The organism is Glaciihabitans sp. GrIS 2.15 (assembly GCF_035984695.1).
Taxonomy (GTDB): Bacteria; Actinomycetota; Actinomycetes; order Actinomycetales; family Microbacteriaceae; genus Lacisediminihabitans.
This window is the reverse complement of sequence record NZ_JAXCHU010000006.1, coordinates 1-57,671: the sequence shown is the minus strand read 5'-3', so window position 1 is coordinate 57,671 and position 57,671 is coordinate 1. Positions and strand designations below refer to the sequence as shown.

Annotated in this window: 52 protein-coding genes and 1 pseudogene (1 of these 53 running past the window's edge); 27 read left to right on the top strand and 26 right to left on the bottom strand. The window is 63.6% G+C overall.

Annotated elements, in window-relative coordinates; genetic code table 11:
- Positions 1-610 carry the end of an ABC-F family ATP-binding cassette domain-containing protein gene (locus tag RCH11_RS10015; protein ID WP_327056859.1) on the top strand. Its footprint begins 989 nt before the window's first position, so 610 of the gene's 1,599 nt are visible here — the last part of the coding sequence; its start codon lies off the left edge, out of view; the stop codon is at positions 608-610.
- 18 nt (positions 611-628) lie between these two features.
- Here the strand turns inward: RCH11_RS10015 and RCH11_RS10010 are convergent, their stop codons facing one another.
- The gene (locus tag RCH11_RS10010; RefSeq protein ID WP_327056858.1) at positions 629-1,477 is read right to left on the bottom strand and encodes an SURF1 family cytochrome oxidase biogenesis protein; all 849 of its coding nucleotides are present in this window, start codon (positions 1,475-1,477) and stop codon (positions 629-631) included.
- A 253-nt stretch (positions 1,478-1,730) separates the two neighbouring features.
- The gene (locus RCH11_RS10000; RefSeq protein ID WP_327056857.1) at positions 1,731-2,021 is read right to left on the bottom strand and encodes a DUF3099 domain-containing protein; all 291 of its coding nucleotides are present in this window, start codon (positions 2,019-2,021) and stop codon (positions 1,731-1,733) included.
- A 101-nt stretch (positions 2,022-2,122) separates the two neighbouring features.
- Here RCH11_RS10000 and fabG point away from each other — a divergent pair, with 101 nt between their 5' ends.
- Positions 2,123-2,845, top strand: coding sequence for a 3-oxoacyl-ACP reductase FabG (fabG, locus tag RCH11_RS09995; protein ID WP_327056856.1), 723 nt, complete (start codon positions 2,123-2,125; stop codon positions 2,843-2,845).
- 13 nt (positions 2,846-2,858) lie between these two features.
- Here fabG and serB read toward each other — a convergent pair whose 3' ends face one another.
- A complete protein-coding gene (serB, locus tag RCH11_RS09990; protein WP_327056855.1) occupies positions 2,859-3,497 on the bottom strand; it encodes a phosphoserine phosphatase SerB in 639 nt (212 codons plus the stop codon).
- A 51-nt stretch (positions 3,498-3,548) separates the two neighbouring features.
- Positions 3,549-4,787 carry a glucose-1-phosphate adenylyltransferase gene (locus RCH11_RS09985; protein WP_327056854.1) on the bottom strand — a complete coding sequence of 413 codons (1,239 nt, stop codon included), beginning with the start codon at positions 4,785-4,787 and terminating at the stop codon, positions 3,549-3,551.
- A gap of 62 nt (positions 4,788-4,849) precedes the next feature.
- Here RCH11_RS09985 and glgA point away from each other — a divergent pair, with 62 nt between their 5' ends.
- The 3 genes from glgA (at position 4,850) to RCH11_RS09970 (ending at position 7,245) form a co-directional block, all read left to right on the top strand.
- Positions 4,850-6,031 carry a glycogen synthase gene (gene glgA / locus RCH11_RS09980; protein ID WP_327056853.1) on the top strand — a complete coding sequence of 394 codons (1,182 nt, stop codon included), beginning with the start codon at positions 4,850-4,852 and terminating at the stop codon, positions 6,029-6,031.
- A 72-nt stretch (positions 6,032-6,103) separates the two neighbouring features.
- Positions 6,104-6,895 (top strand): ABC transporter ATP-binding protein, encoded by a 792-nt coding sequence (locus RCH11_RS09975; RefSeq protein ID WP_327056852.1) that lies wholly within the window; start codon positions 6,104-6,106, stop codon positions 6,893-6,895.
- Positions 6,896-6,996: 101 nt separating this feature from the next.
- Positions 6,997-7,245: a type B 50S ribosomal protein L31 gene (locus RCH11_RS09970; RefSeq protein ID WP_327056851.1), complete on the top strand. Its 249-nt coding sequence runs from the start codon at positions 6,997-6,999 to the stop codon at positions 7,243-7,245.
- 236 nt (positions 7,246-7,481) lie between these two features.
- On the opposite strand, the gene RCH11_RS09965 is transcribed toward RCH11_RS09970, so the two are convergent.
- Entirely contained in the window at positions 7,482-8,186 is a 705-nt protein-coding gene (locus RCH11_RS09965; RefSeq protein ID WP_327056850.1) for a 3'-5' exonuclease, read from the bottom strand.
- 9 nt (positions 8,187-8,195) lie between these two features.
- The gene (gene treS / locus RCH11_RS09960) at positions 8,196-9,920 is read right to left on the bottom strand and encodes a maltose alpha-D-glucosyltransferase (RefSeq protein ID WP_327056849.1); all 1,725 of its coding nucleotides are present in this window, start codon (positions 9,918-9,920) and stop codon (positions 8,196-8,198) included.
- Positions 9,921-10,038: 118 nt separating this feature from the next.
- On the opposite strand from treS, the gene RCH11_RS09955 reads away from it, so the two are divergent.
- Both RCH11_RS09955 and RCH11_RS09950 read left to right on the top strand, forming a co-directional pair.
- Positions 10,039-10,995, top strand: coding sequence for an alpha/beta fold hydrolase (locus tag RCH11_RS09955; protein WP_327056848.1), 957 nt, complete (start codon positions 10,039-10,041; stop codon positions 10,993-10,995).
- Positions 10,992-12,074, top strand: coding sequence for a glycosyltransferase family 4 protein (locus RCH11_RS09950; RefSeq protein WP_327056847.1), 1,083 nt, complete (start codon positions 10,992-10,994; stop codon positions 12,072-12,074). Before RCH11_RS09955 ends, RCH11_RS09950 begins: the two co-directional genes overlap by 4 nt.
- Before the next feature lie 9 nt (positions 12,075-12,083).
- Here the strand turns inward: RCH11_RS09950 and RCH11_RS09945 are convergent, their stop codons facing one another.
- Both RCH11_RS09945 and RCH11_RS09940 read right to left on the bottom strand, forming a co-directional pair.
- On the bottom strand, positions 12,084-12,767 hold the full coding sequence (locus tag RCH11_RS09945; protein WP_327056846.1) for a histidine phosphatase family protein: 684 nt from the start codon (positions 12,765-12,767) through the stop codon (positions 12,084-12,086).
- Between the two features lie 62 nt (positions 12,768-12,829).
- Positions 12,830-13,681: a Sir2 family NAD-dependent protein deacetylase gene (locus RCH11_RS09940; RefSeq protein ID WP_327056845.1), complete on the bottom strand. Its 852-nt coding sequence runs from the start codon at positions 13,679-13,681 to the stop codon at positions 12,830-12,832.
- A gap of 152 nt (positions 13,682-13,833) precedes the next feature.
- Here RCH11_RS09940 and RCH11_RS09935 point away from each other — a divergent pair, with 152 nt between their 5' ends.
- From RCH11_RS09935 to RCH11_RS09925, 3 genes are all read left to right on the top strand, one after another.
- Entirely contained in the window at positions 13,834-14,637 is an 804-nt protein-coding gene (locus RCH11_RS09935; protein ID WP_327056844.1) for a TrmH family RNA methyltransferase, read from the top strand.
- 38 nt (positions 14,638-14,675) lie between these two features.
- Positions 14,676-15,947, top strand: coding sequence for a D-alanyl-D-alanine carboxypeptidase family protein (locus RCH11_RS09930; protein ID WP_327056843.1), 1,272 nt, complete (start codon positions 14,676-14,678; stop codon positions 15,945-15,947).
- A gap of 149 nt (positions 15,948-16,096) precedes the next feature.
- Entirely contained in the window at positions 16,097-17,194 is a 1,098-nt protein-coding gene (locus RCH11_RS09925) for a fatty acid desaturase family protein (RefSeq protein WP_327056842.1), read from the top strand.
- Between the two features lie 20 nt (positions 17,195-17,214).
- Here the strand turns inward: RCH11_RS09925 and RCH11_RS09920 are convergent, their stop codons facing one another.
- Positions 17,215-18,006 carry an SGNH/GDSL hydrolase family protein gene (locus RCH11_RS09920; RefSeq protein ID WP_327056841.1) on the bottom strand — a complete coding sequence of 264 codons (792 nt, stop codon included), beginning with the start codon at positions 18,004-18,006 and terminating at the stop codon, positions 17,215-17,217.
- 160 nt (positions 18,007-18,166) lie between these two features.
- Between RCH11_RS09920 and RCH11_RS09915 the strand changes: the two genes are divergently transcribed.
- Positions 18,167-18,436, top strand: a complete 270-nt coding sequence (locus RCH11_RS09915; RefSeq protein ID WP_327056840.1) for a GlsB/YeaQ/YmgE family stress response membrane protein — start codon at positions 18,167-18,169, stop codon at positions 18,434-18,436.
- A 103-nt stretch (positions 18,437-18,539) separates the two neighbouring features.
- Positions 18,540-20,339 carry a DEAD/DEAH box helicase gene (locus RCH11_RS09910; RefSeq protein ID WP_327056839.1) on the top strand — a complete coding sequence of 600 codons (1,800 nt, stop codon included), beginning with the start codon at positions 18,540-18,542 and terminating at the stop codon, positions 20,337-20,339.
- Between the two features lie 43 nt (positions 20,340-20,382).
- Here the strand turns inward: RCH11_RS09910 and RCH11_RS09905 are convergent, their stop codons facing one another.
- The 8 genes from RCH11_RS09905 to RCH11_RS09870 form a co-directional block, all read right to left on the bottom strand.
- Positions 20,383-23,790 (bottom strand): error-prone DNA polymerase, encoded by a 3,408-nt coding sequence (locus tag RCH11_RS09905; protein WP_327056838.1) that lies wholly within the window; start codon positions 23,788-23,790, stop codon positions 20,383-20,385.
- A 13-nt stretch (positions 23,791-23,803) separates the two neighbouring features.
- Positions 23,804-25,501 carry a DNA polymerase Y family protein gene (locus tag RCH11_RS09900; protein WP_327056837.1) on the bottom strand — a complete coding sequence of 566 codons (1,698 nt, stop codon included), beginning with the start codon at positions 25,499-25,501 and terminating at the stop codon, positions 23,804-23,806.
- Positions 25,501-26,223, bottom strand: a complete 723-nt coding sequence (locus RCH11_RS09895; protein WP_327056836.1) for a hypothetical protein — start codon at positions 26,221-26,223, stop codon at positions 25,501-25,503. The genes RCH11_RS09900 and RCH11_RS09895 overlap by 1 nt, the downstream gene beginning before the upstream one ends.
- A 585-nt stretch (positions 26,224-26,808) precedes the next feature.
- The gene (locus RCH11_RS09890; RefSeq protein WP_327056835.1) at positions 26,809-27,315 is read right to left on the bottom strand and encodes a GtrA family protein; all 507 of its coding nucleotides are present in this window, start codon (positions 27,313-27,315) and stop codon (positions 26,809-26,811) included.
- A complete protein-coding gene (locus RCH11_RS09885; protein ID WP_327056834.1) occupies positions 27,305-28,171 on the bottom strand; it encodes a polyprenol monophosphomannose synthase in 867 nt (288 codons plus the stop codon). Before RCH11_RS09885 ends, RCH11_RS09890 begins: the two co-directional genes overlap by 11 nt.
- Positions 28,168-29,724 (bottom strand): glycosyltransferase family 39 protein, encoded by a 1,557-nt coding sequence (locus RCH11_RS09880; protein ID WP_327056833.1) that lies wholly within the window; start codon positions 29,722-29,724, stop codon positions 28,168-28,170. The genes RCH11_RS09885 and RCH11_RS09880 overlap by 4 nt, the downstream gene beginning before the upstream one ends.
- Before the next feature lie 120 nt (positions 29,725-29,844).
- Positions 29,845-31,218: a sensor histidine kinase gene (locus RCH11_RS09875; RefSeq protein ID WP_327056832.1), complete on the bottom strand. Its 1,374-nt coding sequence runs from the start codon at positions 31,216-31,218 to the stop codon at positions 29,845-29,847.
- A 10-nt stretch (positions 31,219-31,228) separates the two neighbouring features.
- A complete protein-coding gene (locus RCH11_RS09870) occupies positions 31,229-31,888 on the bottom strand; it encodes a response regulator transcription factor (RefSeq protein WP_327056831.1) in 660 nt (219 codons plus the stop codon).
- Positions 31,889-32,117: 229 nt separating this feature from the next.
- On the opposite strand from RCH11_RS09870, the gene RCH11_RS09865 reads away from it, so the two are divergent.
- The 4 genes from RCH11_RS09865 (at position 32,118) to RCH11_RS09850 (ending at position 36,579) form a co-directional block, all read left to right on the top strand.
- Positions 32,118-33,704, top strand: a complete 1,587-nt coding sequence (locus RCH11_RS09865; RefSeq protein WP_327056830.1) for a S53 family peptidase — start codon at positions 32,118-32,120, stop codon at positions 33,702-33,704.
- Positions 33,705-33,830: 126 nt separating this feature from the next.
- Positions 33,831-34,853 (top strand): ATP-binding cassette domain-containing protein, encoded by a 1,023-nt coding sequence (locus RCH11_RS09860; protein WP_327056829.1) that lies wholly within the window; start codon positions 33,831-33,833, stop codon positions 34,851-34,853.
- A complete protein-coding gene (locus RCH11_RS09855; RefSeq protein WP_327056828.1) occupies positions 34,850-35,677 on the top strand; it encodes an ABC transporter permease in 828 nt (275 codons plus the stop codon). The genes RCH11_RS09860 and RCH11_RS09855 overlap by 4 nt, the downstream gene beginning before the upstream one ends.
- Positions 35,678-35,745: 68 nt before the next feature.
- Positions 35,746-36,579, top strand: a complete 834-nt coding sequence (locus tag RCH11_RS09850) for an SDR family oxidoreductase (RefSeq protein WP_327056827.1) — start codon at positions 35,746-35,748, stop codon at positions 36,577-36,579.
- 69 nt (positions 36,580-36,648) lie between these two features.
- Here the strand turns inward: RCH11_RS09850 and RCH11_RS09845 are convergent, their stop codons facing one another.
- Entirely contained in the window at positions 36,649-37,581 is a 933-nt protein-coding gene (locus RCH11_RS09845; protein WP_327056826.1) for a Ppx/GppA phosphatase family protein, read from the bottom strand.
- 56 nt (positions 37,582-37,637) lie between these two features.
- Positions 37,638-39,380, bottom strand: a complete 1,743-nt coding sequence (locus RCH11_RS09840; protein WP_327057033.1) for a gamma-glutamyltransferase family protein — start codon at positions 39,378-39,380, stop codon at positions 37,638-37,640.
- Between the two features lie 140 nt (positions 39,381-39,520).
- On the opposite strand from RCH11_RS09840, the gene RCH11_RS09835 reads away from it, so the two are divergent.
- Together RCH11_RS09835 and RCH11_RS09830 are read left to right on the top strand one after the other, a co-directional pair.
- Positions 39,521-39,931: a DUF2834 domain-containing protein gene (locus tag RCH11_RS09835; protein ID WP_327056825.1), complete on the top strand. Its 411-nt coding sequence runs from the start codon at positions 39,521-39,523 to the stop codon at positions 39,929-39,931.
- 295 nt (positions 39,932-40,226) lie between these two features.
- Positions 40,227-40,460: a hypothetical protein gene (locus RCH11_RS09830; RefSeq protein ID WP_327056824.1), complete on the top strand. Its 234-nt coding sequence runs from the start codon at positions 40,227-40,229 to the stop codon at positions 40,458-40,460.
- 904 nt (positions 40,461-41,364) lie between these two features.
- Here the strand turns inward: RCH11_RS09830 and RCH11_RS09825 are convergent.
- Both RCH11_RS09825 and RCH11_RS09820 read right to left on the bottom strand, forming a co-directional pair.
- Positions 41,365-41,580 carry a hypothetical protein gene (locus RCH11_RS09825; protein WP_327056823.1) on the bottom strand — a complete coding sequence of 72 codons (216 nt, stop codon included), beginning with the start codon at positions 41,578-41,580 and terminating at the stop codon, positions 41,365-41,367.
- Between the two features lie 98 nt (positions 41,581-41,678).
- A complete protein-coding gene (locus RCH11_RS09820; RefSeq protein WP_327056822.1) occupies positions 41,679-42,203 on the bottom strand; it encodes a GNAT family N-acetyltransferase in 525 nt (174 codons plus the stop codon).
- A gap of 307 nt (positions 42,204-42,510) precedes the next feature.
- On the opposite strand from RCH11_RS09820, the gene RCH11_RS09815 reads away from it, so the two are divergent.
- The 4 genes from RCH11_RS09815 (at position 42,511) to RCH11_RS09800 (ending at position 47,163) form a co-directional block, all read left to right on the top strand.
- On the top strand, positions 42,511-42,762 hold the full coding sequence (locus RCH11_RS09815) for an SHOCT domain-containing protein (RefSeq protein WP_327056821.1): 252 nt from the start codon (positions 42,511-42,513) through the stop codon (positions 42,760-42,762).
- Between the two features lie 69 nt (positions 42,763-42,831).
- A complete protein-coding gene (locus RCH11_RS09810; RefSeq protein ID WP_442789030.1) occupies positions 42,832-44,982 on the top strand; it encodes a heavy metal translocating P-type ATPase in 2,151 nt (716 codons plus the stop codon).
- Positions 44,983-45,241: 259 nt separating this feature from the next.
- On the top strand, positions 45,242-46,393 hold the full coding sequence (locus tag RCH11_RS09805) for a cation:proton antiporter (protein ID WP_327056820.1): 1,152 nt from the start codon (positions 45,242-45,244) through the stop codon (positions 46,391-46,393).
- Between the two features lie 59 nt (positions 46,394-46,452).
- A complete protein-coding gene (locus tag RCH11_RS09800) occupies positions 46,453-47,163 on the top strand; it encodes a Pr6Pr family membrane protein (RefSeq protein ID WP_327056819.1) in 711 nt (236 codons plus the stop codon).
- Here the strand turns inward: RCH11_RS09800 and RCH11_RS09795 are convergent.
- On the bottom strand, positions 47,102-48,499 hold the full coding sequence (locus tag RCH11_RS09795; RefSeq protein WP_327056818.1) for a flavin monoamine oxidase family protein: 1,398 nt from the start codon (positions 48,497-48,499) through the stop codon (positions 47,102-47,104). The two genes, RCH11_RS09800 and RCH11_RS09795, sit on opposite strands and share 62 nt — an antisense overlap.
- 65 nt (positions 48,500-48,564) lie before the next feature.
- Positions 48,565-49,251: a Pr6Pr family membrane protein gene (locus RCH11_RS09790; protein ID WP_327056817.1), complete on the bottom strand. Its 687-nt coding sequence runs from the start codon at positions 49,249-49,251 to the stop codon at positions 48,565-48,567.
- A 145-nt stretch (positions 49,252-49,396) separates the two neighbouring features.
- On the opposite strand from RCH11_RS09790, the gene RCH11_RS09785 reads away from it, so the two are divergent.
- The 3 genes from RCH11_RS09785 (at position 49,397) to RCH11_RS09775 (ending at position 52,694) form a co-directional block, all read left to right on the top strand.
- Entirely contained in the window at positions 49,397-49,897 is a 501-nt protein-coding gene (locus RCH11_RS09785) for an 8-oxo-dGTP diphosphatase (protein WP_327056816.1), read from the top strand.
- A gap of 987 nt (positions 49,898-50,884) precedes the next feature.
- Entirely contained in the window at positions 50,885-51,493 is a 609-nt protein-coding gene (locus RCH11_RS09780) for an SGNH/GDSL hydrolase family protein (protein ID WP_327056815.1), read from the top strand.
- Between the two features lie 547 nt (positions 51,494-52,040).
- On the top strand, positions 52,041-52,694 hold the full coding sequence (locus RCH11_RS09775; protein ID WP_327056814.1) for an SGNH/GDSL hydrolase family protein: 654 nt from the start codon (positions 52,041-52,043) through the stop codon (positions 52,692-52,694).
- Positions 52,695-53,611: 917 nt separating this feature from the next.
- Here the strand turns inward: RCH11_RS09775 and RCH11_RS09770 are convergent.
- Positions 53,612-53,833 carry a hypothetical protein gene (locus tag RCH11_RS09770; RefSeq protein WP_327056813.1) on the bottom strand — a complete coding sequence of 74 codons (222 nt, stop codon included), beginning with the start codon at positions 53,831-53,833 and terminating at the stop codon, positions 53,612-53,614.
- A gap of 280 nt (positions 53,834-54,113) precedes the next feature.
- Between RCH11_RS09770 and RCH11_RS09765 the strand changes: the two genes are divergently transcribed.
- Complete coding sequence (locus RCH11_RS09765; RefSeq protein ID WP_327057031.1) at positions 54,114-54,515, top strand: GNAT family N-acetyltransferase; 402 nt, start codon at positions 54,114-54,116, stop codon at positions 54,513-54,515.
- A gap of 132 nt (positions 54,516-54,647) precedes the next feature.
- Here the strand turns inward: RCH11_RS09765 and RCH11_RS09760 are convergent, their stop codons facing one another.
- Positions 54,648-55,124, bottom strand: coding sequence for a hypothetical protein (locus RCH11_RS09760; protein WP_327056812.1), 477 nt, complete (start codon positions 55,122-55,124; stop codon positions 54,648-54,650).
- Between the two features lie 903 nt (positions 55,125-56,027).
- Positions 56,028-56,864, bottom strand: a complete 837-nt coding sequence (locus tag RCH11_RS09755) for a DUF6234 family protein (RefSeq protein ID WP_327056811.1) — start codon at positions 56,862-56,864, stop codon at positions 56,028-56,030.
- Between the two features lie 406 nt (positions 56,865-57,270).
- On the opposite strand from RCH11_RS09755, the pseudogene RCH11_RS09750 reads away from it, so the two are divergent.
- A pseudogene (locus tag RCH11_RS09750) lies at positions 57,271-57,671 on the top strand (IS1380 family transposase); the annotation flags it as partial.

The window sequence follows — 57,671 nt, the reverse complement described above, 5'->3', positions numbered from 1 at the left end:
TCTCTCCAAGAGCTACGGCTCGCTCGAAATCTTCACAGCTGTCGATCTCGCGATCGATCGGGGATCAAAAGTGGTGATCCTGGGATTCAACGGTGCGGGCAAGACCACCCTGCTTCGCATACTTGCGAGCGTCGACCAGCCGGATACCGGACAGCTCGAACCCGGGCACGGACTTCGGATCGGGTATTACGCGCAGGAGCACGAGACCATCGATGTGAAGCGCTCAGTGCTGCAGAACATGGTGTCGTCGTCACCGAACATCACCGAGACCGAGGCGCGGCGAGTGCTCGGATCGTTCCTGTTCTCGGGGGATGATGCAACCAAGCTCGCCGGGGTGCTCTCCGGCGGAGAGAAAACCCGCCTCGCTCTGGCGATGATCGTCGTCTCTGGTGCAAACGTGCTGCTCCTCGACGAGCCGACCAACAACCTCGACCCTGCCAGCCGGCTCGAGATCCTCGACGCGCTGGCGAACTATTCCGGCGCTGTGGTGCTGGTGAGCCACGACGAGGGTGCGGTGGAGGCGCTGAACCCCGAGCGCGTGCTCATTCTGCCGGATGGCACAGAGGACCTCTGGAATCGCGATTACGCCGACCTGGTCGCCCTGGCCTGATCGGCGGTGCGGGCCTAATCAGCGGTGCGGGATGGTTTCGAGAATTTCATCTTCGACCTCGCTATCGCTGCGTGGCTTCGTGAGCTTCTTCCGCTCCCGCACCTCGACTCGCTCCTGTTCGTCGGGGTCGTCGGCATTACGCATCCGATATTCCTGGCGGATCGCGTACCAGAGACCGAAGAATGCCATGATGCCGAAGATCACCCACTGGATCGCGTAGGAAATATGAAGACCCTCGTCGAGCTGCGGCTGGGGCTTGGCGGTAGGGCGCGTGTCGGCCGCGGGAGACTCCGACACCATGAGGCCATAAGCGCCGGTATAGGTCGGCTTGCCGACGAGGGTCGCGACATCGGGGAGGTGGATCGTGGCAAGCTCACCCGGCGTATCGGATCGACCCGCCAGAGTGGGTTCTCCGGCCTGCAGGCGCGCGATCACCGTCACTGTCCCCGCGGGCGGGGATGGAATGTGGTCCGGCCGATCCTGCGTGTTACCGATGGGTACATATCCACGGTCCACGAGAAAGACGTTGCCATCGGAGAGAAGCAGCGGATTAAGCACTTCGAACCCCGGCTGACCGTTGAGAGGACGATTGCGCACCAGCATCTGGGCATCCGCGAGGTAGCTGCCGGTGAGCTCCACCTGCATCCACCGCTGCTTCGGGGAGTATGACGTGAGGGTAGGAAGCACTGACATTACGGCCACCGGCGTGCTGTGGTAATTCCGGTCGACGAGCTCGTTGGCCGAGCGGGTCTCGTGCAGGCGCGCGACCTGCCATTGGGAGAGTGCGACACACACCGCCGCGAAGACGAGAGCCAGGGCGAGATAGCCGAACCAGCGGCGGCTCAGCGCAAAACTCCACCGGTTCACAGTGGGCGGCCCTCGATGACAGCGGCCTCCGGCAGGTGTTCAAGAGGGTGCTCGAGCGGGGTCACAACGACGGGAAAGTCGCGGGCTTCCAGGTAACGGTGGAGAAAATCGCGGTGCCCGTCGCAGGCCAACCAGATTTTGACCCGGTCCGGGCCGTGGATCCGTGGATTACGCCAGTTGACATTCCACGCGGCGGGGAGGCTACAACCCGCTCGTGAGCAGGTTGGTTCGGCTAACTCTTCGTCGAATCCGATCACTGCGGATCGGGCCGGGAGATGCCGGGTCCGCGGCGTACGAGCCCTCCCGGACGTAATACTTCGGCGGCGGGCCTCGAGATACTGGCATTGGCGAGCACAACAGCAATATAGGGAAGCACGACCGCTCCGATCGCGGGGATCAGTCGCCACCATCCGGGCACGACGAGACAGATCAGAATACAGACGGTTCGGATGCTCATTGCCACCGTGTACTTGATCATGCGGCTGCGCCGGTCGTCCTGGGGAGACCGGGGGAGAGAGGTAATGGACTGCTGCTGTTTTGCCATGGGTGCTTTAACCCTACGGCTAAGATTACGGGAGTTTGTCGGCGCCCGGCATACGCTCAGGGGGCGTGGAGGCACGCGGCGAAAGCGAAAGTGAGAGAACAATGACCAGCACCGAGTTCGTGCCAAGAACCGTGCTGGTGACCGGGGGGAATCGCGGAATCGGCTTTGCCATCGCGGCCGAATTCGTGGCCCTCGGCCATCGGGTCGCAGTAACGGCACGCTCTGGCGAGGGGCCGGTCGGCAGCCTGACTGTGCGTGCAGACGTCACTGATTCCTCTTCCATCGATGCCGCCTTCACCGAGATCGAGGCCGTCCTCGGCGCGGTCGAAGTGCTGGTCGCGAACGCGGGGATCACCAAGGACACCCTCCTCCTACGAATGACGGAGGAAGACTTCACCTCGGTGGTCGACACCAACCTCTCCGGTGCTTTCCGCGTCGTCAAGCGCGCATCAAGGGGAATGCTCAAAGCGCGCTTCGGACGCATCGTGCTCGTCTCGAGCGTTGTCGGTCTACTCGGCTCCGCTGGCCAGGTCAACTACTCGGCATCGAAGAGTGGGCTGATCGGGCTGGCGCGATCGGTCACCCGAGAGCTTGGCGCGCGTGGGATCACGGCCAACGTTGTCGCGCCCGGTTTCATCGAGACCGACATGACCGCCGGGCTTCCGGACGCCCAGCAGGATGCCTATCGGAAGTCGATCCCGGTCGGCCGATTCGCGCGACCCGAGGAAGTCGCGAAGGTTGTCACGTGGATCGCCGGGGATGATGCGGGCTACATCTCTGGCGCTGTCATCCCTGTCGACGGCGGCCTCGGCATGGGTCACTGACCCTCTCAGCAGCTCAGCCGCGCAGGCCTAGCAGGGCGAGCAGCTGGCTGAGGTCCCTCACGTCCATGAGCACATCGGCCTCGTCTCGCACCGGCGCCTTCGCGTCGAACCCAACAGCGAGACCGGTGATGGCCATCATCGGCAGATCGTTGGCGCCGTCACCGACCGCCACCGTGCGAGAAAGGGGAAGGCCAAAGTCTGCCGCCCACTCGATGAGAGTGTCCGCTTTCGACTTGGCGTCAATGATCGGACCGACGAGCCCTCCGGTGAGAACCCCATCGGCGACTTCGAGGCGATTCGCCCTCCAATAATCGAGACCCAGTTCGGCGGCGATAGGGTCGATAATCTCGTGGAAACCGCCCGAAACCACCGCCACCCGGCCGCCTGCCGCCCGCACGCCAGCGATCATCGCCGGCGCTCCCGGCGTGATGCGGACGAGCTGGCCCACGTTTCCGAACACCGACTCTGGCAGTCCGGCCAGGGTGGCGACGCGCGCTCTCAAGCTCTCTTCGAAGTCAACCTCACCATTCATTGCGCTCGCGGTGATTTCCGCAACGGCGGCGCCGGAACCTGCAACTTCCGCCAGCAGTTCGATCACCTCGTTCTCGATGAGAGTGGAGTCGACATCGAGAACGACAAGGAATCGGGCCATCGGGTGCGAACCGTTCGTTTGAGGTGGTCAGAATAGCGGAACCCGACGATCTCAGGTGACGGTAACGCCCTTGCCCACCACGGTGATGCCGGAATCGGTGACGGTGAATCCGCGGGCCCGGTCAGCGTCGGCATCCACCCCAACGGTCGCACCAGCGTTGATCACGACCTCCTTGTCGAGAATAGCGCGGCGCACCACGGCATCCGGGCCGATACGAACCCGGTCGAAGATTATCGAGTCGATCACATGGGCTCCCGATTCGATGATCGCCCATGGGCCGAGCACACTGCGTTCGATATGCGCTCCGGAGAGCAGCGATCCCAGAGACACGATCGAATCGATCGTGGTCCCGAGGTTCCCCTTGGAATCGCGCACGAACTTCGCCGGGGGCGAATTCAGCTGCTGGCTGAAGATCGGCCATTCGCTGTTATACAGATTGAAGATCGGGAGCGCGGAGATCAGGTCCTGGTGGGCGTCGAAGAAAGACTCGATTGTTCCGACATCCCGCCAGTAATAGCGATCGCGATCCGTTGCTCCGGGTACCTCGTTGCGGTTGAGATCGTAGACGGCGGCATCCCCACGTGACACGAAGTCAGGCACGATGTCTCCCCCCATGTCGTGATTGGACGTAGTCAGCTCACCATCCCTGAGCACGGCGTCGATCAGGATATCGGCGTCGAAGATGTAATTGCCCATCGACGCGAGCACCTCGCCGGGAGAATCCGCGAGACCGACGGCATTCTTTGGCTTCTCGAGGAATTGCGCAATGCGGGTCGGATCTTCCGTATCGAGTTCGATGACGCCGAACTGGTCGGCCAGCGTGATCGGCTGGCGGATGGCAGCGACAGTCACACCGGCACCCGACGCGATGTGCGCCTCGATCATCTGGCTGAAGTCCATGCGGTAAACGTGGTCGGCCCCGACCACAACGACGATGTCCGGCTTCTCGTCGCGCAACAGGTTGAGACTCTGCAGGATGGCATCTGCTGATCCCGCGAACCACCGCTTACCGAGACGCTGCTGGGCTGGTACGGAAGCCACGTAGGACGCTGTGATGCCGTCGAGACGCCAAGTTTGCGACACGTGGCGGTCGAGACTGTGCGACTTATATTGCGTGAGCACCACTATCTGGCGAAGGCCGGAATTGATCAGATTCGACAGTGCGAAGTCGATGAGTCGATAGTTGCCACCGAATGGCACAGCAGGCTTCGCGCGATCAGCGGTGAGCGGCATGAGGCGCTTGCCCTCTCCGCCGGCGAGAACAATGCCAAAGATCTTCTTCGATGCCATCTGCTAAGAGTAGAGGAACGATCGTGGTGCGTCAGTCTGCGAACCGCGCTAGCGTTTGACCGGTGAGAGTTGATGTGATTACCAGGGAATATCCGCCGGAGATCTACGGGGGCGCTGGCGTGCATGTGACCGAGCTGGTGAAGGCGCTGAGCGTCGACATCGATGTGGTGGTCCGCGCATTCGGCAAGCCGCGAGACGAGGCGCAGGTCTACTCGTATGACGTGCCCCCTGGGCTCAGCACCGCTAACCCGACGCTCGCAACACTGGGGATCGACCTCGAAATCGCGCGGGATGTCGGCGGTGCCGACCTGGTGCACTCACACACCTGGTACGCCAATGGAGCTGGCCACATCGCGCAGCTGCTCCACGGCATTCCTCATGTCGTGACAGCCCACAGTCTCGAGCCGCTCCGCCCCTGGAAAGCAGAACAACTCGGGGGCGGCTACCGGGTGTCGAGTTGGATCGAGCGCGATGCGTTCGCCGCGGCTGACGCCGTCATCGCGGTGAGCCACGGCATGCGTCGAGATATTCTGCGGGCCTATCCGATGATCGACGAGGCGAAGGTCTCGGTCGTTCACAACGGCATCGATCTCCACTCCTGGCATCCGGTCGAGGACGACACCCTCGTGCGCTCGCTCGGCATCGATCCGGACCGCCCTTCGGTGGTCTTCGTCGGACGGATCACCCGGCAAAAAGGCTTGCCATACCTCTTGCGTGCGGCGGCTTTGCTCCCGCCCGAGGTACAGCTGGTCCTCTGCGCGGGCGCGCCAGATACCCCCTCGATCATGGCTGAGGTACGAGCCGGGGTCGCCGAACTGCAGAAGACTCGCACGGGAGTCGTCTGGATCGAAGAGATGTTGAGCCGACATGACCTCTCGGCCGTGCTCACCTCGGCAACGACCTTCGTCTGCCCGTCCATTTACGAGCCGCTCGGCATTGTCAATCTCGAAGCAATGGCCTGTGGGGCGGCGGTTGTCGGCACGGCGACCGGCGGCATCCCGGAGGTGATCGACGACGGCGTGACCGGTCGGCTGGTGCCGATCGACCAGGTTGACGATGGCACGGGTACGCCGCGTGATCCCGATCGATATGTCACCGACCTCGCCCGGGCGCTCATCGAGGTCATCGGCGATCCGCAGGCGGCGCGGCGAATGGGAGAGGCCGGCCGAGCCCGCGCGCAGCGAGACTTCGGCTGGGACCGTATCTCAAGACGCACGCAGGAGATTTACCGATCAGTGCTGTAGCGCCATCCATGGGAGGGCTTCGGGCGTTGGCGGTCGAAGGAATCATCCCACCGGAAAGGTAGGGTTGAGTCCATGGCCAGCGTCCTCCAGCTTTCCGACGTCTCCGTCGTCCGAGAAGGCAACCACATTCTCGATTCCGTCAACTGGACAGTCGAGGACAACGAGCGTTGGGTCATCCTCGGTCCGAATGGCGCGGGAAAGACCACCCTGCTGCAGCTCGCCTCGGCGATGATCCGCCCCACCGCGGGCATCGTGAAGATCCTCGATTCCACTCTCGGGCGCACCGACGTGTTCGAACTGCGACCCCGCATCGGTTTTGCCTCGACGGCGATGGCCCGGCGTATCCCCGCCACCGAACGGGTGCTGGATGTTGTGCTCACGGCCGCCTACGCCGTCGCCGGGCGATGGAATGAGGCCTACGAAGATATCGATGTGCGCCGCGCCCAGCGGGTTCTCGCCGAATGGAAGCTCGACCACCTCGAAGAACGTCGGTTCGGACAGTTGAGCGACGGTGAGCAAAAGCGGGTACAGATCGCTCGTTCCGTGATGACTGATCCCGAGCTGCTCCTACTCGACGAACCGGCCGCCAGCCTCGACCTTGGCGCTCGTGAAGAGCTGCTGCAGCTACTCGGTGGGTACGCGCGTGCTGAGCAGGCTCCCGCCATCATCATGGTCACCCATCACGTGGAAGAGATCCCGCTGGGTTTCGGAAACGCCCTGCTGCTTTCTCAGGGTCGCATCACTGCGGCGGGACCGATTGGAGAGGTGATCACTTCGGAGAAGCTGACCGAAGCCTTCGGTCTGGATCTTCGAGTTGAAGAGAGCGCTGGGCGATTCACGGCGCGCGCCGCGGAATCTTCCTGACACAGCGCAGCCGGTTGACACTGACCATCTCTGGTAAAGTGTTGCCTTGGCCGACCCGCCGAATCTTTTCCCTCTCCTGTCCCACTACCAAGGAAATTACGATGAAGACTGATATTCACCCCAATTACAGCGCGGTTGTCTTCCGCGATCTCGCGAGCGGCGAGACTTTTCTCACGCGTTCCACGGTGAAGAGCGATAAGACAATTGATCTTGACGGGGTCACTTACCCGGTCATCGACGTCGAGATCTCCTCTGCTTCGCACCCCTTCTACACCGGCAAGCAGCGCATCCTTGACAGCGCCGGCCGCGTCGAGAAGTTCAACTCGCGGTACAAGGGCTTCGGCGCCTGACCCGTCGTTTAACGACGAACACTTAAAAAAGGCGATCGGCCCGAGCCGATCGCCTTTTTTGCGCCTGCCGCACGACTCGCGAGACAGGACCGGTGCAGTTCAACACTCGCGGGCACCCCGAAACGCCGAAATTGCACTGTTGAGGGCTACTCTCACCGAAAAACTGCTGTTGGGCGGACGACGATGGGCGGACGACGCTGATCGCTTCCGGGAGGGGTTCCTCGTGCGGCGGCAGCCTAGCGCTCGGGCCAGGCCCCATCGGCGACGAAGGCGGGGTCTTTCGTGCGACGCATGTATTCCTGGAAACTCGCGGCGCTGTCGGTCGCCCAGCCCACTTGGTGAGTGTGTACCAGGGTGGCGTCCGCTCCGAGGGCGTCTGAGTACTTGCGTGCGATCGCCTGGGCGACTCGACCCGCGGCCACGGCATCCGCTTGCGCATCATGGGCATCCATGAGTTCGACGCCGTAGTATTCCGCAGCCACCTCCAGGGTGCGCTTACCCTTGCGGTACCGGTCCAGGGCCCGATCGATCACGAGCGGGTCGATGATCGGAATTGGATCGTTGAGCGGCTCGATGCCGTATCTCAGGCATTCCCTATTCAACAGGGTCAGGTCGTAGGCAGCGTTATAGATCACGATGGGTACGCCCTGGGCAAGAAGGGCACGCAATACGGCCACGATCTCTGCGACCACCTCGGCCGCATCCCGACCCTCCGCCCGCGCACGCTCGGTAGTGATTCCGTGCACGGCAGAGGCCTGTACGGGAATCTCAACGCCCGGATCCGCAAGCCAAGACACACCCTTTGGCGCGCCGAGGGCATCCACCACTCCTACGTAGGCAGAGACGATCCGACTGGTCTCAGTATCTATGCCCGTGGTCTCGAGGTCGAAGACTCCGAGACGGTCGTACCAGGATGCGTCTGTGTCGCCGTCGCCATTCACAGTCCCAATCTAGGGCCGACCACCGGCAGCGCCCGGCGACCCGACGTGTAACCAGTAAAAACTCTGCGTACCGAGGGTGAGAGTTATCTCGCCATTCTCGGTGAACGCGGGGAACTCGCCCCCGCCGAAGAGGTCATACAAAGTGGAACCCGCGAACTGCTCCGCCGTGATCGTCACGGCGATCGGGTTGTGCGCGAAGCTGAACACACAGAGCACGTTCTCGGCCGAATCTCCGAACTGGGTACCGGATCCCGCATACGAACGAACGAACGCCAGCACCGATTCGTGGGTGGTCTCGAGCACCGTAAGGGAGCCAAGCCCGAATGTCGGGTGCGCTTTGCGCACGTGGATCACGTTGCGCACCCAGTGCAGCAGCGATCGCGATTGGGCGAGCTGGGATTCCACGTTGATCAGGTTGTAGTTGTAGACGAGGGACTGCACGACGGGCAGGTAGAGCTTGCCGGGGTCCGCGGAAGAGAAGCCGGCATTGCGGTCTGGAGTCCACTGCATCGGTGTACGCGAGGCATCGCGATCTGGCAGCCAGATGTTGTCGCCCATACCGATCTCGTCGCCGTAGTAGAGAAATGGGCTGCCCGGGAGGCTGAAGAGAAGGGCATGAGCGAGTTCGAGCTCGGCGCGGGAGTTGTCGAGCAGGGGAGCGAGTCGGCGGCGAATACCGATGTTAGAGCGCATCCGTGGGTCGTAGGCGTACCAGCCGTACATCGCCTGGCGGTATTCCTCTGACACCATTTCAAGGGTGAGCTCGTCATGGTTACGGAGGAATACCCCCCAGCCCGCACCGTCCGGGATATCCGTCGTCTCGGAGAGAATCCGGGTGAGTTCCGCCGCGTTCTGGGATCGCAGCGAATAGAAAATACGGGGCATCACAGGGAAATCGAAGGCCATGTGGCATTCAGGCTCCTCCTCCGTACCGAAGAACGCGGCAACCTCTCGGGGCCACTGGTTGGCTTCGGCAACCATGATGCGACCGGGGAACTCGTCGTCGAACATGGTCCGCACTCGCTTGATGTACTCGTGAGTGGGCGCCTCGCCCTCACCGTTTCCCTCTTCGGATTCGAACAGGTAGGGAATCGCGTCGAGGCGAATCCCGTCGACGCCGAGGTCAAGCCAGAACCGCATGACATCCATCACCGCATTCTGCACGGCGGGATTCTCGAAGTTGAGGTCAGGCTGGTGGGAGAAGAATCGGTGGAAGAAGAATTGGCGTCGCACCGGATCAAAGGTCCAATTGGACTGTTCGGTATCGACGAAGATCACGCGGATGTTCGGGTACTTCTCGTCAGTATCGCTCCACACGTAATAGTCGCCGTAGGGTCCGTCCGGGTCGGAGCGTGACTGCTGAAACCACTCGTGCTGGTCGGAGGTGTGGTTGAGCGGGTAGTCGATGATGATACGCATATTGCGTTCGTGGGCCTTAGTGACGAGATCCTTAAACTCGTCGAGGGTGCCGAACTCGGGCAGGATGGCGCGGAAGTCAGACACGTCGTACCCGCCATCGCGCAGCGGCGACTGGTAGAAGGGCGGAAGCCAGAGCGCATCGATGCCGAGCCACTGCAGGTAGTCGAGCTTCGAGAGAAGACCCTGAAGGTCGCCAGACCCGTCCCCGTTGCTGTCGACGAACGCGCGAACCATGACCTCGTAAAACACCGAGCGCCGGTACCACTGTGGATCGAGGGTCAGTCCGGGCAGTTGAATGGGTGCGGTGAAGCTCACTGTGCTCCTCTCAAGAGCAGGGTCGCTAATGGCGCCGAGATCAATTCTTCACGGGCTCGTCAAGTCTAGGCGCGAGTGTGAAACGCCCGCGTAACTTCGTATCCGTAGACTCAGGGCAATGTCTGTTCACTCGCCGTACGCCGAATTGCTCGACCGGATGCCCATTGAGCGACGAGAGGTCGTGATCCTCGGGAGTACGACTCGCTATTGGGTATACGGACCGGTTGATGCTCCCCTCACGATCGTCATTGCGCACGGGTACCGTGGAGAACATCACGGGCTCGAGCCGGTGATCGCCCAGCTGCCCGGGATTCGATGGATCGGGCCCGACATGCCGGGCTTCGGCGAGTCCACTCCTCTGACCGAAGTACCCCACTCGATCGATGGTTTCGCAGAGTGGCTCACTGCCTTCGTCGACACGCTCGGCCTCAGCGGCACCGCGGTCATGCTCGGCCATTCGTTCGGCACGATCATCTCGGCCAAGGCCGTGTCTGCCGGTCTGAAGACGCCGGCGCTCATCCTGGTCAATCCCATCTCCACGTCCGGACTCGAGGGTCCAAGCAAGTTCGCCACGATGGTCACGGTTGCCTTCTATCGACTGGCCGGTCGTTTGCCGGATCGATGGGGAGCTTTTCTGCTCAAACGCTGGATTGTGGTGCAGTTCATGAGTTCGACTCTCGCAAAGACGAAGGATCGAGACTTGCGCCGGTGGATCCACGACCAACATCACACCTATTTCAATAATTTCGCGAGTCGGGACTCGGTGGTCGAAGCCTTCGAGGCCTCGGTTGGTTCAGACGTGAGTACCTATGCCGGGGGCATCCATATTCCGACCCTTCTCGTCGCTGCGGAACTCGATGACATCACCCCCGTGCAGGCCCACCGCGATCTCGTGGCGACGATGACGGATGCCCGGCTCGAACTGCTCCTTGGCGTCGGTCACCTCATCCACTACGAGGTACCGGAACTCGCGGCGGCGGCCATCCACACCTTCCTGGTCGAGCAGGGACTTTTCGGATCACTGCCACCCGAGGCCAGCTCCGTCGCGACGGGCTCGGAGCCGGCCCAGCCGTGAAGGTAATCTTCGATTGCCGCTACACCCGGTTAGTGCGTCATGACGGAATCAGCCGGTACACGGCGGGCTTGGTCGAGGCGTTCTCCCGATTGCATCCGGTGACCATGCTCATCAACGACGAAGGTCAGCTACCGATGCTGCCGGATTTGCCGTGGGTGATGGGGCGGCCAGGTACCAGTTGGCTCGAGCCATTCATCGGTATGCTCTCGATCAACAAGTGGAAGCCGGACGTCGTTTTCAGCCCGATGCAGACGATGGGTGCAACCGGGCGGCGCTACAAGCTGGTTCTCACCGTGCACGACATGGTTTTCTATCGGATCACCAAGATTCCCGCGGGCTACAGCTGGTTCGTGAGGCTAATCTGGCGGGCGTTCTATCTGACCTACTGGCCACAACGTGCAGTTCTCGCCCGGGCCGACGCCGTGGTCACGGGATCGTATAACTGCGAGCGCGAGATGGTCGAGGCACGGCTCACGCGGCATCCGCCGACCGTGATCCGACCCGGCGTGGTTGATTCCGGACTGCCGCAGCGGGACCGACCGCAATCGAAGAACCTCATTTATATGGGAACCTTCCAGCCCAACAAGAACGTAGAGACGCTCGCACGCGGCATGCATCACCTGCCCGGCTACACCCTCCGGTTGTTGTCTCGCATCACCGCAAAGGATCGCGAGAGGATCGCGGCACTCGCGCCGGAGGGGTCAATTCGGTTCGACAACGGCATCACCGACGAGCAGTACCGCGACGCGCTCGTGGATGCCACGGCGATGGTCACGGCATGTTGGGACGAGGGATTCGGTATCCCGCTGATTGAGGGTGAAGCCGCGGGGGTACCGCTGGTGCTCAGCGAGATCCCGCTGTTTCACGAGGTCGGAGGTGACGCAGCGGTGTATTTCGACCACGCTGACCCTGTCGCTTTCGCGGCGGCAGTACGCTCCCTCGAGACTCCCGGGGAATGGCGTCACCGAAGCGAGCTATCGCGCCGACAGTCGGTTGACTTCAGCTGGGACGAATCGGCTCACCGACTGCTCGCTCTGCTCACCGGCCTGGTACCGATGCGCGAGTCAGTCGGTATCTAGACGCCCTTTTCAGAAAAGCGGATCTGAGCCGACTTCGCGCTGTTCGACGGCGTTCTGGTCGTCGAGGTCACCGCAATCGTCCGTGATTGATTCGACCTCGATCGGGTCGTCGAACAGCACAAGCTCGAGCGCACCGTCCACGTGTCGAAAGCTATGGACCGAACCGTTGGTGATCGGGATCCCACGGTGAGCGCGCGTCTTCGGCGACACGTGATTGACCACCGTGCGGATCACACCGCCGTGAGTGGTCACGATGAGCCGGGCATCACCAGCCGAAGCGTCACGCTCCTGTTCGTGGCGTTGGGCGAGTTCTACGAGCGCCGGGATAACCCGGGCTGCGACATCCTCCCTCCGTTCACGCCCGGGAACCGCGGTGTCTCCCGGAAAGAGTCGCAGGAGTTCGCGGTCGTCAAGTCCCTCGGCCTCGCCGTATCGCCTCTCGGCGAGTGCGTCGAGCACGTGGATCCGAGATGGATCGATCCCCACAGCGTCGGCGATGATCACGCCGGTCTCAAAAGCACGGGACAGGGGGCTGGAGGCCATCCCGTCCCAGGAGCGTCGCGCGAGCAGCCGACCGGTACGTTCGGCCTGGAGCCGACCGGTGTTGTTGAGTGGGATGTCGGTGCTCCCCTGAATACGCCTGGCGAGGTTCCAGTCGGTCTCACCGTGTCGCACGAGATAAATCAATGTCATGCGCGCAGGTCCTTCGCCGTTGACGGGCCCGGTCTCGCAGACCTGCTTCCGACCAGGAAGAGTCAGACAGCGAGTCGGAGAGCGAGTTCGGCGAGTGTCTCCGAGGTGCCCGCATCAAGCTTAACTGTCGCGCGAGGATCACCCTTGGTGACACCTCGATTCACGATGACAACAGGCACGCGCCGCTTGGAAGCTTGGTCGAGCAGACGGATACCGGAGTTAACGACAAGGGACGATCCAGCGATCAGGAGCGCTCCGGCCGCCTGCAGAAGCGCACTTGCCTCTGAAAACTTCTCCGTGGGGATGAATTCGCCGAAGAACACGATGTCGGGCTTGAGGATGCCGCCGCAGACCGTGCAATCCGGAGTGACGAAGTCGGAGATCTGGGTGAATTCCACATCTCCGTCTGGACCCAACTCGAAAGAGTCGGGTTCGTCGAGCCATTCATTCGCGCGTGAGATGCGTTCCGAGACATCCGATCGGGCGAAGGTCTGGCCACAGGTGAGACAGCGCACCCGGTCCATGGTGCCGTGCAGGTCAACAACCCGCTGCGAGCCGGCCCGGAGATGAAGACCATCGACGTTCTGGGTGATGATCCCGTTGACGATTCCGCGAGCTTCGAGGTCGGCGAGGGTTCGATGCCCGTCGTTCGGGGAGGCGCCGTCGAAGCGCTTCCACCCCAGATGGCTTCCGGCCCAGTAGCGCTTGCGGTACTCTGCGTCCTTCAAGAACTGCTGGAAAGTCATGGGGTTCCGCGGGGGAGCGCCGTCCCCTCGGTAGTCAGGGATCCCCGAATCAGTGCTCATTCCCGCGCCCGTGAGCACGGCAACCGTTCGGCCGCGGAGCGCGTCGGCGGCTGAGTCCAACTCTGCGGCGGTCGCTACCGGCCAGTCGCGTAGAGCAACACGAGTCACTAGCAACGCTCCTCTCACGGTCCACTGCACTAAGCAGTTCCTCACTAAGAGTAAACAATCGAGTTTTCGGATATGTTTCCGAATGCTGGCAGTGTGAGCCTTCCCCGATCGAAAACCATCACCACGACGCCGAATTCGGCGGCAGGAGTTTCATGCACATCGTGCGAATCGACGACCTTGGTCACCCCGGCCTTGCCGACTATTCGGGGCTGACCGATGTGGCCCTGCGGCGGCGCAGTGAACCGGCTGGCGGGCTCTACATCGCCGAATCGTCGAAGGTAATCTCCCGGGCGATCACGGCTGGTCACCGGCCACGATCGATTCTCGTGCAAGAGCAGTGGCTGCCCGAGATGGAAGCGTTGCTTGCATCCTGTGACGTGCCAATTTATGTGGGTTCACCAGAGCTGCTCGAGAATCTCACCGGATTCAACCTGCATCGGGGCGCCCTCGCGGCGATGCATCGACCGCCGTTGCCCGCGGTTTCGGAGGTGATCAAGGGAGCACGTCGCGTGGTCGTGATCGAGGACGTCGTGGACCACACGAATGTCGGCGCAATTTTCCGAGCAGCCGCCGGACTTGGTGCTGATGCCGTACTCGTGACGCCGCGCTGTGCGGATCCGCTCTACCGAAGAAGCGTGCGGGTCAGCATGGGGACGGTACTCCAGGTGCCGTGGACTCGACTTCCCGAGTGGCCGGAGGGCGCCGCAATGCTCAAGAGCGCCGGCTTCCACCTTGCCGCCCTCGCCCTTGCCGACGACGCCGTGGGACTCGACGTCTTGGCAGAGAATCCGCCGGAGAAGATCGCCCTGCTGCTCGGAGCCGAGGGAGACGGCCTGAGTCACGATGCCGTTTCCCACGCTGACACCGTCGTCACGATCCCGATGCTCCATGGGGTGGATTCGCTCAACGTTGCCGCGGCGAGTGCCGTCGCTTTGTGGGCGCTACGGGTGCGGTGATCACGGCGGTTAGTTCGGCGAAAACGTAGCATGGTGCAATGCCGGTGACCAAGGAGGCTTCTGTGCTGCCGGTGCCTGGATGGCGAAGGCACCCGGCTCGTCGGCAGCTGATTCGCCGCCGGGTCATCGTGTTCTCGACGACGTCCATTGTCATTGCGCTTGGCGTATATCTGCCGCTGACGCTGCTTGGCCCGCTCGCGCCAACGTCGCCCCAGCTCGTGCCATTCACCACTCCCGGCCGCACCGCGGCCGTTGCGATGCTGCCGGGCTACGGTGCAAGCGCGGTGGGCGCGATCGGGTATCCCGAGGTCTTCGCAACCGCAGGGAGTACCGATCCGCTGCCGATCGCGAGCATCAGCAAAATTGTCACAAGTCTCGTCGTATTGGAGGCAAAGCCTCTCATTCTCGGCGATCCTGGACCGACGATAACGTTCTCGGCAACAGACGCCGCCCTCAGGGCCAAATACGTGGCGCTCAACGGGGAGACCAAACCTCTTGCCGTTGGCTCGACCATCAGCCAGCTGGACCTCATGCGGGTCACACTCGTCGCCTCGGCGAACAACTACGCGGATGCCCTCACCGGCTGGGCCTTCGGCTCTCCTGTCGCCTTCGAGATTGCCGTGACCGCGTGGCTCTCGTCGCACGGCCTCCACCACACCACGATTGTGGAGCCCACCGGCATTAATCCCGGAAACGTCAGCACAGCGACAGACCTCGTCGAAATCGGTAAACTCGCCCTCGCCAACCCCGTGGTCGCCTCAATTGTCTCGACCGAGTCGATGACGCTCGCTGGAGTGGGCAGCTTCGCGAACACGAATACCCTGCTCGGACGATTCGGTGTCGACGGCATCAAGACGGGCACGCTCAACGGATCGTCCAACCTGCTATTCGCCGCAACGTTTCGCTATGGCAGTCACGCCGTTACGGTGGTCGGCGCCGTCGTCGGTGCGTCAAACCATAAGGCGGTGGATGCCGCGGTCACGACGCTGCTTGCAGGGGTGAAGGCAGGATTCCACGAGATCACTCTTGCGAAAAAGGGAGAGCCGTTCGCGAATTTCACAACGGCATGGTCCCAGAAGGCCAGGGCCGTGTCCAGCAGCGCAGCGTCGGTGCTGGTCTGGAGCAACACGCCCGTTACGGTGGTGATCTCGGCCTACCCGGCCAGAGTCGGAGAGGTTCGCACGTCGATCGGTCGGGTCACCTTTACCGCGGGTAGCCAGTCCGTTGTCGTGCCTCTCACTCTCGATCACAGCCTCGTCGACCCTGGCCCGTGGTGGCGTCTCGGCAACCCAATCCAGTTCATCGACTAATAACGCAGGCGAAGACTGCAGGGCGCGCCGCGTATGCCCGTTGGTGCATAAATGCATTGCTCTTTCAGGATTTGCCTCTAGGGTGAATACATCCTTTGAGCAATCGCTCGTTCTACCCCGGCTGGGAAGTCAATTCGAATCGAGGTATCGTGAGCGATGCAACCGCGTCCCCGGTGGTAATTTTCACCAAGACCAAGCCGGGCGGCTCGCGCTCTAATCCGACCACCGAATATTCGTCCCTGTTGCGTACTGTGCGCGATGCGGGCCTGCTTCGTCGACGTACCGGGTTTTACGTGATGATGTTTTCCCTCATCACCCTCGCCCTTGGGGGCGCCATTGCCGGGTTCGTTCTCCTTGGAAATAGCTGGTACCAACTGCTCATCGCTGGCGCGCTCGGCATCATCCTCACTCAGTACGCCTTTCTCGCACACGAGGCCGCCCATCGGCAGGTATTCGAATCGGGTCGGGCCAACGACATCGCCGGACGCACCCTTGCAAATCTCTTCGTCGGCATCAGCTACTCGTGGTGGATGACCAAGCACAGTCGGCACCACGCCAATCCCAACGTCATCGGCAAAGACATGGACATCGAACGCGATTTCGTGTCGTTCACTCCGGAGGACGCTGCCCGCGCCACCGGCCTGTATGGGTGGGCCACGCGCCGCCAGGGCTACCTGTTCTTCCCTGCGCTGCTCCTCGAGGGCATCAACCTTCATATCCTCGGCTTCAAAACGGTGTTTGGACGCGACCGTGTTGATCGTCGCTGGGTCGAAATCAGCATGCTCGTGCCCCGTGTTGCCCTCTACGTCGCGGTGATCTTCATGTTTCTCCCGGTCGGTATGGCCTTCGCCTTTATCGGGGTACAAGTAGCCGTGTTCGGTTTGTACATGGGAGCGTCGTTCGCCCCCAACCACAAGGGAATGCCAATTCTGGCGCACGACAGCAAGGTCGACTTCCTCCGCCGCCAGGTGCTCACCTCGCGGAATATCACGGGGTTGGGTACGACCACGTTCATGGGTGGACTCAACTATCAAATTGAGCACCACCTGTTTCCCAACATGCCGCGGCCGCATCTCGCGAAGGCTCGAGAGATCGCAAAGGAATATTGCGACTCGCACAATATTCTCTATACCGAGACGACGCTGACAGAGTCCTACGGGATCGTAATCGCGTATCTCAACCGTGTTGGGCTTTCTGCCGGTGGCGATCCGTTCGATTGCCCGGCAGCCACACAGTTCGGTCGCTGACCCGGGGGAGCCCCGTCCGGTTACTGCGCCAGATTGGCTGTACGGTACGGCACCGCATCGGGGCGCTTCGGGGTGATGCCGTCACCGGATGATTGATGTCGAATGCGCCTCAGCACCCACGGCACGAGATATTCGCGCGCCCAGCCTATGTCTTCGACTCTGGCATGACGCCACGGCACCCGCTCCAATGGAACAGGATAATACGGCTCGAGATCGTTCTCCACGTTGAGGGCATCGAGCACCATGCGTGCAATTGAGGTATGGCCGATCGGCGAGAAGTGCAGGCGGTCTGGCGCCCACATCCGCGGATCCTTGAGTTCACGAAGTGCCCACATATCCGCGACGACGAGATCGTGCCGAAGGGCGATCGCGTGCAGATTCTCGTTGTAAATCGCAACCTTGCCGCGTGACCGATTGAGCACGGGGGTCATACCGATGTCGGGACCATTGAAGAGCACGACAGTGGCGCCATCCGCCCTCAGTCGCGCGACACCGGTCTCGAGAATCGTCGCGAGCCGGTCCGGATCGGTGTTGGGTCGGATGATGTCATTGCCACCGGCGGAGATCGAGATGAGGTCGGGGCGAAGCGAGAGCGCGGCATCCACCTGTTCATTCATGATCTGGCGGAGCAACCTGCCACGGATGGCGAGATTCGCGTAGGCAAAATCCTCGGTCTGTTCGCTCAGCACCTCGGCAACCCGGTCTGCCCAGCCGCGATTGCCACCGGGGCTCTTCGGCTCCGGATCCCCGATTCCTTCTGTGAATGAGTCCCCAAGAGCGACATAGCGGGACCAGGGATGCTGCTGAGTCATAGCTCTACCCTGCATCAGATTCACTCCTTCCGCCAAACCGGCGCGTAACAGGCGATTCACTCCGAGTCAAGGCTCTTGTCCCCCAAACGGGGCGAGGTCAGAGTCACTATCGGCATTCGAGATCCGAATGGCAACAAAACGACTGTTTGGAGAAAAAACCATGGGAATCATCGGTTGGATCATTCTGGGACTTATCGCTGGCGCCATCGCGAAGGCAATTCTCCCCGGTTCTCAGGGGGGCGGATGGCTCATCACCCTTGTTCTCGGCGTCGTGGGTGCTCTGCTCGGCGGATTCCTCGCCAGCGCTCTCTTTGGCATCCCGATGGGAGGCTTTTTCGAGATCCGCACCTGGATCATCGCGATTCTCGGCTCGATTGTCGTACTTCTCATTTACGGCCTCGTGACTCGCGGCTCGCGTCGTCGCACATAACGACACTTCCCGCGATCGAGGGTCCTCCGTCTTCGGGCGGAGGGCCCGCCGTCGTTGGATCGGATGTCGCGGCACCGTCACCGGTCGAGGTTAAGCTCGACTGATGACCAACCCGCAGCCCTTCGGACCCCAGGTGGGCACCTCGGCCGCGGAGCACCTCTCGCCGTCATTCCCCGAGCGCGCCGCCAGAGGCACCGCGGACAAGCTGCGGGCCTGGCAGCAGGAGGCGTTCGCCGAATACTTTTTGCGGGAGCCGAAAGACTTCCTGGTGGCAGCGACCCCGGGGGCGGGAAAGACCACCTTCGCGCTCCGGCTCGTCACCGAGTTGCTCGCGCAACGCAAGATAGACCGGGTAACGGTCGTGGCGCCGACCGAGCATCTCAAGCGCCAGTGGGCGGACGCCGCGCACCGCGTGGGAGTGCGGCTCGATCCGAGCTTCAAGAACGCGCAGGGCTGGGCCGCCAAGCACTTCCATGGAGTGGCAGTCACCTATGCCCAAGTGGCCACACGTGCGGCGCTCCATCGCTCCATGACCGAGGGGGGACGCACCCTGGTGATCCTCGACGAGGTGCACCACGGAGGAGATGCGCTGAGCTGGGGAGACGCCATCCGCGAAGCCTTCGAGCCGGCGACCCGGCGGCTCTCGCTCACCGGCACGCCCTTTCGATCGGACACCTCCCCGATCCCCTTCGTGACCTACTACCCGGATGAGCACGGCATCCGCACCTCCCAGGCCGACTACGCCTATGGCTATGGCCGTGCCCTTGCCGATGGTGTCGTGCGCCCCGTGATCTTCCTCGCCTACGCGGGACGGATGCGCTGGCGCACCCGCACCGGCGACGAGATGGAGGCGCGGCTCGGCGAGGGCGACACGAAGGACATCACGGCGCAAGCCTGGCGCACGGCGCTCGATCCGGAGGGCGAATGGGTGCCTGCAGTGCTCAAGGCGGCTAATCGGCGGCTCACCGAGGTGCGTCACGGGATTCCGGATGCCGGGGGGCTGGTGATCGCGACGGACCACTACGCCGCACGGGCCTACGCGGACATTCTCGAGAAGGTGACCGGGGAGAAACCCACCGTTGTACTCTCCGACGAGAAAGCCGCGAGCGACCGAATCGCCCAGTTCGCAGTATCCGATTCGCGCTGGATGGTGGCCGTGCGGATGGTTTCGGAGGGTGTTGACATCCCGCGGCTCGGTGTGGGTGTCTACGCGACATCCGCCTCGACGCCGCTGTTCTTCGCCCAGGCCATCGGCCGTTTTGTGCGCACGAGACGTCGGGGGGAGACGGCGTCGATCTTCCTCCCGAGCGTGCCATCGCTTCTTGGGCTCGCCTCGGCGATGGAGTTGCAGCGAGATCATGCCCTCGACCGGGATCCCGGTGAAGGACTCGAAGAGATCCTGCTTGATGACGACGCCGCAGACGAGGCCAATCTGGTCGAGTCCGCCTCTGGAGATGCGTTGCTCTTCGACTTCAAGGCGCTCGGTTCGGAAGCCGCATTCGATCGGGTGTTGTTCGACGGGGACGAGTTTGGCGCGGGCGCGGTACCCGACAGCCTCGAGGAGCTCGATTTCATCGGTATCCCCGGTCTTCTCGAGCCGGACCAGGTGAAAGAACTGCTTCGGCATCGGCACCAGCGCCAGGCGCGACGAATCGGTGACCGACAGCGGCAGGTCGACGAGTCTGGCGCTGGGGCGGAGATCGTGCCGCTCTACCGCACTCTCAAAGAGCAGCGCGCGTTGCTCAACTCCCTGGTCGGGATGCGGGCCAAGGGCAGCGGCGAGCCACACGGCATCATCCACGCGGAGCTGCGGCGGATGGCGGGGGGGCCGGCCGTGCCGCAGGCCAGCGTCTCCCAGCTGCAGGCGCGCATCGACCTGCTGCGACGGGGCCTGCGTAGTTGAAAATGGGCGTGCGGATTTTCGGAACAGTAGCCAGCTCGATCGGTCAGCGGAAGTCGCGGGATGCCGTGCGGATCGCCATCGGAAGCGCTTCGAGACGATCGGCGAGCAGGTTCGTGACGCCCTCGGGGGAGCGTTCGAGGATTCCACGCACAATGAGCGCGGGGGAGTCACGCGCGATGCGGCGGTAGCGGTTCCACACGCCGACGCTGCAGATCACGTTGACGAGCCCGCTCTCATCCTCGAGATTCATGAAGGTGATGCCGCTCGCCGTTGCGGGTCGCTGCCGGTGGGTCACGACGCCACCCACTTCGATGCGGCGGCCGGACTCCGCCGTCTTGAGATCGTCGGAGCGGAGAGCCCCCCGCTGCCGAAGGGCCGCCCGCAGGAAGCGGATCGGATGATCGTCGGGGGAGATGCCGGTAGCCCAGAGGTCGGACGCGAGGATCTCGGAGCTACTGGGCATCGAGAACAGCGGCGGCTGAACGGTGACCATACTGCCGGCGAGGAACTCCTCCCGATCCCGGGCGGCATCGCCAGCGGCCCAGAGCGACTCGCGCACGCTGAGACCGAGGGATTCGAAGGCACCGGCCGCGGCGAGGGCTTCGAGCTGGGCCGTGCCGAGTCCGACCCGGCGCACCAGGTTCGCGAGGTCGGTGAAGTCGCCGCCCGCCTCACGATCGGCGACGATCTTCCTGGCCAGGGTCTCGCCGATACCGGTGACCTCGGCGAGGCCGAGACGCACCGCAAGGGCTCCGTCGCGGCGGTGGTCGTCGGGGTCGAAAGGAGCACTGCGGTCGAAGGGACCGACCGGCGGCTGGTGGGAATGGAGGCAGGAGGCTGCGCCCGTTGGTGCGGTCACTCCGAGACCGGCAGAGCTCGCCTCAAGCCCCGGCTGCCAGCCCGACCGCAGGATGTCGGGACGCCGCACTGTGACGCCGTGCCGCCGGGCATCCGCCACCAGGGACAGCGGCGAATAAAAGCCCATCGGCTGGGCGCGCAGTAGCGAGGCAAGGAATGCCGCCGGATAGTGCAGCCGGAGCCAGGAGCTCGCGTAGACGAGCAGGCCGAAGCTGAGACTGTGGCTCTCCGCGAACCCGAAGTTGGCGAAGGCCTCGATCTTGGCGTAGATGTCGTCCGCGACCACGCCGACGATGCCATTGCTCGCCATGCCCGCATAGAGAGTGGTCTTGAGCGAGGCAATTTTTTCCTGCCCGCGCTTGGAGCCCATCGCGCGGCGCAGCAGGTCAGCGTCATCCGCGCTGCATCCCCCAACGGCCATAGCCATCTGCATCAGCTGCTCCTGGAAGACGGGGATACCGAGCGTGCGCTCTAGGGGCTCCCTGAGCTTCGGATGCTGGTAGGTGACAGCCTCCTCGCCGAGCTTGCGCCGCACGAACGGATGCACCGCCCCACCCTGGATCGGGCCGGGCCGCACCATGGCGATCTGCACCACGAGGTCATAAAACCGGCGCGGCTGCAGCCGGGGAAGCAATCCCATCTGTGCCCGGCTCTCCACCTGGAACACTCCGATCGAATCGGCCCGGCAGAGCTGGTCGTAGACGCCCTGCTCCTCCTTGGGGATCGTGGCGAGCTCCCAGTCCTCGCCGAGATGCTCACGCACCAGGTCGAAGCTGTGCTGGATAGCGTTGAGTATGCCGAGACCGAGCAGGTCGAACTTGACCAAGCCCATCCAGGCGCAGTCGTCCTTGTCCCACTGCAACACCGTTCGACCATCCATGCGTCCGTGCTCGATCGGGCAGACCTCGCCGACCGGCTGCTCGGTGAGTACCATGCCGCCCGAGTGGATGCCGAGGTGTCGCGGCAGTGTCAACGCCTCGAGTGCGAGAGCGGTCACCGCCTCCGGAATGTCGTGATCGACGCTCGAGAGCAGGGCGCCGTGCTGCTCCACCTGCTTCGACCAGGCATCCTGCTGCCCCGGGCTCGCCCCGAGAGCCTTGGCCATGTCACGCACCGCGAACTTGGGTCGATACTGGATAACGTTCGCCACCTGCGCCGCATTCTGCCGGCCGTACTTCTCGTAGACATACTGGATCGCCTCCTCGCGCCGGTTGGAGTCGAAGTCGACGTCGATGTCGGGCTCCTCCTCTCGCATGCTCGAAAGAAAGCGTTCGAACGGCAGTTTGTAACCGATCGGATCGACGGCGGTGATATTGAGCAGGAAGCAGACCGCGGAGTTCGCGGCCGATCCGCGCCCCTGGCAGAGGATGCCACGATCCCGGGCGAACTTCACGATGTCCCAGACGATGAGAAAGTAGCCGGGAAAGTCCTTTGCCTCGATCACGTCGAGTTCGTGGGCGATGCGGTCGCGCTCAGCCGGCGCGAGCTGTGGATAGCGCACGGGAACAGCATCCCAGACCAACTGTCGGAGGTAGCTCATTGGGGTATGGCCAGCCGGCACCTGCTGCGTCGGCAGTTTCGGCCGCGCCCGCCGCAACGGGAACGACAGGTCGTCGGCGACCACGACGGTGTGCTCAACGGCGCCGGGATAGCGCGCGAAGCGTGCCGCCATCTCGGCGCCGGAGCGCAGGTGGGCCGCTCCGGATGCCGGCAGCCATCCATCCATGTCGTCGAGGCTGCGGCGGGCGCGTACCGCGGCAAGCGCTGTGGCCAGCCGGTATTGCTCTGGCCTGGAGTAGTGCACATTGCCGGTCGCGACCACCTGCAAGCCGCGCTGATCCGCGATCTTGAAGAGCGCATCGTTGTGGTCGCTGGCCAGTGGAGTGCCGTGATCGAAGAGCTCGACGATCACATTGGCCCGGCCGAACAGGTCGGCCAGCCGGTCGATCTCCCGAACAGCAGCAGCGGGCGACTGCTCGAGGGCCTGCCGCACCGCGCTCTTGCGGCATCCGGTAAGAATGCTCCAGTGTCCCTCCGCCCGACCGGCGAGTTCGTCGAGGTCGTAGACCGGACGTCCCTTCTCGAGCCCGGCGAGCTGAGCGGCAGTCAGCGCAGCGGCCAGCCGGTGGTAGCCCTCCTGCTGCCGGGCGAGCACGAGCAGGTGGCTACCTTCCGGGTCGGCGGCTCCGTTTTGGGGTCGGCTGAGGTCGAGCGAGAGTTCCGCCCCGAAGACCGTGCCGATTTTCGGATGCTGCTCCGCCGCCTCGGCGAGGCGCACGACCCCGTAGAAGCCATCGTGATCGGTCAGCGCGAGAGCGTGCAGCCCGAGCCGGGCGGACTCCTCGAGCAACTGCTCGGGGGAGGATGCCCCGTCGAGAAAGCTGAAACTCGAGTGGGCGTGCAACTCGGCGTAGGGCACCGGGTCACCGGCCGGTGCCGCCTGCACGGGAGGAGCCTCGTACGCGCCGCGCTTGTGCGACCAACCGGGGCTGTCACCGCCATTGGCTCCGACCGGTGCGCCTCCGGGCCGCCGCGTATCCGACAGCGCTTTCTCGAACTGGGACCACGGGATCGGTGGGTTGTTCCACCCCATCAGTCGTCCCCCATCAGTCGTACCTCGCTTCGGCCCACCACAGATGGCTGTCCAACACGAGCAGCCAGGCCGCCCCCGCGTCGTCGACGACCTGGAAGCGGCTCGCCCGGCGGAAGGTGTCGGCATCCCACCATCGTTCGTCATTCGTCCAGGGACCAGCCCAGGCTGCGACCGGGCGCAGGGTGCGACCGTCGGTAGAGAACCGAGCCGGCGTGCCCGAGAGCACCCCGCGCAGGTCAAGGTCGATGGCGACCCCGGCTGCATCGATCACCATCGCCGGCCGCAGCGCCTCGAACACGGTGCCGGGGCTTGGCGTTGGCAGTTGCCCCGGCCAGGGCAGCGCATCGGGTCGTGCCCTCTCTGTTCTGGCTAACTCGGTGCGGTCTCCCCAGGCAACGAGGTTCTGGCGATCGAGCATGGTTCGCCCGCCACCGATCGCGGCGGTAACGACGGCACCGTGTCCGAGCATGCTTTGTACCCGGGAGAGCCCGTGGTGGATTCGTTCGTCGTGCCCGGTACCCCAGAGCCCCTGCTCATGGTTGCCGATGGCGTCGACGCTCTCTGGCACGACCCGCACCCGCGTGATTGCCGAGCTGAGACCACTGCCAAAAGGATTGCCGGCGATACTGCCGCTGCCCTGTAGCTGCCAGCGCACCCGGTCAACGACATCCGCCGCCGTGAAGGAACGCGGATGCAGCCAGGTGCGCTCCGACAGCTCTCCCGACTCGGAATCCACCTCGATGCGGATCGACGTGCAGACGAGCCTGGCCTGTACCAGCTGATCGATGAAGCGGTCAGCGGATGCCCGGAAGCCGAAGGTCACCTGGTCGATGCGGTCGAGCGGTGGTTCAAACCCCACGACGCTGTCGAGCTCCTCCGGCACGACGCGCGGCACGACGGGGCGACTATCGAGGCCGCGCGCGAGAGCGTGCACCCGCACGCCGGCGTCTCCGAATCGCGCCTCGACATCCTGCGGTTGCAGCTGAGCGAAATCGCCGAGGGTACGGATGCCCAGTCGACGCAAGAGCGTTGCAAGGGCGTGCTCGCCGAGCAGCCCCACCGGCATGCCGGCGAGAAACTCGGAGGATCCCCCCTCCGGCACGATGCGGATGCGCTGCCGCTGCGGAGTGCGGGCCGCATGCTCCGCGGTGAACGGCCCGTCGGCGATACCCACCCGTGAGCCGTGGATGCCGAGTGCATCCAACGCGTCAAGCAACCAGAGTGCCGCCTCCTCCTCACCGCCGTAATAGCGGGCGGGCCCGCGGGCTCGCACCGCACATGTGCCCGGACGCACCACCTGGGCCCCGGGCATCGTCTCCTCGATCGCATCGAGCACCGGCTCGAAGGCCCGGATATCGAGGGCCTGGTCGTAGTCGAGCACCCGGAGCCCTGGACAGCGGGCCTGTGCCTCGCGCACCCGGTGCCCGCGGCGCACGCCCTCGCTGCGAGCCGACGCCGAGCAGGCGAAGACCTGGCCGGCCTCGATCAGGGCGAGCGGGACATCCACTGCAGCCGGATCGCGCCCGGTACCAGCGCCCGAGGTACCCGCGGCCAGACCACCCACGGCCAGACCACCCACGGCCAGACCACCCACGGCCAGACCACGCACGGCCAGACCACGCAGAGCCGCCGTGATGGGCCAGTCGGGGCACCACAGCACCATGGTGCGCATCGGAGCGCTGGGCGAAGCGAGGGAGGAAGTTCGGCGCATTATCCTGCTGCCTCGTGCAGATGAGCAGGCTCGGGCTGGGCGAACCTGTCCACCTCGCGAAACTGCTCGTGCGGATCGGGCAGCCAGAGCCGCGCACTTTGCGGCCGTCCCATCCGGCTCGACACGGTGACCGTCGCCTGCCGGGCACTGAGATGCCCGTTTCCCTGTCCGATGCCAACCCAGTGGCTGTCGGAGAGGCTCAGCATCGCCTCGCTCTGCGGCCACGGTCCCAGCACGATCAGGGTTGCCCCACGCTGCCGCAACCGGGCGCTGAGACGCGCGACACTCGAATCGCTCGCGCGCTTGGGGGGTCGGGTGACGACGACGCTGATCACATCGGCGATCGCCGCGGTGACACCGAGCCACTGCTCCCCGGGATGCGGCACCAGCACGAGCCGCTCCAGGTCGATGCCGAAGTGCTGAGCTGCCTCCACCCCGAACTCGGGAACCCCGATGACGCCACACCAGGAACCGGCCGCCGAGGGGCCGGCGAGCAGCGCCATGAGCAGGGTCGCCGAATTGTCCACCGAGTAGGTCGCACCCTCTTTGAGCCCGCCGCCGGGCAGCAGCCGGGCGATCGCCGGGTGGGTGGGGATCGTGCGAGTATCGAGCGTAGTCGTCTGCATCGAGCGAATACGCGCCTGCAACTCGTCGACGGTGGCTCGCGTGGGCGAGTCATCGAGAATTGCTGCTGCGGAGGCCATTCCCTCATATTCGAACATACATTCGAATATGTCAATTGCCACCGACATCCATACGGCGTGTCGGCAGTTACTGAATCGCGGTGGCGGGGGATACGCCGGTTCGCGGTGGCGTAACGGGATCCCGGCGGGAGTTACGCCTCCCGCCGCGAGGTCGTATCACCGCCGCGGCGACTCTCGGGGCGTGACGCACGAGGGCCGCCGCACGAGCGTCGGCGCACGAGCGTCGGCGTGTCGACAGTCACTGATTCGCGGTGGCGGGGCACACGCCGGTTCGCGGTGGCGTAACGGCATCCCGGCGGGAGTTACGCCCCCCGCCGCGAGGTCATATGACCGCCGCGACGGCTCACGGGGCGTGACGCACGAGGGCCGCCGCACGAGCGTCGGCGTGTCGACAGTCACTGATTCACAGTGGCGGGGGATACGCCGGTTCGCGGTGGCGTAACGGGATCCCGGCGGGAGTTACGCCCCCCGCCGCGAGGTCATATTACCGCCGCGACGACTCACGGGCGCGACGATGCGCACCACCGCACGCGCACCACCGCACGCGCACCACCGCATGCGCACCACCGCACGCGCACCACCGCACGCGCACAACCGCACGCGTTACGGCGCGAGTATCTCGTTGCGCAGGAGCACCGGGGCCGCGACATCCGCGGTGCGACGCCGTCCGGAAAACACCCAGAACCGGTAAAGAGCAAACCGGAAGGCCGTGCCGAGTGCGAGGCCGACCACATTTGTCGCGAGATTGTCGTCGAGCACCGAAGTGAATCCGAGCCCATAATGTGAAATCCAGAGACAGCCGAGTGCAATTCCGGCGCCAATCAGACTCACGACCGCGAACTCGATACCCTCACGCACCACAGCGGAGCGGGTCTCCGTGCGGCGTTCGGTGCGGAAAGTCCAGTATCGATTGCCGATCCAGTTCACAACGATCGCGATCGATGTGGAGATGACCTTCGCGACAATCGGACCTCCGTGCACGAGCTGCGGCTCGAAAATCGTTGTTCGCAGCGCGTTGAACACCGCGATGTCGACAACTAACCCGACACCACCCACGAGCCCAAAGCTCAGCAGCTGGCGCAACAGGGCAATCCGGGAATCACGCGACATGATTGCGCTCCTGGCCGGGACTGCTGGTTCGAACCGGCGGCTCCTGCGCCTCGGTGAGCCGCGACTCGACCTCGTCGTGAGCCATCCGAAGAGCGGATGCCGCAGCCACGGCCGCCCGGTGGTCTCCGCGTAACCGCGCCGGCATGGCTTTCAGCCCCCACAACGTCACCCGAACGATTGCTTCATTGACAATGCCGGAACTCATTTTAGATTCGCCATGCACCCGTTCGACGAACGTGATCGGAACCTCGGAGATGCGCAGGCCGGCGGTATATGCCTTCCAAAGCATGTCAATCTGGAAGCAGTATCCCTGACTCAGGACATCCTGGTACCCGATTTCGCGAAGCGCGTCCGCTGTGAAGGCGCGGAAACCGCCGGTGATGTCGCGGATGGGAAGCCCGAGGGCGACGCGGGCGTACAGGCTGCCCGCCTGCGAGAGCATCATCCGCCTGAACGGCCAGTTCACGACCGACCCGCCGCGCACCCAGCGCGATCCGAGCACCACATCCGCGTCGTCGAGTGCAGTGAGGAGAAGTTCGAGCTGTTCTGGCTGGTGTGAACCGTCGGCATCCATCTCGACCAGTCGCTCATAGCCACGCTCGAGGCCCCAGTCGAACCCAGCGCGGTAGGCCGCGCCGAGGCCCTCCTTACCGGCCCGGTGCAACACGTTGATACGGTCGTGGCCCGAGGCGAGCGCCGAGGCGAGGGCGCCAGTTCCATCGGGCGAATTGTCGTCGACGACGAGCACGTCGACCCCGGTCGTACTTCGCAACACACGAGCGGTGATCTCCGCAAGGTTGTCTCGCTCGTTATAGGTCGGGATCACCACGAGCGTGCGGTTGTCGGTTGGCTTCATGTTGTCTCTCGGGTGAATTCGTAGACGATGGTGCGATGGACGGGTATCTGTCGAGAGATCGTGTAGCCGAGATGTTCGAGCGCCCCCACATTGACGGGAGTCGAGACAGATGCCGGGGTCGTGAGCTCGATATCCCAGACGGTGGAGATTCTGCGCAATGAGGGGGCGATTTCCACAATGGGCCGCACGGAATCCCAGATGCCCGAGCGTTCGGTGTACGGGGTCTGTAGCGTGACATCCGAGAGCCCCGTGAAGTATTGCGGATAGAGGCGAAGGGCGAGCCGTGGTTTGCGGGAGGGCCTCGTTGTCTCGTCGAAGACGACCGCATCACCCCGGCGCGCCTGCGCTCCGATTACCTGTGCCGCCTGGCGCAAGTCGCTGCCGCCGTCCTTGGCAAATTGCGTTCGCTCAAAGACGTTGGTGGGCAGCGCGAGACCGAACAGGGCAACGACTGCTGCAACCCGTATCCAGCCGGCGGCGACACCGCGGGAAAACACAGTCGAGACTCCCACGGCGACGAGGATCGAGACCGCCGGTGTGGTGAATGACAGGTAGCGGATCGAGTACATCGGAGCGATAAAAATGTTGCCGAAGATCAGGATGCCCATCGGCAGTGCCAGCCAGCCCACCAGAAGCACAACGGTGCGCGATCGCGAGCGAAGCAGTGTGACCACTGCGACCAGGATCAGGGCCCAGCAGGCGATCGCGAACCACGGATTGCCGAACCACTGGATCACGAACATTTGGCTGAAGGTGACGGAGTTGCGGTGAGCGAGGAAGGAGATTTGGCCGCGCTCGCTGAGAGCGTAGACGATCACCGGCGCCGCGAGCATCACTCCGACCGCGATCGCACCGAGCCAGCGGCGGATGACGGCGCGCCCGGGACGGGCCGCGACGACGGCAATCCCGTAGACCACGGCGAGGAGCACCAGGTAAAGAAATACGTAGATGGAGAGGGCAAATAACACCGCGAAGGCTAGCCAGGGGAGAAGGCCAGTGATGCGGTGCCGCAGGAGTGCCACGAAGAAGATCGTCAGCCAGACGGCCACCGCCGTGCCGATGGCATAGGAGCGCCCCTCAGCGCCCATGTAACCGACTCGCGGGAGCATAATCATCACCGCGCCCGCCATTACCGCGATGCGGCGCGCGGCGGCGACGGGGGTGAACAGCCGATCCGCAAGCACCACGGTTCCGGCCACCGCTACACCGACCGCGATCGAGCTCGGCAATCGTACGGAAAGTTCGGATGCCCCGAACGCATCGATCCAGAAGTGCAGGAAAACGTAGTAGGCGCCATGCACCGCATCTACCCGCCCGAGTTCCCGCCAGATTGTGGCGAGCGGGCGCTCGGCCGAAATAATGCTCGCGGCCTCATCACCCCAGAAGGCCGGGATCCACGATCCGACGACGGTGAACAGCGAGCCGAGGATACCGAGCAGCACAGCGACAGGCGCGATGCCCATGTCCGCCGCGAGCCACCGCGTCGGTGCCGCCACAGGTGGTCGTCCGGTGCCGCGAATCGCCGCTCTGGTGCCGACTTCGGTGGTGCTCACGCGCCGTCCCCTCGGGATGATGGGCACCGATACCTATCGGTGTGTTTTCATCCTCGACAACGGGTCTTGACATTCTGTGCGGATCGGGGGCCCTCGGCGTGAGAGTTCGTACAGGTTGGATTAGCCCGCCGTGCCGTTACCCACGGCAGGAAATGACACCATCACGGTGAATCCGTCCGCATTGGAGAGAGTGACGCGCCCGTGAGCCGCGTGCACGATCGAGTGCACGATCGCGAGCCCGAGACCGCTGCCGCCATTGTTCGCCGTACGCGCGATATCCGGTCGGCTGAATCTATCGAAGGCCACGGGAAGGAAGTTCTCCGGCATCCCGGCGCCGGAATCGACGACGGTGAGTAACAGCTCGGAATTTGAGTGACGCAGGGCGAGGCGCACCGAGCCGCCATCCGGCAGCGCCGTAATCGCGTTGCTCGTGAGATTGTTTACAACACGACCAAAATTCTCGACAGCGATGAGGTAGGTGGCGGGGGTCGGATCACCGGCCACGTCGAAGTCGATCGTCACGTGGGTGGCGACGGCGAGCATCCGTGCCCGGTCGACCGAGGCGGCGAGTTCGGCCGCAAGCTCCGCCCAGCTGCTCTGGATGTCCGGCGAGCTCGAGTCGAGCTGCGACAACTCGAGAAGGCCGGTCGCAAGCCCGGACAACCGTGCAACGGAGTGCTGAGCGGTCACGATCTGTGCCTCGAGTGCGGTGGCATCACCCCGTGACAGATGCGCGAGTTCGAGTTGTGCCATGAGGATGGCGAGCGGGGTGCGCAGCTCGTGGCTCGCATCTGAAACCAGTTGGCGTTCACGATCGACGGATTGCCGCACATCGCTGATGAACACGTTGAGGGTCGTTGCCAGCGCGGAGAGCTCGTCGGTGGCGGAGCCGATGGGTAATGGCTCGGTCGACCCCTGCGCGACGAGCGCTTCGGCCTGCTTTCGCATCCGGGTCACCGGACGAAGCGCCGCACTGGTGAGCAACCAGGAGGCGATGCCGAACCCGAGCACGATCACCAGAGCGCTCACGATGAGAGCCTGGGTGATGCGGTCGAGGGAAAGGATCGACGAATCCTGGTTGCGCGCGGTGACGACCGTCCACGCTCCCTCATTTGTGATCACGGTGGCGTGGTAAACCCGGTAGGAGTCGTCTTCTTGCACGATGGTGGTCGCGCCTCCGGGAAGTTTCGCAATTTCTGCGAGCCGGTTTTCGAGGCCCTTTGGCATGCTCGAGAGGACAAGAGTTCCGGCGGGATCGGTGACGGCCACCAACTGCCCCCGACCTGGTCTGTCGACGCTCAGGCTGCCGCTCACCGTCAGACCGGTTATGTACGGGGCAGCATCATTGTGCAGCAGCGTCGTCGTTGTGGTGGTGAGAATGTGCTCCACCTGGGCCCGAAAAATGACGACCGCGACGCTGGACAGCACCATTGCCACCAGCAGGCTACCGATCGTAATACGCCACTTAATCGTGACCCGCCGCAGCAGTTTCACACGCAGGACCTCACGAGAGAGGCTCGAGGAGGTAACCGGAGCCTCGTTTGGTCACGATGCGCACGCCGGAAGGCACCGGTTCCAGTTTGCGCCGAAGATAGCTCACGTACTGGTCGACGATGTTCGGGTCGATATTCTGGGTCGAGCCCCAAACCTCCTCAAGGATGCGGGACCGGCTCACCACCTCTCCCACCGATGCCGCGAGTAGCCTCAGCAACGCAAATTCTTTCGGACTCATCGATAGCGGATGCCCGGTAACTGTCACGGCGACGGCGAGCGAGTCGATTCGCAGCGCGCCGACGGTCACCACAAGCTTGTCGGCATTAGCGTCGCGGCGCAGTAGCGCCCTCACCCGCGCACTCAGTTCCACGAAAGCGAACGGCTTGGTGAGATAGTCGTCCGCCCCGGCGTCGAGGCCGAAGACTCGATCCTCCACGGCATTCCGTGCCGTGAGCAACAGCAGCGGCATCGAGCTTCCGGACTGGCGGATGCGCCGACAGATCTCGAATCCCGACATCTGCGGCAGCATCACATCAATGGCGGCGAGGGCGAATTCCTCGGTGGAGACCGCGATCAGGGCATCCACACCATTGTCGACAACGCGGGTCTCGTAGCCCTCCGCGGTGAGGCCGCGCTGGATGAGCTCACCCATCTGAGGGTCGTCCTCCACGATTAGTACCTTCACCGCGACCGACTCCCTCGATTTGCCGCACAGCGCAATGCTGCAATGTTCGCACTCTTTGACGGGAACTGCCCGCCAGCATCCCGACGGCCAATCCGTGTGGACGAGCGTGGGAACTCTGCGGGCACGTGGCGTAGCGATAGAAATTACTACGCCGCTCCCTCCGGCATTCGCCTGAGAGCTTGATTCTTGGTAGACGGACCGGTAGACCGTAAGCATGTCCGAACACGAAGAGACCCCCGTCGACCTGCCGCTCGTTCCGCTTCCCGGCAGCAACCGCCACTCTGCCGAGGTGATCGCCCCCGCAACGGTGCCGCAGGATTCGGGCGCGGAGATCGAGGTGACGGTGATCCTGCGTCGTCAGCCCGGCGCTGACACATTCGATCCTTCGGTGCGCTTGAGCCGAGAGGACTTCGCGGCCCGGATGGGAGCGGATGCCGCCGACGTCGCCTCGGTAACGGCTGCCCTCAGCGGGCTCGGGCTGCGGGTGCTCTCGACCGACCTTCCCTCGCGACGGATGCGTGTCGCCGGCACCACAGCCGTGCTCAGCCGAGTGTTCGGCACCCACCTCGAAGCGGTGACCAGCCGCGCCACCGACGGCACAGAGGTGCACCACCGCAACCGCACCGGGATGCTGATGGTGCCGGCCTCCCTCGACGGCATCATCACTGCCGTGCTCGGCCTCGACGACCGCCCCCAGGCGCGTGCCCAGTTTCGCGTCGCCGAAGCCCGGGCTGTTGCGGTGAGTTACACGCCGCTCGACCTCGCCGAGGTCTATCACTTCCCCGCCCAATTCGACGGTTCGGGCCAGACGATCGCACTCATCGAACTGGGCGGTGGATTCGCCCCGGCCGAGCTCGACACGTATTTCGCCGGTCTCGGCATCACGGGGCCTCATGTCACCGCGGTCGGCATTGACGGCGCGAAGAACGTGCCTGGCGCAGACGCCGCCGGGGCAGATGGTGAGGTCCTGCTCGACATCGAGGTGGCAGGGGCGCTCAGCCCCGGCGCCAACATCGTGGTCTACTTCGCCCCCAACACCGACGCCGGCTTCGTCGATGCGGTGAGCGAGGCGACTCACGCCTCGGTGACACCGACCGCGATCAGCATCAGCTGGGGCCAGAACGAGGATGCCTGGACGGCCCAGGCCAGGCATGCCCTCGACCAGGCCTTCGTGGATGCTGCGACCCTTGGGGTCACCGTCACGGTCGCCGCCGGTGATAACGGCAGTTCCGATGGTGCGAGCGATGGTCGTAACCACGCTGACTTTCCCGCATCCAGTCCCCATGTTCTTGCCTGTGGCGGCACGAGCCTGCACGCGGTTTCTGGCACGGTGCAGTCGGAGGTCGTGTGGAACAACGGCAAGGGTGCCGGCGCGACGGGAGGGGGTGTGAGTGATGTCTTCGCGATCCCGAACTGGCAGGCGTCGGCCGGAGTACCCGCGTCGTCTCGCGGTACAGCCGGACGAGGCGTTCCGGATGTCGCCGCCGTCGCTGATCCGACGACGGGGTACGAGGTACTCGTAGATGGCGAGAAGAAGATCTACGGCGGCACCAGCGCGGTCGCGCCGCTCTGGGCGGCCCTCGTCGCTCGCCTTGTCCAAGCGGCCGGACAACCCTTCGGTCTGCTGCATCCACGCCTCTACGGATCGGTGTCAGCGGCCCCGAAGCAGGAGGGTTTTCGGGACATCACTTCTGGGAATAACGGGAGCTTTGCCGCGAAACCCGGTTGGGATGCCTGTACCGGACTCGGCGTTCCCGACGGGACGGCTCTGCTCGCCCTGCTCACGATGCCAGCCCACTGACGCTCGTTATGGCGAGCTTCGCACCGGCCGTGCCTCACGACCAGCGGTCGACATGCTCGGCATCCCAGGGATCACCCGAGGGAAATTTCGGTTGCCGATGTCGGAGGCGGCCGGTACGGTCACGGCATGGCTTTTATTGAAGCAGCGGGGCTCACCAAGACCTGCACCCCCAAGGGGGCCAGTCCCGTGCACGCGCTCGACGGGCTCGATCTTGAAGTGCCGCAGAGCACGGTCACAGCGTTACTCGGGCCGAATGGGGCGGGCAAGACCACCACCGTGAAAGTGCTCACGACGCTCACCCAACCCACGGCGGGCAGCGCTCGGATCGACGGGATCGACGTGCTCGCCCACCCGGAACGAATCCGCCCGATCATCGGGGTATCTGGACAGTACGCCGCCGTCGACGAGAATCTCACCGGCTTCGAAAACCTCGACATGGTTGGACGTCTCTACCATCTGGGTGCCGCACAGTCGCGCGTGCGGGCGCAGGAGCTCATCACGCTTTTCGACCTGGAGGAAGCCAAGAACCGACCGGTGAAGGGCTTCTCCGGCGGGATGAGACGGCGTATCGACCTGGCCGGCGCACTGGTGACACGACCGAAGGTGCTCTTTCTCGACGAACCGACCACGGGTCTCGATCCGCGCAGTCGGCTGGGAATGTGGGACATCATCACCGGCCTGGTCTCGCAGGGAACGACTGTTCTGCTGACCACCCAGTACCTCGAAGAGGCCGACCAACTCGCCGATAGTATCTCGGTGATCGACGATGGAAGAGTGATTGCCGAGGGCACATCGGATGAGCTGAAAGCGTCGATCGGCGGGCAGCGGGTTGAGATCACGCTCGTTGACCCTGGCGATAGTGCGACAACGGTGGAAGTATTGCGCCGCTTCGGCAATTCCGAGCCGACGACGGCAGCGGAGGGTCGCGAGCTCACGGTCAATGCGTCGGATGCACCGGCGGCTTTGCAGGGAATCCTCGCGGAGCTGGGCAGTCGCGGCATCCGTTTGTTCGATGCGGGCATGCGGCGCCCAACACTCGACGACGTCTTCCTGCGTCTCACCGGCCATTCCGCCACTGCCGAGACATCGGATGCGGTACCAACGAAGAAAATGAAGCGTGCCGCGAAAAAGGAGAAGAGCCGCTCATGACAACGACGAACACCGGTTCGGGCTCAGCGCTTTCGCACTGGTTCTCTGACGGCTGGATCACCACCAGGCGCAACCTGATCAAGATCAAGCGCGTGCCCGATATCCTCGTGTTCACGACGCTGCAGCCCATCATGTTCGTGCTGCTCTTCACCTACGTCTACGCGGGCGTGATCAACATCCCCGGCAGCAGTTACAAAGAATTCATCATGGCGGGCATCTTCGCCCAGACCATCGTGTTCGGATCCACCTATTCGGGCTCGGCTATGGCCCAGGACCTGAAGGATGGCATCATCGACCGGTTCAGAACACTGCCGATGAGCCCGTCGGCAGTGCTGATCGGACGCACCAACGGCGACCTGTTTATCAATGCAGTATCGCTCGTCGTCATGATGGTTACCGGCTTCATCGTCGGCTGGCGAATCCGTTCGAGCCTCCTCGAAGCGTTGGGAGCCATTGCGCTCCTTTTGCTCTTCGCCTACGCGTTCTCCTGGGTGATGGCCTTCATCGGAATGAGTGTGCGCAGCCCGGAGGTCATTAACAACGTCTCGTTCCTCATCCTGTTTCCACTCACCTTCATCTCCAACGCCTTTGTCCCGAGTAACACCCTGCCGACGCCGTTGCGCGTCTTCGCCGAGTTCAATCCGGTATCTGCGCTCGTCTCGGCGGTGCGTAACCTCTTCGGAAACACCCCACCGAACTCTCCGATCGCCGACAACTGGGCACAGCAGAACCCTGAGATCACCGTGCTGATCGGCATTGTGCTGCTACTCGTGGTGTTCGTGCCTCTTGCGATCCGCAAGTTCGCCAGCGTCAGCAGCCGCTAACGCGCGGTCAGCGCCGATTGCACCGAAACGGGGAGGCAACTCCCACATTCGCTGGCTAGCGTGAGGCGATGACAGTCATCGCCATCACCGGTTCCACTGGCCATGTCGGGCGACGTGTGGCCGACCAGCTCGCCGATCTGAGCCCGACACTCGTTGTGCGCGATACCGCGAAAGCCCCGCGTATCGAGGGATCCCCGGTGGTGGTGACCGATTACACCGAAGCCTCCAATTCGGTGCATGCACTCGAGGGAGTAGACGTGCTGTTCATGGTCTCCGCCGCCGAGTCGAAGTTTCGCCGCGTGCAGCACCGCACCTTCATTGAAGCGGCTGCTGCCGCGGGCGTCAGCCATATCGTCTATACCTCGTTCTTTGGCGCTGATCCCGACGCTGTCTTCACCCTCGGGCGCGACCATGCCGATGCCGAAGCCACGATCCGTGCGAGCGGAATGCACTTCACACTGTTGCGGGACAATTTCTACTCCGATCTGCTTCCCTATTTTGCTGATGATTCCGGGGTAATCCGCGGTCCTGCCGGAGACGGTCGCGTCGCCGCGGTTGCGCGAGCGGATGTCGCCGACGTCGCCGCCGTTATCCTGCGGGACCCTGTGCCCCACGCCGGTGTCACCTATGAACTCACCGGACCGGAAGCGCTCACCCTCGACGATGTCGCCGCGCGTGCCGGCGCCGTAATCGGGCGCACTCTCAGCTACGCGCCGGAAACCGTGGACGAGGCTTACGCGTCCCGAGCCCATTACGGCGCGGAGCAGTGGCAACTCGACGCCTGGGTGAGCACCTATACGGCCATCGCCGATGGCCAGACTGACCGCGTCACCGATCACGTCGAGCGGGTCTCCGGGCATCGCGCCCGCAGCATCGAAGATGCGTTATTGCCACACAGATGACCTTCCTACTCGCATTTTTTTCTCAGGCGCTCTGTCCAAAGCCAATTAAACTCCTCCGGGGATGAGTGGCTACGCGGTCATGAGGTGATCGAATCGGCGCAGAATCAGCCCCTCGCGCAGAGCCCACGGGCAGATCTGTACTGATTCGATGTGGAGGCCCTCCATGGCCGCCTGTGCCACCAACGCGGCGGCCAGAAGTTGACGCGATCGCAGGACAGATACTCCCGGAAGCTCGGCACGGTCCGCAGAAGCCATCGCCGACAGCCGGCTGGTCCACAGGGCCAATTCGTTTACCCGCAATTCACGCCGCACGAAGGGGCCCTCCGCGCGGGGAGCGGAACCGGCGACGCGGGCGAGTGAGCGGAAAGATTTCGAGGTTGCCACGACGAGTGTCGGCGCGGTCAATCGCCCGATGTCCGTGATCGGACCCTCGAGTACCGCGCGGATGTGCTTACGAACCGCCTTGATGCTCTTAGCAGACGGCGGATCCGCATCCAGAAAGTCCCGCGTGAGTCTTCCCGCGCCGAGCGGAAGGGACACCGCGAGTTCGGGCAGCTCGTCAGCTCCCATCGCCATTTCGAACGATCCGCCGCCGATATCGAGACTGAGGATTCTGCCTGCTCCCCAGCCATACCATCGGCGCACCGCGAGATAGGTTGCGGCTGCTTCGTCGGTGCCACTCAGCTCGATGAGCCGGATACCGGTTTCAGCGTGCACCCGCCCCAGCACTTCCGATCCGTTGCTGGCTTCGCGGATGGCGGAGGTGGCGAAGGCCATCAGGTCCTCCGCTCCGTGCACCTCCGCGAGCTGTGCGGCGGCGGTCACAAATTCGATCAGAACTCGCTGGCCAGCAGCCGAAATCGCGCCGCGATCATCGAGGTAAGCGATGAGTTGCAGGGGGCGTTTGTGTGAGGTGAACGGGATGGGTCGGGCACCGGGGTGCGCGTCAACCAGCAACATGTGAACAGTATTCGACCCGATGTCAAGCACGCCAAGCCGCATGGGACAAATCTACCGGTTGGGAGCAGCAGCGTTCCGGGCAAAATCACCGGGCCGAATCAGCGACCCGCCGCGTAGCCCTGGGCACCACGCGGATTCGCCGCGGCGGTGAGCAGCCCGGTACTGGCATCCCGGCCCACGGAGGATAGCCGCCCGAGGCTCCAGTCACCCGCCACGGTGATGCGATGACCCCGCCTGCGCAGCTCGGCGATGACATCCGCCCCCACCCGCCCCTCGACCACCGCGCCGCCGGGCTCCCAGGTGCGCGGCCAGAAGGACTCCGGAAACGAGGTCGTGTGGAACGCCGGCGCGTCGATCGCCTCCTGGGGGGAATAGCCGCCGACCAGGGTGCGCAGCAGGTACAGCAACTGCCACTGATCCTGCTGGTCGCCGCCGGGTGTGCCGAGGGCGGCGATCGGATGCCCGTCGCGCAACAGCAGCGTGGGGGTGAGGGTGGTTCGTGGACGCCGCCCAGGCACGAGGGCCGACGGCGAACTCGGGTCGAGCCACATCATCTGCAGTCGACTGCCCAGGCAGAACCCGAGCTCGGGGATCGTGGGGGAGGACTGGAGCCACCCACCGGAGGGGGTCACCGAGATCATGTTGCCCCACGCGTCGACCACATCGATGTGGCAGGTGTCTCCGGCGGTGACTCCGGCGGGGGAGACCGTCGGCTCGCCACTTCCGGCAAATTCGTCGTTCTCCCCGGTGGGGTCGGACGGCATCCGCAGCGGCGGGTGATAGGCCAGCACCCCCGGTACCGAACCGGGCCGGAATTCGCTCGAGGCCCGGTCCGTGATGAGGGCGCGACGCTCCTCCGCGTAGCCCGCGGAAAGAAGATATTCGAGCGGAACCTCGACGTCTCCGTAGTAGGCCTCCCGGTCGGCGAGGCTCAGCTTTTGCGCCTCGAGGATGGTGTGGGCACCGAGCGCGGTCGACGGATCGAGCCGCTCGTCGTCGAATCCGTCGAGTATCGCCAGGGACTGCAACAGGGCAGGACCCTGGCCCCAGGCCGCGGATTTCGCGACGGTGACGCCCCGGAAGTCGAGTGTGACCGCTGGCTCGTAGCTTGCCCGAAAAGCGGCGAAATCCTGCTCATCGATCACGCCGGCATGGTCGGTGCCCGAGGAATGACGATGCTTGTCGCGCACGAACCGGGCCGCCGCCTCGGCCACGAATCCGGTGCTCCATTCGGCGCGGGCCGCATCGATCCTGCCCTCACGGGAGTCGGCATGTCGACCAGCATCCGTGAGGCGGTCGAGGGTGTCGGCGTAGGCGGGGTTCACCACGAGGTCGCCGGCCTGGGGCACTCGGCCCTGCGGCATCCAAAGCGCTGCCGAGGACGGCCAGTGAGTCTCGAAGAGCTCCGAGACCGCGGCGATCGTCGAGCTCACCCGGCCGAGCAGCGGATGCCCGTGCCTGGCGTAGTCGCGGGCGAAGGCGAACACCTCCCCGAGCTCCCAGCTGCCGTGGTCTCGCAGCAGAAGCAGCCAGGCGTCGACGGCGCCGGGAATGGCGGCGGCGAGCGCCCCAGCGCCGGGCACCAGGTCGAGACCCTCACCGCGGAAGTGCTCGATCGTGGCGTTGTGGGGCGCGGGACCCTGCCCCATGAGCACGAGCGGCCGCGTGGGGTCGGCGGCGGTGGCAAAGATACCAACGAGGTCGCCTCCCGGTCCGTTCAGATGCGGCTCGACCACATGCAACACGAAAGCTCCGGCGGTGGCGGCATCGAAGGCATTGCCGCCGCGCTCGAGCACCGCCTGGGCGGCCGCCGTCGCGATCCAGTGGGTGGAGGCGACCATGCCGAAAGTACCGCGGAGGGTCGGGCGTGTGGTGTCGGGATCGGGCGGGGTGAATGATGTCGAAGAAGTCACAGTCTGCAGATTCTAGGCGCGGGCCGTGAAGATCGCCGGATGCCGCGATAACCGGCCATCATGGGGACATGACACCTCCCGACCGCATCAGGTCACCCGCCTCCCGCTTCTCGATCACGCGGTATTGGACGCCTCTCGCCGTCACTTACCTGGTGCTCGCCCTCATCGGGCTTATCGGCACCTGGACCTTCAACGCCCTCGCGATCGTGCAACTGCGCAACTTCGCCGGCGACTGGGTGAACAGCGGTCCGGCCGTCTCGTCTCTCACGGTGGACCTGCTGGTGGCCGCCGTGGCTGGCAGCATCCTGATCATCGTGGAATCACGCCGACTCGGTCTTAGACGCGGCTGGATCTATGTCGTGCTTGCCGGGCTCACTGCCTACGCCTTCGTGTTCCCGCTGTTCCTTGCCATGCGGCAACGGGCGCTCACCAAGCGGGAGGCTGAGGGCGGCACCCGGGCCGCCGACGCAACAGTATGAGGGGATGTCATTCCTCTGTAGCTGGGCGCCCTCACGGCGGGGCGCCAGAGGTGTAGCTCCGACGCCCCGCTTCGATGCTGCCGGGTGTGGATTCTCAATCCTGGTGAGACTGTCCCGAGAAGGTGAGACCACGTGATCGTTGAAGATCCTTGTCTGAGTTGGGAAAGTCGAAGGAGACACTTGGACGGCACGCGGCCACGCATCGCTTGACGCCCTAACCGGGGACTGTTCGAGCGGAAGTCAAATCCCTAAGCTTCTCGATGCACGTGAAACGCGCCCCGATCAAAGGATTCCCATGATTGCGCCCGGCGCCGCTCGCACAGTGTCGATAACAGTAGAGCGAGTGCCTGGTTCTATTCACCAGGATCTGTCGTTCACGGCCGGCACCACGATCGACTCAATGATCGACTCAATGATCACGGTGCTGCTCCAAACGCCGGGCACGGTCACTGTCAACGGAACGTCCTCGCTGGGTGCATCAATCCAGGCAGCCGCGTTCGCCACGTCGGGAACGGTGAGTTGTGGCTGACAGGACAGTATCCGCAAAGAATCCAGCGGGTTTCAGCATCGCGGCGCTACACCTGATTTGGGCCGTGCCGCTCGCGCTGCTGATCGGATTCCCGCTCTGGATTTCGGCTCGGCTTATCTGGTGCGGATTCGGTGGATGCTCTGGACCAACAGCAAATTATCGGGAATTTGATTTTACCTGGGGAGTCGTCACACCGCTGGTGTGCGCGGCTCTGATCCTGGTCGCTGTTGCGGTACCTCCCTGGGTGCGGCCCTGGTGGATTCGCTGGGCTATCGCTCTCGTTTTGGCGCTTACTGATGCGTATCTGTTCGGGTGGGGAAACGCACCGTCCCCGATTCCATGGCTGCCAACGATAATCCACGGTGGGTTCGATTTTTAGCGAATGCGCACGGCGCGAGGTACGAACCATGGGGTTGCAGGAGCTGACGTCAAATGCGCCAAAATCTGCGACCAGTCCAGCTGGGAGCCGAACGTGCTGATGCCTCCCAGTTGGGAACCTCTGTCGGAACTGCTCGAGGGCTTCGGCGTATCGTGTTGGGTCGTTCCGAGTCGCTTGCAGCAGCTCCACACGCTACAGTGACCCATCCGTGGTCTAGTACAGCATTTCACCTGCGCGCCATCGCGAAACGGCCACGCATCAGACCACGTCTTCGGCCCGCCGGAGGCTTCGGATCTTGCGTGTCTTCGAACCGAATCATCCCAGAGCAACGGAGGGAGGTCGGCCACAACCGGGGCATCACGCTATTTTTCGAGTCCATCCCGTCGCCCCACACCGTCCATCCCGGAGTTCGGCGTGATTCGCAGCAAAGTCCGAGGCGGGTCCGGAAGACAGAAAACGCTGGTTGTGCTAGACATTCGAGAGGTGCCGGCGGAAGAACCATATCGTGCACTCATCCCACGCGAATCACTCCCGCGGTGTACCGGATCTCTGCGCGATGATTCGCGGAGCTAGCACCAGGAGGGCGAAAGTCCCGATGACCGCTCGCACCCCGGCAAAGATCAGCACCGACCATCCAACGTCACGTCCCGTGAGCAACAGAGCGACACCTATCACTACCAGCGCGACGTCCGCGGCGTACGGCACGCGCAACCAAAACAGCAGACGGCGGTTTGCTTGCATCGCCCCATCGTGCGCCGACCCGCTGAGAGGCCACCGACACGATGCCGCCGGGCTGACTACATCATCAGGGCAGCCGCTGCGGAGCGTGCCGTTCCTGGTTAACGGACTGCTGAGGGCGGCTGGTATTTGAACCCGACGTGCGAAGCGACAAAGCCGAGACGTTCGTAGAACCGGTGCGCATCGGTTCTCACGGCGTCAGAGGTGAGTTGGACGAGGCCCACGTCAAGGGCTGCGGCCGCAACATCCGTGACCCAGCGAATCATCGCGGACCCGATACCGGCCGAACGGGCATCGCTCTGAACTCGCACAGCCTCGACTAGCAGACGCGCGATACCTCGCCGAGCCATCCCCGGGATGCGCGTCAGTTGCATAGTTCCGAGCACACGCTGCTCTTCATCTATTGCCAGGAGAAGCTCATTGGCCGGGTCGGAAATAATCTGCTGGAGTGCCCATAAATACGCCGGACGATCGGTCTCCGAGGCTACGTCGCCTCGAGCTGCGCTGACCGCGTCGTCGGACAGGAGCATCATGAGCGAATCCAGATCCTCCGCCGAGGCGCGCCGCAGCGTGACCGACCCAAGGCGGGAATCGAGCACTACGGGGAGCGAAAGGTTCTCGAGCATCCCACCAGCCTCCCACGCCCAGCCTCCCACACCCCATTACCGGCCCCGCCGCCCGCACGCGGAACGACAAACGGTGCGCTCCAAACTGAACTTACGGTGCAGGAAGTCGGTCGCCACGAGAGGTACCAATTTAGCGATAGAGGCGCGCAGAACGGTCGTAATAGCTTCCGTGATCTCTCACAGCGAAGCCGGCAGAGAGGTACGTCGCTGTCGGTGAGGGGTAGTCGTCATTGGGTGCGGTGTTGAGGAAAACCTCGATCCCTCAGGCCCGCAGCTGGGCGTGCCACCGAGGCAAGGAAATCTGACCATGTGGGGATACGGATACAACATGATGGGCTGGGGTTTGCTGGCCGGGGTCATCGTTGTGGCCCTGGTGATTGTCGCGGTCATCGGGGTTCTCCGTCTGCTGCCAACGCGCTTAAATCATTCCTCGATTTCTCTTCCGCCAGTTGCGAGAGCCGTGCAGACTCCGCGTCAGATTCTCGATGAGAGATATGCGAAGGGTGACCTCACGACCGAGGAGTACCTCGAACGCGTCAAGCATCTAGGTTCTGCCTGATCGCCCAGGCCAGGCGGCTAACCCGATTTAGCGCTTCGCATATACCCCTATGGGGTATATAGTCATCGCATGAGTCGAATTAGCCAGGGTGCAATCAATGGATCTCACGCACATGACCACGACACAGTGCCGGGGCATCCCCAGACGGGTTCCGCCGGCATGAACCACGCGGGGCACGGTAATCATGTCGCTCAGTTCCGGCGGCTTTTTTGGATCATGCTGGTCGTTGCTCTGCCGGTGGTTGTCTTCAGTGACACCTTTGCGATGATCCTGGGTTACCAGCTGCCCAGATTCCCGTTGGTGGTGTGGATTTCGCCGGTTTTTGGAACGGTGATGTACGTCTGGGGTGGGCGGCCATTCCTGACCGGCGCAGTCTCGGAGTTGAAGTCTCGAAAGCCGGGGATGATGCTTCTCATCGCCTTGGCCATAACCGTCGCGTTCCTCGCCTCGGGGGGTGCGAGCCTCGGGCTGCTCGATCACCAGCTCAACTTCTGGTGGGAGTTGGCGTTGCTCATCGTGATCATGCTGCTGGGGCATTGGATCGAGATGCGATCTCTCGCACAAACCTCTACCGCCCTCGAATCACTTGCCGCCCTGCTCCCAGACGAAGCAGAGCGGGTCGATGGTGACACCACCACCACTGTCGCCCCTTCCGACCTCGTAGTGGACGACCTGGTGGTCGTGCGCCCTGGCGGCCGCGTTCCGGCCGATGGCGAAATTACCGAGGGCATCGCCGATGTCGATGAATCGATGATCACCGGCGAGTCTCGCCCGGTGAGCCGTGGCATCGGCTCTCACGTTGTGGCTGGCACCGTTGCAACCGATAATGCGCTGCGTGTACGCGTGACCGCGGTCGGTGACAACACTGCACTGGCGGGAATCCAACGTCTGGTCAGTGAAGCCCAGAACTCTTCATCTCGCGCCCAGCGTTTGGCTGATACCGCAGCGCGGTGGCTGTTCTGGTTTGCACTGGGGGCCGCCGTGATTACGGCAATTGTTTGGACGTCGCTGGGGGCGCCGGATGAGGCGATCATCCGCACGATCACCGTGCTGGTCATTGCGTGCCCGCATGCGCTGGGCCTGGCGATTCCTTTGGTCGTATCCATTGCAACGGAACGTGCGGCGAAGGGCGGCGTGCTGATCAAGGATCGACTCGCCCTCGAGGCCATGCGCACCGTGAATTCCGTGCTCTTCGACAAGACTGGCACCCTGACCAAGGGTGAACCCACCGTCTCGAAAGTAGTCGTCGTCGACGGAGTCTCCGAAGGGGAATTGCTTTCCTGGGCGGCCGCGGTCGAAGGCGACAGCGAACATCCACTCGCCAAAGCAATCATCACGGCAGCCAAAACACGCAATCTCCCCGGTCTTCGGGCCACGGACTTCCAGGCCTCTACCGCGGTCGGCGTCACGGGAACTGTCGGCGGCAACCGGATCAGCGTCGGCGGGCCGAGCATGCTCGCCTCCCACAACTCCTCGGCAATGACGGAAACCACAGCGTGGGAGAACGACGGGGAAATCATCCTGCACGTGCTCCGCAACGGCACGGTGGTGGGGGCGATCGGGCTCGCCGATGAGATCAGGCCCGAATCCCAACCGGCAGTCGACGCCCTCCACACCCTCGGCATCCAGGTCGTCATGATCACCGGGGATGCCGAGGCGGTCGCCCGGTCGGTCGCAGCCCAACTCGGCATCGACCGGGTCTTCGCGGAAGTCCACCCGGAAGATAAGGCCGCGAAGGTTATCGAGCTTCAGACGGAGGGACGCAAGGTCGCGATGGTCGGCGATGGCGTGAACGACGCGCCAGCCCTCGCCCAAGCGGATGTCGGAATCGCGATCGGTGCAGGCACCGACGTCGCCATCGCGTCCGCGGGTGTCATCCTCGCCAGCGACGACCCCCGGTCGGTGCTGTCTGTCATTGAGCTGTCCCGTAAGAGCTATCGCAAGATGAAGCAGAACCTGTGGTGGGCGGCCGGGTACAACCTAATTGCCGTGCCGCTCGCAGCCGGCGTCCTCGCGCCGATCGGATTCATCCTCCCCATGGCGGTCGGAGCTCTGCTGATGTCGGCCTCAACGGTGGTGGTGGCTCTCAACGCACAGTTGCTGCGACGCCTGGATCTCCGCCCCGAAGTCAGTGCCGGTGCCCTGTTGTCCGGGCCATCTCTTACTGCTCTGGGGAATGATAGCGAGCAGGAGAGAGCACTCGCGGGGAGCGCGGGCTAGTCAGGCGCGTCCGGTGTTATCTGAACTTCTTGACAAGGGTCATGGCATTCAACGCATGGGAAATGAAACGTGTAGGTCACGAGTCAGTGAGTTCCCCTGCCGTGAGCAGTTCGACCGGATCAATGTCAGTCGATATCACTGCCATGGGGTGCTTCCTTTTCTATCTCAGGAATTTTTGAGCAAGGGAATACGCCTCTCATCTGGCCCGAGAATCTGCACCGGGGCCGGCGCGCGAGTCCGGCCGCGCTAGCCTGACGCCATGGGCTTCTCGCTGCTCGCGCTCGTGGTGCTCGTCGGCCTGCTCGGTCCGCTGCTGGCGGGCCGGGAATCGTGGCACCTTCCGGCAGTGGTGGGGGAGCTGCTTGGGGGGTTGCTCGTCGGCGCCTCCGGCCTTCGACTGCTCGACTCGACCGAACCGACCTTCACCGTGCTTGCGCAAGTCGGCTTCGCCCTGGTGATGTTCGTTGTCGGATCGAACGTGCCGGTGCGGGATGTCACGGTGCGGCGCGCGCTCCGTCGCGGACTCGTCGGCGCGCTCCTCGTCGGGGTGCTGGCCGCTGTCGCGGGCGTCGGTCTCGCCGCCCTGTTCGGCACCGGTCACGCCGCGCTCTACGGGGTCGTGATCGCCTCGTCATCCGCCGCCCTCATTCTGCCGATCATTGCCTCGCTTGGTCTTCATGGCATCGCTCAACTCACTGCGCAGGTGGCGATCGCGGACGCGGTCTGCATCGTCGCCCTGCCACTCGCGATCAATCCGGCCCGGGCGGCGTCCACCGCTCTCGGGGCCGTTGCGGTGGTCGCCGGCGCCGGTCTGGTCTTCTTCGTGCTGCGCCGCCTGGACCGTGACGGACTCCGCAAAAGACTCCATCGACTCTCCGAGCGCCGCAAGTTCGCGCTAGAGCTGCGTATCAACGTTCTCCTGCTGTTCGGTCTCGCCGCCCTTGCCCAGTTCGCGCAGGTCTCCGTGCTGCTCGCCGGATTTGCGCTCGGGCTCGTCGTCGCGGCGATCGGTGAGCCGCGACGCCTCGCCCGCCAACTCTTCGGCATCACCGAGGGATTCTTCGGGCCGCTGTTCTTCGTCTGGCTCGGCGCATCGATCAGCCTCTCCGAGCTCGGCAGCCATCCCGCAATGATCCTGCTCGGCGTCTGCCTTGGGGCCGCGGCGATCCTCAGTCATCTGGTCGCCAGGCTCGTCTCGCAACCGCTGCTCCTCGGTGTCGTGGCCGCCGGTCAACTCGGGGTGCCGGTCGCTGCGGCCGCGCTGGGCACCCAGTTGCATCTGCTCCGCCCGGGAGAGGATGCCGCGCTCCTGCTCGGCGCGCTCCTCACCATCGCAGCCACCACCGTCGCCGCGAGCCTTCGGGCACGGCGCGAGCGCGGGGTCAGCGATCGCCCCGTGATGACTTCGTAGACTGCTGGGTGCGGCCCGACCTCGAGCACCGGGCGCCGCGGCGGAGGTGAGAAGACACGGTGAAGGTACGGGCGACCTTCGGCGCCCTGCGGCTGCTCATGGCAGCCGCCTGCCTGATGGCGCTCGTCTCACGATTCCTCTGGGGGCTCGGTTCGGCGACATTCACCCCTGGCAACTTCTTCGCCTATCTCACGATCCAGAGCAGCATCCTGTTCCTGGTTGTCACACTGGGCGCGGCAGTCGTTGCGCTGCGTGGGCAGGATGACGCCGCCTGGTTGGATCTGGCCCGGGTCACCGTGTTGAGCCTGACCGTCTCGTGCGGGATCATCTTCGCCCTGATCATCGAGCAGTCGGGTGAGCGCGGATTCCGCATCGATGTGCCGTGGTCCGATGTCGTGCTGCATTTCGTGCTTCCCGCGGTCGCCGTACTCGACTGGATCATCGGGCCCGGCCGGGGTACGTCGCCCTGGCGAAGCATCGCGATCGTGCTCGTCTTCATGATCGGCTGGGGACTGGTCACGCTCGCGCGAGGGCCCATCGTTGGCTGGTACCCCTACTTCTTCCTCGACCCGGCACAGCTGGCGAATGCGGGCCAGTTCTTCTTCTTCGCGTCGATCGCGGTTGTTCTCTTCGGGGGTATCTCAGCCGCTCTCGTGGCAGTGAGCCGCACCACGCCGCTTGCTGAGCGCTGGGCCGAGCGTTCGGTGCTCAGGCCTGTGCGAACGGGGCGAGCGCCGTCCGCACGGCTTCGACCAGCTCGTCGTCGCTGAGTTTCCCCACTCGCCTTGCCGCTTTGCCGCCCACGATACCGACGAGCACCGGCTCTCCCGTCACTGCCTGCAGGTTCACCCAGTCGGTGATGTCGCTGTCGCTGCCGACGATGCTCCAGACAGCGGCATCCGTCGACCAGAACGGCTTATCGAAGCGTAGCCAGACAGTCTCGACCGATCCCATGCCGAGTGCGCTAATCGCGGTGCGATGGGAGAAGGGCAGCAGCGGGTCGAATGCCACCGCATTCTTCTTGAGTACGCCGAGCGGCACCGTCACCACGACCCGGTCGACGGTGAGAGATTCGCCCGTTCCGAGTTTGAGACTCACGGCTGAAGCGCTGTAATACACGCCGAGTACCGCGGTCGAAAGCGACACCCGGACCCCGTCAAGACTGTCGCGGATGAGGCCGGAAAATCCGCCCGTGACCATTCGATCGCGCGCCGGCAGGTCAGCGAGCCCATACCAGGTGGAGAGTTCCGAGGCACTGGCCCCGGTGACTCCAGCGAGTGAGGCGAGCGACGCATTCAGGAGGCCGGTACCGGAGAGTCCCTCGACCGTCGCCCCGGCCGCCCCGGCTGTGGCACCCGAGCCGTCGAGGGCTGCACTCAGGCTCGGATCGACCAACCGCGCCTCGGCCCAGGTCCGAGCTGTGGCCAGCGCCGGGGCGCCCACCGTGTTGTCGGCCGTGTGGCCGTCGATCCCCGCGGCGAGCAGACCGGCGAGTGGGTTCGTCGCGATCCCGAGGGACGCGAGGCGCGCGAGCAACGGCTCGTCCGTCACCTTTCCGAGCCTCCACGCGCCGAGCTCAACGCCAAGGGGCCACGACTTGGGGGTACGGGTGTCGATGCGCCCACCCACGCGATCCCTGGCCTCGAGAACGACCACGTCGAATCCGCGCCGAAAGAGCGCCCGGGCAGCTTCCGCCCCCGCAGCACCGGCTCCGATCACCGCGATCTTTTCCCCGGTCCTCACAACGTCGAGCACCTCGGCCGCGGCGCGGGCACCCGATTGCTGGGCACCAAGAACGGTGCCAGCCAGATCTGCAGAGGTGGCTTCCCCGGCGAAGAAGACCCTCCCGCCGACCGGCTTGGCGAGATCATCCCGATGCTGGGGGGTGGCGCCCGGCGCCAGGAAACTCTGGGCTCCGCGAGCGAAGGGGTCGGACGACCACCCGCTTCGCTCGATTCCCGACGGCCGTGGGACCGCCTGCGAGGGGGTGGGGGATGGCGTCGAGGACTTCGTGGGACGGGGTGGTTCATCCGTGCACGCCGTTAACACCAGCAGGGAAAGACCTGACCCTGCCCCGAGTAGGAAAATACGGCGACTGAACGACATCTCACCGCCACTGTACTCGGAACGGCCACCGTACTCGGAACACCGCGGGCCGAGCGACCCGTTCCTCAGGGAGCGACGACCTCGCGCCTGGCTGTGAGACGGGCGAGGCCGATCGCGGCCGACGCGACGACAATGATGAAGGCCGCGATTCCGACGACGTAGACGAGAAGACTCGGGATGCCGCCGGGGCCGGCCGGCTCGAGGAATGGATAGGGATACCAGAGCGTGATCGCGCCCCGGATCATCGTGAAAGCAAGCCAGGCGAGGGGGAAGGAGATCACCAGCCACAGTCGCTTCCACGGTACCCGGGCGCGGCCGGGAGCGAGCATCCAGTCGAGCAGAATGAAAACCGGCACCCACACGTGCATAACCTCGTTACACCAGCGAGGTGGCTCATAGCCGCCGTCACCCGGAATGTTGCGCAGCAGCACGTTGTACACCTGCCCGGTGATAACGGCGTACGACAGGATGGCGACCCGCACGCTCGTGAACAGTTCGGTGTCGCGGTCCCACCGCCAGGCAATCGCGCCTCCGACGAGCAGCACGACGACGTTCATCATGCTCGACTCGATGGTGAAATAGCTGAAGTACTCGCCCGGCGTGAAGGAGTCGTGGAGCAGGTCGGCGGTGATCTGGGTGACGAGCGCCGCAAGCACCAGAAGGCCGACGAGAACGCGTATCACCGCAAAAGCACGTCGCGACGTTGGCGCATTCACGCGCACCGGACTGTCAATCACGAGGGTCTTCGTCACGGCTTCACAATAATGGCTGGTTGTGACGTGCTCGAACGGGAAGCTGTGGCCACGCGGCAGTTTCTCAGGAATCACCGGATCGGCGCCCCGGGCGATGCTGCTTTTGGTGCCATTCTCGCCGGTTGTCACGCTTTAGGCTGGCGGGATGTCACTTCCCGAGGTCTGCGTCTGCTATCTGCTTCGGGCGGCGCCCGGCGGAGATGAAGTGCTGCTCGGGCGCAAGAAGTTCGGGCTCGGGGAAGGCAACCTCGTCGGTCCGGGCGGCAAAATTGAACGTGCTGAGACTCCGGAGCTAGCCATCCGGCGCGAAGTCGAAGAGGAGACCTCGCTCGTGCTCGGAGGTATCGAGCTCGTCGGGGAACTCACCTACCCGTTTCCGTTCAAACCAGCCTGGAGCCAGAAGTCGTGGGTCTTTGTCTGCCGGGAGTGGGAAGGTGAGGCCACGGAGTCCGACGAACTCGCGCCCGAGTGGTATCCGGTGGCCGATATTCCGACCGCGCGGATGTGGGATGACGCCCGCTACTGGGTGCGGGATGCCCTCGCCGGCCGCTTCGTGAAAGCAACCTTCGAATTCGGGGCGGACCTGCGCACCGTTTCCGCATCCGACCATCCGGCATTCGCGATCACCGCTCCGCGCCACCCCTGATCGGCGCGTCCGTTCGCGAGCCCGGTGGCGATCACAAGGTCGGGGGAGTGCTCGGCAACCAAGCGGTCGAGCTCGTCCGGTGCCGCGACGAAGGCGACCGGGCGACGGGCGGTAATGAGCTTCACGGGGGAGCTCTACCGCAACGCGACGAGAGCGACGGCATCCGCAGAGCTGTTGGATGCTGCACCGTCGAAGGGCTCAAAGTGTCCCGTGCCACCTAACTTGTCGTTATGCCACCTAACTTGTCGTCGCGTAGCGCGTCGTTCCCGAGACGATGGCTCACTACGTCGACAACGCGACGCTCAGCTACCGAGAATTACACCAATCCACGGGACGTGACCCGGGGTGCTACCTATTAGGTGCGAGACAACGAAGATCCTCGCGCCCAAACTGAGCGGTCACGCGGGCGTGATAAATCGGCAGCAGTCCACGGATTTGTTGTCGAGCGAGCGACACCATCGTCGTCGCGACCCTCGACCGCCCGGGAAAATAAACCCAGAACCTGCTCGCGTTGGACAGGTCCTGTGGAGGGTAATTTCGCTTATCCGAATTCACCGCCGGATAGGCTAAGGCTGACGACCGTTTACGGAAAAGCGAAATCCACTCCACGGGATGTGACCCATCCGTGACTCGTATCGGGCAGCTCTTCAGCATCAAGAACGCGCAAGCAGCATCAGAGGGGTCGGGCTCGACCTACTGGCCTGATGAAACAACTGGAGTCCGATGTCCGCCTCACCAACGCGCAGCCCGTCCCTCACTATTGCAATTGCTCTCGTGGCTGTCGCTGCTGGCTCGCTCATCACGGTAGTGGTGTTGTTCTCGACAGGCGTTGCGCGATCAACGTCAACCGGCGCCTTGGCCCAATCAAACGCGGTTAGCACATCTTCTGGTGCCGCCTCCGTTGGCGCTGGCGCTGCCGATAAAAGCGCGGTAACACCGAGCCCAGCAGCTACTCGGTCTGCCATCCCCCCCGCCGCCGTCGCACCAATGCAGGTGCTGACGATCGGAGACTCGATCATGAAGGGCTACGGGGTTAGTCCGGCGGATGCCTGGCCAGAGCTCATCTCAGCCGCCAACGGCTGGGACCTCACGACCCTCGCCTGTGATGGTGCCGGGTTTGTCGACCTCGGCAACCCAGCGGAGTGCGGGGATACCCTCGTCGACATAGTCCGTTCGGCCGCCACCCTCCACCCTGATCTCATAATCATTGAGGGCAGCAGCAACGACTTGGAACACCCGAACTCCGAGCTGCTCGCGGCAACGACCAGCGCCCTCACGATATTGCGTTCCGAGTTCCCGAACGCAGAGATCATCGGCCTCAGCGCCATCTGGCCAACGACAGACCCGCCGGCCCAACTCGCGGATATCAATTCCCAAGTGCACCAGGCTGTCACCGCGGTCGGGGGCCACTACCTCGACATCGGACAACCACTCGTCGCACATCCAAAGCTCATGCAAGACGATGGCATTCACCCGACAGCTGCCGGACAGGTGGTGCTAGCTACCGCGATTCAAACCGCGATCACGGCCGAACAGCAAGCGATCATCGAACAAAAGACGAACACCGAACACCAGAGTTATCACCGCGCCGCCTAAGGGATTGTTCCGCTTCGCGGAGTAATTGCGCTCGATCACGCCAGGGGCGTTAGCTAGGAAAACTGGCCGCGATCGAGCATCGCCTCCACCTGATCCACAGCCGTAAACGGAATTGTGCGGGCGTAGTGCGAGGTCCTGGCTGACCGAGCACCGCGAAGAGAATGGCTGCACCGAGACGGAGCCGACTTTCCCGGAAGGTACCCGACTCAAAGAGCTTGCGCGGGAAGTACAGGAGCTCAAGACCGAGGCTCAATTACTTGAAAAGCGGTGGCCTAAATATCGCGCGGGAGCAGAGGCAGAGAGCCGGAACGAGTTCACCGCCTCCAAAAAAACTGAGCCCACTAGCCAAATTCTTATGCGTGAAATTGTACCGCTGGTCGGACGTGTCGCGGCGAACCTGTCCCGCCCAAGGTCCCGCCCACGAGGGTCGCCCGGGTCGAAAACTGGTCCCTAGCGTGGTCTCGTGTTGACGGGAAATACCGCCCGCTGATCGTCCGTTGTGCGGGCCCCTTTGGGGAGGATTAAGTCGACCGCCTATCGTTTAGTGATGGATCAGACGAAGCACATCCTCGTGTACTCCGACTCGCTCACCTGGGGGATCGTGCCCGGGACTCGACGGCGACTCCCCTTCGACTCCCGGTGGCCAGGCGTCATGCACAACGCGCTCAACATCGGCGATGTGCGGATCCGCGTCACCGAGGACTGCCTCAACGGCCGACGAACAGCCTTCGATGACCCGTACAAGCCGGGACGCAACGCGCTAGCCGGCATCCAGCAGGTCATAGAAGCGCAGTCGCCCCTCGACGTCGTCGTTCTCCTGCTCGGCACGAACGACTTCCAGTCGATGCATTCGCACGATGCTTGGCATTCGGCGGCGGGTCTGGCCGCGGTGGTCAACGCCGTGCGCACTGCCCCGACCGAGCCGGGGATGCCGGTACCGGCAATCCTTCTCGTCGCGCCTCCGCAGCTCGACGACCCTCGCGGCCCCATCGGCCCGAAGTTTGCCGGCGGGGATGTCGCTTCGCGCGGCCTCGCAGATGCGATTCGGCAGGTTAGCGAGGACACGGAGTGTGCGTTCTTTGACGCCAACTCCGTCACCACCAGCAGCACCGTCGACGGGGTGCATCTGGATGCCGACCAGCATGAGACTCTCGGCCGCGCCCTCACTCCCATTGTCGCGGACCTTCTGCAGCGGGCGTGAGCCGCACAAGTCACCCGTCGGCCCCTGGTGTCGTCCCGTAACGGGTCCCGCTTTCGGGCGGTCGAATCGGTCGAAAAGTGCTCTTGGGAGTGCTCTCGCGAGGGCACGAAATCGCGTCCGTTGATCGTCCGTCTTGCGGGCTTCAGAGTGAGCTGAGTTCGATGTCCATCATCAATTGCGCTGGTCGAGTTCGAGGTCATCATGAACACGCCAGCCACACTGGTTGCTTGACTAGGAACTGTTACCTGACCCGTGCACCAGACCCTCCGAGAATGCATGCCGCCCGGACGTGACCCCTAGTCACGACGCTCGCGACGCTCGCGACGCAACACGTACACGACGAGTGCTGCAAGAAATATCACAGCGCCGATTGCGGCACATAAAACAAGGGCGGGCCAGATGCCAGGGCGGACAAGAATCAACAACCCAAAAACGATCGCGATGACGGCGCCGCCAACCATAAAGGTTATTGGCCTGCGGGCGTTCAAAGCGATTTTCCTTTCAGCATATGAGGGCCCCAGTCACACCTATTCCGAATCCGACCAGAAGTCCGGTGACGTCTCCGGCTGAGGTGACCATCGCAGCCGAATGTAGTAACGACGAGCACCCCCACAATAAGACCGATTGCAGCCACGGCGACACTACACTGAGCCGCCTTACTAAGGTTGCCTGATGGATCGCTTCCGTTGATCGGGTCGTCGCCGGCGTAGGCGTACCGGTTGGCGTTCCCTTTCGACGACGGGTCCCACGGAGGACGAGATAGCCTGTATCGGGTGGCCGACCTGACGTTAAAGGCACAGCGGGTTGTCTCGGAAACGGGTTCAAGAAGGTCAGGAAGTAGACACCGATGTGCCGCCACTTTCAGCATTCACAACGACTTGCCTTGCGTCCCTGTTGCGGATTGGTGATCGCTCCTCTTATTTGGAGGGTTCGTCTTGATCGGTGACCATTGCTATTTCTGCCCAATCGTTGTCCGTGAGGTAGAAGTCGCTAACGTCCGAGTCGGGCTGAAGAAGCTGGGCTCCCGCGTTTCTTAGCTTCTCGAGGATGTGCCAGCTCAGGGGATTGCCCTGGTGCTCGATCAGCCAAATTTGAGTCTCCAGGTCCAGCCGTGTCCACCATTTGCTAGACTCCATCACGGGCAAATCCTACTTCTCCGTCAGGAGCCTATTGACGACCCGACTCCGCGGTTGACGGTCCTCCAGAAACCGTCTTTGACGATTGCGGGAACTTTGTCACCGGCGTCCGCTTGAGGTCCGCCGTCCCGCTTACGGGCATTTCGACTAACCGCTCCGCGTTTATCGGCGAGCGGGCACCTCTACACCGTTTGATAGGCTCTCGGCGGTGAGTAGACAGGCGTTTTCGATACGACGAACGATTGATGCCGACTGGCGCGAAATTCGTGATCTGCGCTTGGAGATGATCCGCGATACCCCTAGGGCCTATGCCGAATCGCTCGATGCCGCGCTGGGCCATGAAGAGGCTGAGTGGAGAATGCGCGGGAAGCGTGGCACCAGCGATCACGGCATCAAGATCGCGGGGATCACCGACTCTGGACTCTGGATAGGAACGATGGGCGGATTCGTGCCGGACCCAAATACGGGCCCACTTCTCGTGGGCGTGTATGTGGCTCCGGAGTTTCGTGGCAGGCAGATGGGTCTGACCGATGCCCTTTTGTCGACAGTGGAAAATTGGGCCCGCACCGAGAGCAGCCAGCTGACTCTTCACGTGCACGAAGACAACGCGCGCGCGGAAGGCCTACGAACGTCGCGGCTTCACTGCCACCGGTCATACCATCGCATACAATCTCGACCCCACTAAAAGGGAACTAGAAATGGTCAAGCGGCTCTAACATTTGACTCGCCCGGCTTCGACTGCGTTCGCGACGCTGGCCGGACTCATGTCGCGTTCATGGTCCCCCTTGAGGCAAGGGACTTGCGCCGATCGAAAGGATCAGGAAACCGCGGCCGTGTAGCCGAAGTCGGCCCAGGTCCACCGCATCGGCTCGTCGTACAACGTGCTTGTGACCACACGGTCCGAGTAGAGGGCACCGTTGTAGAGAGTTCCGAATACCAGCAACGCCTCCGCGAGGAGCGGCAAAGCCGCCATTACTTGGACACGCTCCAGCGGATCGGTGTGTATCCCTGTCTTCAGAGAGCCCCAAGGGCTGTAACCGAAGGACAAGATCCTGGTTTCGTGACCTTCCGCAGGAGTGTCGTAAATGTTGGGGCCGGCGTAGATGTTCGCCTCAACGAGAGTCAGCAGGCCATCCCGATAGAAGCGGAAGCCTCTCATTTCCTCATCCGGGGGTTCGGCGTGCGGGCCACCAATATGGTCTAGCCACACGCCTCGCTCGTGATCCACCACGTATCGGGTGAAACCAGTCTTGTACGGGGGATGATCCGGGGGAACGTCCTCAACCTGAAACATGGGATCCTTATCTCACGACACCCGACCAGGTGTAACTGAGGAGACTTGAGCAATTCAGCTGCTCGTGTCATGAAGCCTCTGGTCTTGGCCACACGGTCGACTTCGCCATTAGGCGTCGAAGCGGGACATTAGGGCCGGCCTCCAACTCGCATGTCGGAACCGGCGAGAGCGGCATCCGTCATCCGCGCATGACTGTCCCGCTCACCGTCCTGTTATCGGGTGGTCTCGAATTCAGGTGACTGGACGGTCTAAGGGTAATTATCCGGGACACCAGTAGGCGTGACCGGTGCTTGGTATGGGTATTTGTTGGGCCGCAGATAGCGCCAGTGCATCCGTATAGCCGGATCGATGGGCCCCGCGAGGAGGTCTGGGTCGGCGTGCCGGAACAGCCAAGAATAGAAGGCAAGGGTTGCTACTTGAAGCGCCGCCAAGGCGCCGGCGACGATAGCAAACGCTACTCCACCTGAGAAAACCGCACTCGCAAAGATAAAAAGAAGAAGAGCTACGATGAACAGGCGAAGTTAGATGCCACGACGAATTGCGTCTGCTTGAGTGCGTGCGCGTAACATGAGCTGAGCGTACGCTTCCCGACACAGATTGCCCGGATCACGTTACCCTGTGACACAGCATCGGCGCAATCGACGGTTGGGTCGTGTGGCCCCAGATCTGTAGTGCTGGACGTCCCAGAGTCACTCACCATCGGGACGCTCGGCTGGTCTGATCCATTGCCCTTTAGCCTGTCCCGTCGGCAGTTCTCGCTGAAGGATCCTCGGGCGCCCTGTCGATGGATCAGATGCTGTCGGCCCCGATCTACGCTCTACTCTTCACTGTGGTTTGCAGTCTGGTGGTTCAGACCCAAGGGCATCTCTAGCTGACGCGTACCGGGCTCGGCGGGGTCCGCGATCATCCCCCTTCGCAGTTGTTGCTGCCGCTGTAGCAGGGCTGATAATTGCTGTTCACTGGGGCCGGCGTCTCGGGGCCTGGTGTGAATCTGTCTTGGGGGACCGCGAGAATGACCGCCGCAAGAGACCAGCCGACAAGGAAGACGGCCGAAAGAACGACCAAAGACCGGGCGTTGAATACGATTGCGACGACCAGGCAGACGACCGGCACCACCACGACCAGCCCGGCCGTGCGGAGGTAGGTGTCCGCGTCACTCGCCGAGGGTTCCGGCGTCGTTCCGAAGAGCCGGAAATAGATGTTTAACCAGTTCAGGATGAGCGCTGAAGCCCCGGAAGCACCGACAGCGAGAAGAAACGTGATCACGATCGCCGCCACAGCCCGCGGCCGCTCGTCGCTACGATTCCGGAGGAACATGGCGGCACCGAAGCTGCCGATGGCGACCACGGACGCGAAGCCCACCGTGCGCACGCCGAGGGCGGAGAGTGATATCGCCCCCGCGCCATCGCCGAGGGCATCGTTCGGCCCCGAGGTCGCGACCGAAACAGCAACGGAAGAGACAACAGCAGCAACGATCGCAAAGGCAGCGCGGCCAGCCACGCCTACTCCTCCGAGCAGGCCGATAGCGAGGACGAGGATGGCCCAGACCCCCACCGCCGGCGAGGCCAGTCGGATGACTGATCCGACAACGTCCAGGCGCGCCCCATTCACCGCGCCCTCGGAGGTGACCAGACCTGCGACGAAGAGCGCGATCGCCGTGAAGACGATCATCGCCGCACTGTCGCGGATGCCCGAGCGCGATCGCGCGAAGAAACTCGGGAATTTCTCAACAGGGTTCATGATCGCGTTCTAGCGTCGGCGGCGGTCCGGGCCGACCCGGCAGTCGACCGCGACAGCCGTGGCGACGTCTTGTTCGACGATGTCGGGGGTGCTCCTCCCGCCACGTCAGCCCACGCTAGAGACCAATATCCGTGACGAGCGGTCGAATAGACGCGAAAAGCTGTGCCCACTCCGCCTGCCGAACAAATGATTGCAACTCCGGCCGGGAAGAGCGGTGGAAGGCGTTGCGCCCGCGGTGATGGTTGGAGCATCCAGATCTCCCCATTTCGTTTGTGAACCGACTAAGCCTGAATCCACCGATGTTGATTGGTAGTGTTCGGCGGTTTAAACAGAGAACGCCTTCCGGATCAGGAAAAATAGAACTTACTTAGGGATCTATTCGACCGATTCGGGAGGCATCTCGTAGATGCAACTTTTCCATAAGAATTCCGCCCTGTCAGCAACCTTCGACGATGGCAACCTCGTGTCGTCCGCCGGGCTCGTCCCGGCGATGATGCTGGCCGTGTCAACCGGCCTGAAGGATCTTGCCGACGAGCTGCTCACCGTGCCGAAATCATTCGGCGCCAATGCGGGGCTGAAAGTGCTTGCGCTTGTCGCGGGAATGGTCGCCGGAGCCGACTCCATCGACGACATGGCGATGCTGCGCCACGGCGGGATGAAAAAGCTCTTCACCGGCACCTATGCGCCGTCGACGTTGGGATCATTTCTGCGTGCCTTCACCTTCGGCCATGTACGACAACTCGACGCCATAGCCCGCAGATGGCTGAATAACCTCGCCGCGGTCGCGCCAATCGTGGCTGGCATCGA

Bases quoted from the DNA above. Each gene is read 5' to 3' on its own strand.
- RCH11_RS10000 (WP_327056857.1), bottom strand. From the start codon at position 2,021: ATGGCAAAACAGCAGCAGTCCATTACCTCTCTCCCCCGGTCTCCCCAG.
- fabG (WP_327056856.1), top strand. From the start codon at position 2,123: ATGACCAGCACCGAGTTCGTGCCAAGAACCGTGCTGGTGACCGGGGGG.
- serB (WP_327056855.1), bottom strand. From the start codon at position 3,497: ATGGCCCGATTCCTTGTCGTTCTCGATGTCGACTCCACTCTCATCGAG.
- RCH11_RS09985 (WP_327056854.1), bottom strand. From the start codon at position 4,787: ATGGCATCGAAGAAGATCTTTGGCATTGTTCTCGCCGGCGGAGAGGGC.
- RCH11_RS09975 (WP_327056852.1), top strand. From the start codon at position 6,104: ATGGCCAGCGTCCTCCAGCTTTCCGACGTCTCCGTCGTCCGAGAAGGC.
- RCH11_RS09970 (WP_327056851.1), top strand. From the start codon at position 6,997: ATGAAGACTGATATTCACCCCAATTACAGCGCGGTTGTCTTCCGCGAT.
- RCH11_RS09955 (WP_327056848.1), top strand. From the start codon at position 10,039: ATGTCTGTTCACTCGCCGTACGCCGAATTGCTCGACCGGATGCCCATT.
- RCH11_RS09945 (WP_327056846.1), bottom strand. From the start codon at position 12,767: ATGACATTGATTTATCTCGTGCGACACGGTGAGACCGACTGGAACCTC.
- RCH11_RS09935 (WP_327056844.1), top strand. From the start codon at position 13,834: ATGCACATCGTGCGAATCGACGACCTTGGTCACCCCGGCCTTGCCGAC.
- RCH11_RS09930 (WP_327056843.1), top strand. From the start codon at position 14,676: ATGCCGGTGACCAAGGAGGCTTCTGTGCTGCCGGTGCCTGGATGGCGA.
- RCH11_RS09920 (WP_327056841.1), bottom strand. From the start codon at position 18,006: ATGACTCAGCAGCATCCCTGGTCCCGCTATGTCGCTCTTGGGGACTCA.
- RCH11_RS09915 (WP_327056840.1), top strand. From the start codon at position 18,167: ATGGGAATCATCGGTTGGATCATTCTGGGACTTATCGCTGGCGCCATC.
- RCH11_RS09910 (WP_327056839.1), top strand. From the start codon at position 18,540: ATGACCAACCCGCAGCCCTTCGGACCCCAGGTGGGCACCTCGGCCGCG.
- RCH11_RS09905 (WP_327056838.1), bottom strand. From the start codon at position 23,790: ATGGGGTGGAACAACCCACCGATCCCGTGGTCCCAGTTCGAGAAAGCG.
- RCH11_RS09900 (WP_327056837.1), bottom strand. From the start codon at position 25,501: ATGCGCCGAACTTCCTCCCTCGCTTCGCCCAGCGCTCCGATGCGCACC.
- RCH11_RS09895 (WP_327056836.1), bottom strand. From the start codon at position 26,223: ATGTTCGAATATGAGGGAATGGCCTCCGCAGCAGCAATTCTCGATGAC.
- RCH11_RS09890 (WP_327056835.1), bottom strand. From the start codon at position 27,315: ATGTCGCGTGATTCCCGGATTGCCCTGTTGCGCCAGCTGCTGAGCTTT.
- RCH11_RS09885 (WP_327056834.1), bottom strand. From the start codon at position 28,171: ATGAAGCCAACCGACAACCGCACGCTCGTGGTGATCCCGACCTATAAC.
- RCH11_RS09865 (WP_327056830.1), top strand. From the start codon at position 32,118: ATGTCCGAACACGAAGAGACCCCCGTCGACCTGCCGCTCGTTCCGCTT.
- RCH11_RS09860 (WP_327056829.1), top strand. From the start codon at position 33,831: ATGGCTTTTATTGAAGCAGCGGGGCTCACCAAGACCTGCACCCCCAAG.
- RCH11_RS09855 (WP_327056828.1), top strand. From the start codon at position 34,850: ATGACAACGACGAACACCGGTTCGGGCTCAGCGCTTTCGCACTGGTTC.
- RCH11_RS09850 (WP_327056827.1), top strand. From the start codon at position 35,746: ATGACAGTCATCGCCATCACCGGTTCCACTGGCCATGTCGGGCGACGT.
- RCH11_RS09845 (WP_327056826.1), bottom strand. From the start codon at position 37,581: ATGCGGCTTGGCGTGCTTGACATCGGGTCGAATACTGTTCACATGTTG.
- RCH11_RS09840 (WP_327057033.1), bottom strand. From the start codon at position 39,380: ATGGTCGCCTCCACCCACTGGATCGCGACGGCGGCCGCCCAGGCGGTG.
- RCH11_RS09835 (WP_327056825.1), top strand. From the start codon at position 39,521: ATGACACCTCCCGACCGCATCAGGTCACCCGCCTCCCGCTTCTCGATC.
- RCH11_RS09830 (WP_327056824.1), top strand. From the start codon at position 40,227: ATGATTGCGCCCGGCGCCGCTCGCACAGTGTCGATAACAGTAGAGCGA.
- RCH11_RS09825 (WP_327056823.1), bottom strand. From the start codon at position 41,580: ATGCAAGCAAACCGCCGTCTGCTGTTTTGGTTGCGCGTGCCGTACGCC.
- RCH11_RS09820 (WP_327056822.1), bottom strand. From the start codon at position 42,203: ATGCTCGAGAACCTTTCGCTCCCCGTAGTGCTCGATTCCCGCCTTGGG.
- RCH11_RS09815 (WP_327056821.1), top strand. From the start codon at position 42,511: ATGTGGGGATACGGATACAACATGATGGGCTGGGGTTTGCTGGCCGGG.
- RCH11_RS09810 (WP_442789030.1), top strand. From the start codon at position 42,832: ATGAGTCGAATTAGCCAGGGTGCAATCAATGGATCTCACGCACATGAC.
- RCH11_RS09805 (WP_327056820.1), top strand. From the start codon at position 45,242: ATGGGCTTCTCGCTGCTCGCGCTCGTGGTGCTCGTCGGCCTGCTCGGT.
- RCH11_RS09795 (WP_327056818.1), bottom strand. From the start codon at position 48,499: ATGTCGTTCAGTCGCCGTATTTTCCTACTCGGGGCAGGGTCAGGTCTT.
- RCH11_RS09785 (WP_327056816.1), top strand. From the start codon at position 49,397: ATGTCACTTCCCGAGGTCTGCGTCTGCTATCTGCTTCGGGCGGCGCCC.
- RCH11_RS09780 (WP_327056815.1), top strand. From the start codon at position 50,885: ATGCAGGTGCTGACGATCGGAGACTCGATCATGAAGGGCTACGGGGTT.
- RCH11_RS09775 (WP_327056814.1), top strand. From the start codon at position 52,041: ATGGATCAGACGAAGCACATCCTCGTGTACTCCGACTCGCTCACCTGG.
- RCH11_RS09765 (WP_327057031.1), top strand. From the start codon at position 54,114: ATGATCCGCGATACCCCTAGGGCCTATGCCGAATCGCTCGATGCCGCG.
- RCH11_RS09760 (WP_327056812.1), bottom strand. From the start codon at position 55,124: ATGTTTCAGGTTGAGGACGTTCCCCCGGATCATCCCCCGTACAAGACT.
- RCH11_RS09755 (WP_327056811.1), bottom strand. From the start codon at position 56,864: ATGAACCCTGTTGAGAAATTCCCGAGTTTCTTCGCGCGATCGCGCTCG.